Consider the following 55,159-nt stretch of genomic DNA (forward strand, 5'->3'; position numbering starts at 1 on the left):
GCCCACAAGCTTGGTGCCCAGAAAAGCCTCCGCCAAGCTCAACTGACCCGTCCGCTTCACTGCCATCCTGATGTCCTCCGAGCTTCTGTCTCAGAGAATCACAACCAGCGAATTACGCAACAGGCCCCATGTGGGGGAGATGCCCGGCAGGGTAGAGGGGGGCGCTGTCCCGCCGACTCCTCCTTCGAAGCCCCCAAGCCTCAATTGCTCGCCGACAGCACCAGCACCGGCTTGTCGCTGTACAGTGCCGGGAACAGCTGCTTCAGGTTCGCCACCTTGGGCAGGTCGTTGTAGACGATGTAGGGATAGGTCGGGTTCAGGGTCAAAAAGTCCTGGTGGTAGTCCTCGGCCGGATAGAAGGTCTTGCCGGTTTCCAGCGTGGTGACGATCGGCTTGGGGAAGACCTTGGCCTGGTCGAGCTGGGCGATGTAGCTCTGCGCGATCTTCTTTTGCGCATCGTTTTCGGCAAAAATCGTCGAGCGGTACTGCGTGCCTGAATCGGGACCCTGGAAATTCAGCTGGGTCGGGTTGTGGGCGACCGAGAAATAGACCTGCAGCAACTGGCCATAGGTGACAACAGACGGGTCGTAGGTGATCTCGACGGATTCGGCATGTCCGGTGCGGCCTGAGCCGACCGTCTCGTAGACGGCGGTGTCCTTGCTGCCGCCGGTATAGCCGGACACGGCCTTGCTGACGCCCTTGACGTGCTGGAAAACGCCTTGCACGCCCCAGAAGCAGCCGCCGGCGAAGATCGCCTTCTCACTGCCGCTGGCCGCCTTCTCGTCGATCGACGGCGGCGGGATGACCACCGCGTCCTCGGCGGAAACCGCTGGCGTCAGCCAGAAGGCGGCGCCCGCGGCGGCAAGCGCCAACGCGGCGAGCGCGCTCCTGAGAAAATTCGACGACGATCTGGCGGCTGGTTTTCGAATGTCGGTCATGGCTGAGCTCCTGTGACGTCCATCATGTGGAGTCTATTGGATAAGAGTGGATCATGCGACGGGTGAGTTGCGGCCGAAGCCTCACTTTCGCGTGCGCCCGGATCCGGTCCTGGGGTCAGGACCGAAGCCGGAAACAGCGCTAGTTGGCCGGGACCATGGCATCCGTCGCCGGCTTCATGGCATCGGCCGCTGGCTTCATCGCATCGGCGGCGGGCTTCATGGCGTTCGTGCTCATCGCGTCGGGCGCCATCGCGCCGGCCGGCTTCATCGCATCGGTCGCCGGCTTCATGGCGTTGGCGGCGGGCTTCATCGCGTTGGTCGCGTCGTCGGCTCGGGCGGCGGCAACCAGCGCCGTCGGGCACAAAGCGAGAGCGAGCGCCGGCAGCGTCAGGCGGGAGAGAATGGTCATGGATAGTCTCCTGGTTGGTGGGGATGATGGCGCACTTCTTCGGTGGCCGGGTTGTTGCGGCGCCGCTCGTGCGGCGTTGCGCGGTCTGCGCATGATCCTTTCCGGGATCATGCGCGGGGAATTTCAGTTGGTCGCGGCGGCGAGGATCGGTCCGCCGCCCGGCGACTGGACGAGCACGGCGGTGCTGAGCCCGTCCGAGGCTGCCGGCACATCCAGCGCCGTGGCGTCGCCGGTCCAGCTGCCGAGCTTTTCCAGCGAGTGCACGACATTGGCGTGCGGCAAGGTGCGGCCGGTGTTTTCGCCGCGCGCCACCGGCACCTCGACGACACCCTTGGCATAGCGCACCAGCCAGACATCGGCCCGGCCGCCCGGCGCCGAGCCGGCGCCGATGCTTATCTTGCCACTGTCGAGCGACAGCGACGGCCCGCTGGTGTGGCCGGCGCTCGAGATCAGATGCTGGATTTCGCCGGGTGCGGCGCCGACGACATCGGCACGGCCGTTGACCACCACTTGCGGGGTGAACGGGCCGTCATGGCCGAGCGGCGGCTCGTAATTGACCTGGCGCTGGGTGAATTCCTGGCGGCCGAACGTGTCCTTCCAGCCGAGATAGTCCCAGTAGGTGACGTTGAACGACAGCGCCAGCACATCCGGCTGGTCCTTGACCTTGATCAGATTGGCGTTGGCCGGCGGGCAGGACGAGCAGCCCTGGCTGGTGAACAGTTCGACCACGGTGAGCGGCTGGGCTTGCGCCGCACCAAGCGACACCGCCAGCGCAAGCGCGCCCAGGCTGGACACGACGATAGACTTGCAGGATCGCGACATCGGCTGGCTCCGTGGGTGACGGCGCCTGGATGCACCGCTCATGTCCCCACTTCGCCGCCGGCCAAGGCTTCGTTACAGCGCTCACCGGTTTGTGATCGTTGGCGCTCTTTCCTTCTCCCCGCTGTGGGAGAAGGTGGATCGGCGCGCAGCGCCGAGACGGTTGAGGGGTGCTGGCCGGATCGCCGTCTTTGCCAAGCTGGAACACCCCTCATCCGACCGAGCTACGCTCGGCCACCTTCTCCCACAGGGGGAGAAGGAAGAGAGCGCCCCTACCGCCACGGCTGCAGGCTCGTATCCCGTACATAGGTGATGATCGTATCGCAGACGGCGTTCAAGTCTTTCAGAACATCGTCGTTCCAAAAGCGCAGAATGCGAAAGCCTCGCGCCTTTAGCTCAGCCTTGCGGATCCTATCAGAATCCGACTCCGCGTGCTGGCTACCATCGACCTCGATGATCAGGCCAGCTTCAAGGCAAACGAAATCGGCAATGTATTTTCCGAGAGGGACCTGGCGCCGAAATTTTATCCGATCGAGCCTGCGGTCACGCAGTTCATGCCACAGCCTGTCTTCCGCCTCCGTCATTTCGCGCCGGAGCGAGCGGGCAAAGCTGAGCTTGGCAGGGGAGACGGGTTGATGCGGCATGGCGCCAGATTAGCCGCCCGTTGCGTTCCGTCCAGCACCCGTCTCGGCGCTACGCGCCGATCCACCTTCTCCACAAGGGGAGAAGGCAAAGAGCTCCACCCTTACTGCGTCAGCACCGTGTTGGAGGGCCGCTTGTTGAAGTCGCACTTGCCGGTGACGGAGTAGGAGAAGTCGGTATTGGAGACCGGCGCCGGCACCGGGTTGCCGCCATCCTCCCAGGCCTGGGTGCTGGGCTGGCCGCAGGGCACGGCGGAGAAGATGTCGACGACCGTGCCGTTGGGCACCTCGGTGCCGTCGATGTAAAGCCGGTTGGAGGTGGTCGCGTCGTTCGTACTGAGGTTTTGCGGATTGCCCTGTGGCACGTTCATCTGCAGATTGAGGCCGCCCATCAGGCTGACGTCGATCGCCGCGCCGGCGCTGTTGGCTGGAACCATCGTGTCGACACAGTAATATTTCGTGCCATACTGGTCGGTGTTGAGCGTCACCCCGCTGGGGGGTTTTTTGCCGACCTTGCAGACCTGCGTCTGGACCACCGTGGAGACGCCCAAATTGTTGATGGTGCTGACGGTGGTGGTGCCGTAACCTTTGGGATCTGTGCCGCCGCCGTAGAGGTAATCGATCGTCATCAGCGGCTTGGCAACCGCCGCACCGAATTGCGTGCCGTATAGCGTCATCGTCTTGTTCCAGTAACCTGACACCCCGAGGACCTTGAAAGTGGACGTCACCAACGCCGGTTTCTTGCTAACCGCCGCGGCGACGGCGACCGGCACGGTGTTGATCCTGGCGATCTGCATGAAAACGGTCGGCATCGAGTAATTTGCCGTGGCCTGCGCGGTGGCGGTGCCGCCGGCGTCAACCACGAAACTGTTCAGCGTTGCGGTGGCCGCCGCCGGTGCACCGTTGGCGGCGAAGGAATCCTGCAACACCACCTGGCGCTGCGCCAGCGTCGAGGTCGTATCCATCGTGGTGATCGACAGGATCCCGGCATCGAGCGCGGACTGCATGTCCGCCCTGGTCTGGACCGCCGAGGTGTAGTCGACCGAGAAGCCGATGGCGGCAATGAGCGGCATCATACTAAGGATGAGGATCGGCGCAAACGAGCCGCTCCTCGACCTGACAAACCTGCCTGCTAGCCCCCGCATACCGTGATCCTTACAAACGAATATCTCCACCGGCTAACATGGCAGTCACAAATTATGCTCTAACGCACGTGGTTAAAATTTATCGATTTTTCGGGAACTCGCCCGATAAAGCCGACAAGTCCCCGCGCCGCTTGCCCCAGCAGCGGGCGGGGAAAGCGCTTCAGGTTTGGATTCGCACCCCACCCTTCTCCAGTCGTCGCGCCGGCTCGACAATTGGTCTCCGCCACAAGTTGGAACACTCATAGGTCTGCAGCGATTGCCCCGGCAGCGGGACGCCCCGCTTGCCCGGCAGCGGTACACCGCTTGCCTTGGTAGCGGCTGTGCCGCTTGCCGCAGCAACAAGCCCCTGCTAAACGCGCGCCATGAGCACGCCCCTCGACCACATCCGAAACTTCTCCATCGTCGCCCATATCGATCATGGCAAATCCACGCTTGCCGACCGGCTGATCCAGCTGACCGGCGGGCTCGAGCTGCGCGACATGAAGGAGCAGGTGCTGGACTCGATGGACATCGAGCGCGAGCGCGGCATCACCATCAAGGCGCAGACCGTGCGGCTGAAATACCACGCCAACAATGGCGAGGACTATATCCTCAATCTGATCGACACGCCCGGCCATGTCGACTTCGCCTATGAAGTGTCGCGCTCGCTCGCCGCCTGCGAAGGCTCGCTGCTGGTGGTCGACGCCAGCCAGGGCGTCGAGGCGCAGACGCTGGCCAATGTCTACCAGGCGATCGACAACAACCACGAGATCGTCGTGGTGCTGAACAAGGTCGACCTGCCGGCCGCCGAGCCCGAGCGCATCCGCGAGCAGGTCGAGGAGGTGATCGGCATCGACGCCTCCAACGCCGTGCTGATCTCGGCCAAGACCGGGCTTGGCATTCCCGATGTGCTGGAAGCGATCGTCCACCAATTGCCGCCGCCGCGCGAGGGCGACGCTTCGGCTCCCTTGAAGGCCATGCTGGTCGACAGCTGGTACGACGCCTATCTCGGCGTCATCGTTCTGGTGCGCATCATCGACGGCGTGCTGAAGAAGGGCCAGACCATCCGCATGATGGGCACCGGCGCCAAGCACCTGGTCGAGCGCACCGGCGTGTTCACCCCGGCCCGCATCAATGTCGACGAGCTCGGCCCCGGCGAGTTCGGCTTCTTCACCGGCTCGATCAAGGAAGTGGCCGACACCCGCGTCGGCGACACCATCACCGAGGACAAGCGCCAGACGGCCAAGGCGCTGCCCGGCTTCAAGCCGGCACAGCCGGTGGTGTTCTGCGGCCTGTTCCCGGTCGACGCCGCAGATTTCGAGGATTTGCGCGCCGCGGTCGGCAAATTGCGCCTCAACGACGCTTCCTTCTCCTATGAAATGGAAACCAGTGCAGCGCTTGGCTTCGGCTATCGCTGCGGCTTCCTTGGCCTCTTGCATCTGGAAATCATCCAGGAGCGGCTGGAGCGCGAGTTCAACCTCGACCTGATCGCCACCGCGCCGTCGGTCGTCTACCGGCTGCTGCTCACCGACGGCTCGATGAAGGAACTGCACAACCCGGCCGACATGCCCGACGTGGTCAAGATCTCGGCCATCGAGGAGCCGTGGATCCGCGCCACCATCCTGACCCCCGACGACTATCTCGGCGGCATATTGAAACTCTGCCAGGACCGGCGCGGCATCCAGGCCGACCTGTCCTATGTCGGCAAGCGCGCCATGCTGATCTACGATTTGCCGCTCAACGAGGTTGTTTTCGACTTCTACGACCGGCTGAAGTCGATCTCCAAGGGCTATGCCTCGTTCGACTATCATTTGACCGACTACAAGGAAGGCGATCTGGTGAAGATGTCGATCCTGGTCAATGAGGAGCCGGTCGACGCGCTGTCGATGCTGGTGCACCGCACGGCGGCGGAAAAGCGCGGCCGGCAGATGTGCGAGAAGCTGAAGGAGCTGATCCCGAACCATCTGTTCAAGATCCCGATCCAGGCCGCGATCGGCGGCAAGGTCATCGCGCGCGAAACCATCTCGGCGCTGCGCAAGGATGTGACCGCCAAATGCTACGGCGGCGACGTCTCGCGCAAGCGCAAGCTGCTGGACAAGCAGAAAGAAGGCAAGAAGCGCATGCGCCAGTTCGGCAAGGTGGATATCCCGCAGGAGGCGTTTATCCAGGCCTTGAAGATGGGCGATTGATCTCCTTAGCTTCCTCAATCAGCTGAATGACGGCATCCGTCCTATCAGTCTTTTCATAAGCCAGAAGTTGGCCCTTCCGCGCAACCCTATGGGCAAAGATCGGCAAGGACTTCAGGGCCCGGTTCACGTTGTATTTTCGAATACGCAATCGGCCCTGGTCCGTTGCAGCTGAGATTTCATCACAAGTAGCCGGCCGATCGAACTCAGCAAGTGCCAGAAGGCTTCTTGACGCCTCGGAACGCGTGACATCGGGTCTTGGAAGCATCTCAGCCCCGTCTATGTTAACAACAAAATCTCTAACCTTCCGAATGTAATCTTGGAGGGTCCCGTCGTTACCGATGGAAACGTCCGAAACGTCGTCCATTACGTCCACTAAACCGAACAAGGAATGGGATACGTCATTCTGTTTAAATCGCTGATAGTTATCGATGTCTAACTCTCGGCCGCGCTTGATGTGCCTCTCGTATCGAATACGCTGGTCTGCTGAAACACTAACGACAATCATATTGTCGTATAGTTTTCGAAGAAGAAGAATTTCCTCCGGCGTTCTAAAACCCGTAATTATTATCGCTCTGTCTGATAAGCTGTCTATGTGCTCTATCATACTCCGAGCTACGGCATCGTAGCCGGCAGACTCCATATACCTTAAGGTATCGGCCTCACTAGTTATGATCAGGTCTTCCTCTGAGATGCGGTTTCGAAAAAAAGTGCTTGCCTCAAGGTGTACGATTTCCCGTACGCTTTGAGCGATATGCGCAAATGTTGTTTTTCCAGAGCACTTGTAGCCGACAACGCATATGATTGGAGGCACTTTTGACAGACCCAATTCGAGTTGAGGGCTGTCCCGGAAATTACTCGATCGATTTGATACGAAGTTATTCGATATGTTGGCAGCTGCGTTGAGACGGTCGTACTGATCAAGAAGCAAGGAAAGTGACTTTGCGCGAAAGTCGTACTTCATCGACTCCTCAAATTCCATCTCCCCAAGAGTTTTGGGAATTCCTATCTGGCCGTCCGGGATAAACCAGCCGTTAAAATTCATTGGAGAAAGCCATGGATACATGGCGGACTGCTCGAATGAAGGTGGAGTGTCGGCGACACGTCCCGTCGTTTCTCCATGAAAAAAGATTGGCTCAAAAATATTCGGAAGCTTGAGCGCGATGTCTGACTTCACAATAGCACTCCGCCTCTTTCCGGATTTGCGGATGGCCTCATCAAGCTCCAAGAACGACGTCGATGCAAACCACTCTTTTACTCGCATTCCCGGAAAATCGGTAGATTCACTTAGAGCTTCAATACGGAGCGAGGTATCTTCGATGAAGTACGCCCCCCGTACGATCCGCTCTTTGTCAATAAATCTGACGGCGTTTGTCAAAAGAAAAGCTGTATCCGAACTATAATCCTCTTCATACGCCTCTTTATTTCCGCGAGTAAAATACAGACTGTACCCACGTCGAGAAAATATTATTCGAGCCTGCAGGAGCTTGTCTATACTTGTCGTGTTGAATGTTAACCTTATCAGGCGTGTAAACCTCAATGAATCAAACAGGCTCATGTTATTCCTCGATCTGATAGCCTGTATTGGATATATGGGATATAAATACTCCATCGACGCCGGTTATTCGAAGCACGGCTTCGCGAAGCTTCTCTGCGTCACGTCGATTTGGATCGAATAGACAGAACACAAGCGGCCCGAGGCTGCTCATCCCGCATGGCATACCAAATAGATCGTCTATTTGTTTCATGATTGCGGCGACCGTCTCTCCATAGATACCTATCTCTCGCTTTTTGAAGGCAGTTCCATTTATGCCTGCGAGCGCATCTCTCAGACTGGAGAAGTCGCGACTTATAAACGCCGGAATGAACCCTCCGAAGACATACGTGTTGAGAAGTCCGAGCTCTTCCGGGGTTATGTCCCTGTTTCGGGCGATGAAAGCGATTTCCTCTTCGTGATCTAGATGCCGAGTCCGCGGCATTACAAGCAATACACCGTAGTTGGGGGCTTCCCAGCGAGATATTAATAGCGGGGGTACGGTCGGGTAGGTAACGGAAGACGGCTTGATCCGTGTATCATCGTTCCGCCTACCGCCATCCCAAATTAGCCCGCCGTGCCGGAATGAATGGTAGCCTACGCCAGACGTGCCACCGCGTCCTGTTAGCATCTGAGTCTGGTCGTCATCGAGACCCAGTTGGTGAAAGGCTCGATACCCAAATGCTATCGCCGACAGCAATGCAGTCTTTGAGCCAAAGCCATGGTTTGCTGGTGGCAATTTTCGGCAGATCAATCTGTAGCGACGACCGTCGGAGATCACCTCAAGCTTCGAAAGAAGCCGCCTGACATCACCAATTGCCCGAGAATCTAAGGTTCCAAAATCGTGGGCATCGTTTGATACCTGGTCAACAAATTGGATCTCGGTCGACGGCTCTGACAATGAGAAGCCAAGACCGCCAGGGATATAGGATGAAAATCCAAGCGTATCCAGCAATGTTATATGTATCCGACTATGACACTTTATTATCATTTGGACTTGGGCGTGCTCTCACAAGGGACGCTCAAATCGTCGGAATTCCAGAGCTTTTCGAAGTGGTCACTTAACCTGTCAAAAAGAAAATCCCCTCTGGCAACCAAAAAAGTCGGCATATTGCGACTTTGATTGGCTACCAGATACGGCCCCCACAATAACTCGTTGTCGAAGCGAAAGTAGTTAACTGATGGAAGGCATCGAAGAAGTCGAATCTGAAAATTGTTCGGATGCGAAGCTCGAGCCTCAGAAGACCTAGCAATAAACGCCTCAACGTCCCGAGCGATCGTGCCTCTAGAGTTACCCTCCTCCAAATCTCTCTGATCTGCATATGAGTTATCGAAGTTCGGAAAAGTTGGGTCGAGCAAAAGTATCCTAACCTTCATCGATCTTGCCAAAAGTGTAAACTTATCCCCATAATCCTCTCTGAAAGAGGATAAGCCAAACCCGATCACGTCTATACGGGAGGATGATTTTAGCCGGGTCGCGTACTCTGATTTTATGACGATACTCCGTCCGTCGAAAGCAGCTCGCATTCCAGAGTCGTACAACTCGTTTATTTTCTTCTCCCTGCTGTCTATAAAGAAGTTATGAAACAAAAGGACGAAGCCGCTGATGCCAGCGGCAACTAGGGATGCCGATGCTCCACCTGCGAGATCCTTGCCGACGATTGTAACAAGAAGCGGGGAACTGGCGCCCATGAAGCCAATTATGACTAGAATGAGGTGAACCAAGAACCAAATTGCGTAGCGCAACAATACCCTCCCCCAGCCCCCCAGGAAATATTCCACCATACTAAATGAGCTACGAGAAAGTCTATGGTCAAATGTCGTGGTGCGGCTTTCCCAGTGTCGGGGTGATGCGGGTCCGCTAACCGAGAGAACAGCCCGAGGCATTGACCTAGGGGCTTAAGGCCTTTTGGTCGGCTCGCAACGCCGCGTCGCCTCAGGCGAAATCCACAACAGCACCTCCGGCAAGCTCTTTCCGGCGCTTGGGTCCTTCATCGGCGCGGCGCTCTTTGGCTTCTTCATGCTGAAGGGGCTGGCCATCGGCGTGCCGGGCGGCAAAGTATTCGTGCTGGGGCTGGTGGCGCTCGGCTGTGTCGGCTTCGGGCTGTTCATGGCGCAATAACAAATGATGCCAGGGAAGGGTTGGTACGCGTCCGCACCAACCCTGAGTTGGTTGATCCTGCAGCACCGGAGCGGTAGAAAAATCGGGCGGCGGACCTTAATCAGTTCGCCAGTGGCCGGCGCGAGGCTCAGGCAACTGCCCTCACCGGCATTCGCGCCGGCCATTTCCCCGGACGGTGCGGGGTGGGTGGCAAGGGCCGGATTACCCGAGGCGAAAAGCACCTCTTGACGCCTCTGCCGCATTCCGCTTCGCGCTGCCCTCCGGACAACTCTTTGAGAACGCCCCGCCTGGGAGTATCCTCCGCACGGCTTGGGGGAGATCTCAAATGCGTTCCAGCCCTCTGGACACCGTCGCCGCGATTGGCCTTGCCATCGGTGGCGCGTTTGGACTTGCCGGCACCTTCGTGGGCGGCGACGCGCTGCGCGAAACGCTGTGGACGATCGACGGCGTGGCACTGGTGGTCGCGACCGCGCTGCTGACGATGAGGTATCAGCGGCTGGGCAATGACTGCGTGGCGGCCGGATTCCTGACCTTCCTCGCCGGCGAGAGCCTGCTGCTTGCCGGCAACGCGGCAGGCCTTCAGGCCAGCGTTCCCTCCTATGTCGGCGGCATCTCGCTTTGGGCGGCGGCGCTCGTCATGGTCAGCGCGCCGAAAACCTTCGCCTTGTGGATGCGGCTGACCGCCGTCGTAGCTGCCGCGCTGTTTGTCGCCTCGGCAGGCCTTATCCTCTGGGGCGCTCCCTTGCTGCCGACCTCGTCGCCGCTGCCGGCGGGCGGCTATCCGTTCCTGGTGTTTACGTTCATCGGCTGGATGTGGACCTTGCTGAGGCCTGGGCGGCGATGAGGGGGCGGCGTGCCTGCGCCGCTTGCCTTCTCCCCCTGTGAAGGGAAGATCGCAGGGCAGCGAATCCGGTTAACGGGTCTCTTCGAAGCCTTCGCCGACGCGCTCTTTGACGACGCATCAAACGTAAAAACCCGCCTCGGCAGCGGGTCATTGGCGCAAATCAGCACCATGCGGAAATATATAGCATAGCTGCCCTCACCCTGTCAAGAATAAATTCCTATCGACGTGAGAACCTACCGGCACAAAAGGCGCTGTTGCCCGCCGCCGGCTATCCGTTCCTGGTGCTCACGTTTGTTGGGTGGATCTCTACTGCAGGGCGAGCGGTGACGCTGCTGACCTTCTCCCCTTGTGGGAGAAGGTAAGATCGCGCTCCGCCTTCACCAGCGATGAGGACCTAAGTACAGATCAGGACTCAATCCACACTTTCTCAAAATGCTGCTCCAGCGCCTGGTGCTGTTCGCAGCCTTCGACGCCCTTGCGGTAGGTGCGGTAGACCGAGCGCCAGTAGGGTTGGATGATGATGCCGGAGTCGCGCAGGTTCTGCTCGATCTTTCCCATGATCTCCTTGCGCGCCTTGGCGTCCGGCGTCGCCAGCGCCTTGTCGAGCAGGGTGTCGAACTCGGGATTGGCGTAGGCGCTTTCGTTCCAGGCGGCGCCCGATTTATACGCCAGCGCCAGCACCTGGACGCCGAGCGGGCGGCCGAGCCATTCGGTGCAGGAGAACGGGTATTTGCTCCAGTCGTTCCAGAAGGTGGCGGCGGGCAGCACGGTGCGCTTGATCTTCAGGCCGGCCTCGCGCAACTGCGCGGCGATGGCGTCGCCGGTGCTCTTTTGCCATTCGACATCGACGGAGATGAGGTCGAATTCGTGGTCGGCCTTGCCGGCCTCGGCGAGCAGCTTCTTCGACCCCTCCACGTCACGCTTGGCCGGGCCGATATCGGCATATTCGGGGTGCATGGGACCGACATGGTGGTTGTCTGCGGGCTTGCCTCGGCCGCCGAGACCGAGCGTCAGCACCGCCGAATTGTCGACCGCGAGTTGGGCAGCGCGGCGCACCTTGGCGTCGTCATAGGGCGCGTTGCCGACATTGAAGCGGGCGACGATGGTGGAGCCGGTGGCGATCTCGGAATTCTTCAGCCCCATTTGATCGGTCTGCGAGACGGCGTCGGAGGCGGTCTCGTGGTCGGTGTCGATCTCGCCGGATTCGAACGCCGACAGCATGGCGTTGGGGTCGGAGCCGTAGTCGACCCATTTGATGCCGTCGAGCCAGAACTCGCCCTTCCACCACGGCTTCTCCTTGCGCTTCACCTCGGCACCGGTCTCGGCATCCCAGCTGACCAGCTCGCACGGGCCGGTGGTGATGGAAAGCGCCTTCATCGGGTCGCCGTCACCCTCATAGGAGCGGTGCATGATCAGCGCCGGGTAGTCGGCCATGCCGGCGATCAGCGAGATGTCGGGTTTTGGCAGATTGAGCTTGATGGTGAAGTCGTCGACCCTCTGGATGCCGCCATCGACCAATTTCTTGGTGTCGACATTGACCAGCGCGCCCATGCGCGCGGCGACCGAATTGCCTGCTACCGAGGCGTCGCACCAGCGGGTGAGATTATGGATGACATCGTCGGCGTTGAAGGCATCGCCGTTCGACCAGGTGATGCCCTTGCGCACATGCAGCGTCAGGGTCTTGGCGTCGTCGCTCGCCTCCCAGCTTTCGAGCAGCCAGGGCTCGAAGGAGAAGTCGGTGTTCCAGCGCACAAGATATTCGTTGCAGTGGCGGGCGACATTCGACATCTCCACGCCGTCGAAGGTGCGCGGGTCCTTGAAACCCTTGACGTTCATGGCGACGCGCAAGGTGCCGCCACGCTTGGGCTCAGCCGCGCGGGCAGGGGTGGGGGCAAGGCCGCCCAGCGCCAGCGCGCCTGCGGCGCTGACGCCGAGGCCGGCCATCAGCGCCAGATATTCGCGGCGGCTGATGCCGCCCGTCCTGAAATCGTCGGCGACGGGTTTTGCCTTCGGGTGCAATTTGCGGTCGGTCAGCATGAATTTCATCGTCGTTCCCTCTTGTTGGGCGCCCGGCGGAACGCGGGGCCGGACGCGACCGCCGGGACGCCATTGCCTCTGGCGATGATAGGGCGAGGTGACGCCGGGGAGTGTTCGGTTTTCCGCAGTGATTGTGCGGTGCTCCGCAGGGCGTACAGCCGATCTCCCCCCTTGTGGGGGAGATGTCCGGCAGGACAGAGGGGGGCGCTGTCCCGCCAACCTCTCAGCCAAGTTCAACTGAGCCCTCAAAGGATTTCGGAAGATCAGAGGATCGAAGGTCGCGATCCTTCGCGCCCCCCTCTGCCCTACCGGGCATCTCCCCCACGAGGGGGGAGATTGGCGCTTCACCGTTGGCGTTTCAATACGGCCACTCGCCCTTACCCAGCGCAGCAACCGCGGCAATGATCCGCGCAAACGCCTCCGCTGCCGCCGGCACGGTCGTGCGGGCGCGCAGGAAGCTGTGCACCAATCTCGGCTCCTCGTGCCACCATGCCTTGCCGCCGCTGGCCAAAATGCGGTCGCGGTAGGTCTCGCCATCCGACGACAGCGGGTCGCATTCGGCGGTGACGATCATCGTTGGCGGCAGGCCGGAGAAATCGCGGTCGCGCAAGGGCGAGAAGGTCGGATCGTCTGATGATTGCGCCTTGGTCGAGCGGACGTCGCGGTAGAAGGCGATGTCATGCAGCGACAGCAGCGGCGCGTCGGCGTGCTCGACATAGGAGCCGGTGCTCTCGTCGCCGCCAAGCTCGGGATAAATCAGCACCTGGCCGATCGCGGCGCCGCGGCGCGTTGCCTGCGCCACCCCTGCCGCCAGATTGCCGCCGGCGCTTTCGCCACACAGCACGAGCGGCAGGCCGGTGGCCGCCGCCGCCCATTCGAAGGCAGTGACCGCATCGTCGAAGGCGGCGGGATGCACATGCTCCGGCGCCAGGCGGTAGGCGACCGACAGCACGTCGAAACCGGTGCCGGCGCAGATTTCGGCGCAGATGTCGTCATGGCTTTCGAGCCCGCCGAGGATGAAGCCACCGCCATGATAGTAGACCACCATCGCCGCTGCCGCCTTGCCGGCGAGCTGATAGCGGCGGACCGCGATGTCGCGGCCGGCGGCGGCAATCAGGCCGTCTCTGGCTTTGACCCCTGGCGGGCGGCCCTGGTGGAAGGCCCGGCACATCTTGTCGTAGACGGCGCGCTGCTTGTCGATCGGCAAGCCGATGATCTCAGGGGGATGCCAGGCGTTGACCGCGTCGATATAGGCCCACAGGGCCGGGTCGAGCCGGGTTTCGTATTTGCCGCGGCTGGTCATGTCCGTCTTTGCCGGTAAAGACACATCAAAGCTCGCTGTAAAGATCGGCCGCGTTTTCAAAAGTGAAGCGCAGCGGCACCGAGCCCTCGACCTGCCAGGCGGTGACGCTTTCGCCCGCCAGCAGCCGGCAGGCGCCGTCGGTGTCGGTGACGGCGCCGCCATAGAGCCGGTTGGCGAGGTTGAGGATGCCGGTCTGGTGCATGGCGGCACTGCCGCTGCCGCAGGCATCCTTGACCAACAGCACGCGAAAGCCTTTCGCGACAGCGTCCTTCACCGTGGCGTCGATGCAGGCCTCAGTCCACACGCCGGCGACGACCAGCCATTCGATGCCGACCGACTTGAGGTCGCGGGCCGCCGGTCCGGTGCGGAAGGCGCTGGCCTCGGCCTTGATCAGCAGGGCCTCGCCATTGGCGGGCGCCACCTCATGGCAGATTTCGGTCAGCGGGTCGCTCTTGTCGGAAAAGGCCGATTTGCCGTCGGCACCGATCGGATGAAACGGGCGATCCTGCTTGTCGAGATCGACGATATAGGCCCAGTGGTAGAGCGGCACATGGTTTTGCCGCGCCGCTGCCTGCAGGCGCTGGACGTTGGCGAGGATATCGCCAAAGCCCTCGACCAGATAGCGCTGGTCCTGCCGGTGCTCTTCCTGCAGGTCGATGAAGACCGCGGCTACCGTGCCGCGCTTGAGGGAGATGGGGGTTTTCATGGGGCAGTGCCTGAGAGAGGCGACGCAGTCGCCTTCAGCGGGCTATCGCCCTTGGGGGTTGGCCGAAGCGCCCGCGACTTCGTCATCCACGGGCGGAGCGGGAGCGAAGCGGACGCGCAGACCCGAGGATCCATGCCGTGACGTTGATCGACGGGTGCAGCGGAGCAGATCAGCACCGCAGCAGCGCTCTGAAGTCGCGGCATGGATCCTAGGGTCTGCGCCGCGTCGCTGCGCTCCTTGCTTCGCCCTAGGATGACGAAGCGATGGGCGCTGCGGCTATTCCCAAAGGCCGGCGATGGTTCATTGAGGCGGGCAACCTTCATCAAACCTGCTTCTCCAGAAACTCGTCCTCATAGGGGAAGCGCGACAGGAGTTCGGTTCCGGTGTCGGTGATCAGGATCTCGTCCTCCAGCTTGACGCCCTCGCGGCCGCCCTTCTCGCCAATATAGCTTTCCACGCTCACCACCATGCCTGGCACGATATGGCCGTCGCGGCCATAGGTCTCGTAGTCCATGGCATGGGCGATGAACGGCGTTTCGCCATGCATGCCGACGCCGTGCATGACCGAGGTGTAGCGCTGGTCGACGAAACGGTCGGGGATTTTCCAGGCCTTTTCGGCGATCTCGCGGAAGGCCATGCCGGGTTTGACGACCCCGATGTTGTGCTGAACCTGGTCGTGCGCCATGCGGTAGAGCGATTTCTGGTAGGGGGTCGGCTTGCCCGGCCCGCAGCGGAAGGTGCGGGAGAAATCCGAATAATAGCCGTAGCAGCCGATGGTGTCGGTATCGAGCGCCAACAGTTCGCCGGGCCGGATCTTGCGGCCGCTGGCTTCGTTGAACCACGGGTTGGTGCGCTGGCCGGAGGTCAACAGCCGGGTCTCGATGAACTCGCCGCCCTGGCGGATGACCTCGCCATACATGATGGCGAACAGGTCGTTTTCGGACACGCCGGGCTTGATCGCCTCGCGCACCGCATAGACCGCCGCTTCGGCGCCGGCCATCGACACCTGCAGGCATTTGACCTCCTCCGGCGTCTTGACGGCACGCACCGCGAGGATCTCGCCCTGGCAATCCCGGACCTCGCAGCCGCGCTTTTCGAGCGCCAGGGCCTGCAGATGGCTGCAGCGGTCGAGGCCGAGCTTCATCGAGCCGCCGCCATGCTGCTTCAGGAGTTCGGCGATCTCGTCGGCGAACGGGCCGGCGGTCTCGTCGTCGCGGCCGGAGACCGACGACCAGACCAGCTTGGAAGGACGCGCCTCGTCGATCGTGTCGAGCACCATCGAGACATGGTAGCTCTGCGGGTATTCGAACAGCACGATCGGCCCGACGGTGGGGATGAAGAAATAGCGGGTCGAGTTGCGCAGGAAATAGCCGAACATGTTGCGCGAGCCGGTGGCGTAGCGCTGGTTGTAGGGGTCGAACAGCACGACGCCGCCATAGCCGGCCTCGCGCATCCAGCCACGCAGTTTGGCGAGCCGGCCCTTGCGCAAGGCATCCGCGTCGATGAAGGACGGCTCGGTGTCGGACAGCCACATGCCGCCGGCCGGATCGGCCGCCGCCGGGTGGCGCATGCGATCCTTGAAGTCGACATCCTCGGTGCTGTCGGGATCGAATACGACGATGCTCATGGGTGTGCGGCCTAGGCTGGGTTGCGAGTGCTGACCATGGCGCAAGAGGGGCGGAGGGATTGTGCGGAAAACCGCGTGTGTTGTGCGGGATGCCGCTGGATGCGTCGCGTTCCTTCGCGCCCCCCTCTGTCCTGCCGGACATCTCCCCCTCGAGGGGGGAGATCGGATGTCACTTCTGCTTTCGCCAATTTTCAACGTTGAAGAAAAAGCTGCGAAGACGAAGCTGCAAATCTCCCCCCTCGAGGGGGGAGATGCCCGGCAGGGCAGAGGGGGGCGCTGTCCCGCCAGCATCAGCAAGCTAATGCCGTCTCGCCAGCTTCGGCGGATGCCCGTGCTCCTCACGAAACGCCCGGGCAAAGCTCGACATCGAGGCAAAGCCGCAGGCCAGCGCCACGTCGCGCACGGCGAGCGTCGAGTGCGCCAGCAGGTCGGCGGCGCGCTTCAGCCTGAGCCGCCGGTAGTAGCCATTGGGCGAGATGGCGAGTTCGGAGCGGAAGGAGCGCTCGAGCTTGTCGGACGAGACGCCGAGCCGCGCCGTCAGCTCGGCCATGCCGAGTCGCTCCTCGACCTCGTCCTCCATGATGGCGATGGCCGACAGCACCAGCTCGTTCTGGACGCCGGTGCGCAGGCGCAGCGGCATCATCTTGCGGTCGATGCTGGAACGCAGCTGGCAGTGCACGAACCATTCGGCGACGCCGGCGGCGAGCTCGGCGCCATAGTCGCGGGTGATGATCTCCAGCATCATGTCGAGGCTGCCGACGCCACCGGCCGAGGTGAAGCGCTTGCGGTCGATGACGTAGAGGTCGCGCCTGAGCTCGATGTTGGGGAAGGCCTCGGTGAAGGCGGCCTGGCTGGTCCAGTGCAAGGTGCAGGCATGGCCGTCGAGCAGGCCGGCGCGCGCGAGGAAGAACGCGGCGTCCGCGACCGCGCCGATATGGGCGCCGTTGCGCAGGCTTTTGCGGATCCAGTTGGCGGCGTCCTCGGCGACGAGGTGATCGGCATCGCCGCCCGAACAGACGACGATGCGGTCGACCTTGGGTGCGTCCTCGGCATAAAAGCCCGGCTGGATGACGACGCCGTTCGAGGCCTCGACCGGACCCGGGGTCGCCCCGACGATAATCCAGCGATAGCACTGCCGCTTGGCCAGCACATTGGCGGCGCGCAGGGGCTCGATGACCGAGCTGAACGCCATCATCGGAAAGCCTGGAAACACCAGCACGGCGAAGGTGAGGGGTGCCTCGGTGGGTTTGGGTGGGGCGTGCGCTGCCATGGGGCGCTACAATTCGGGCAGATGGGGTTCGGGGTCAACCGGGTGGTGGAGGTTGGCGCCGCCCCTCACCTGCCTGCCGGCATCCTCTCCCCGTATAGTGACGGGGAGAGGGACGCTGTCATCGATGGTTTCGCCAATCACCAGCATTGCAAGGATGACGACGGCGTTGCGACCAGCCTCTTTCTCCCCGTCACTATACGGGGAGAAATGCCCGGCAGGGCAATGAGGGGCAGCGCCGACATTGGTAAATATTCACGCGTGCGAGCTGCGGCGTGCCTAACCCCCCAGCGCCTGGTCCAGATCCGCGATCAGATCGTCGCCATCCTCGATGCCGGCCGACAACCGCACCAGCGAATCCGAAATGCCGATCTCCGTCCGCTTCTCGGCCGGGATCGAGCCATGCGTCATCAGCGCGGGGTGTTCGATCAAGCTCTCCACCCCGCCGAGGCTTTCGGCCAGCGTGAACAGTTGCGTGCGTTCGAGGAAGCGTTTGGTGCCGGCAAGGTCGCGGTCGAGCACGGCTGATATCATGCCGCCGAAGGCGTGCATCTGCCTGATGGCGATATCGTGCTGCGGATGGCTGGCGAGGCCGGGATAGATGACGCGGCGCACGCCTTTGCGGCCTTCCAGCCATTGCGCGATCTTGAGGCCATTGGCGGAATGGCGCTCCATCCTGAGCGCCAGCGTCTTCAGGCCGCGCAGCGCCAGAAAACTGTCGAACGGGCCTGAGATGGCGCCGATGGCGTTCTGCAGGAATTTCAGCTGGGTGGCCAGGTCCTTGTTGTCACCGACCACGGCAACGCCGCCGACCATGTCGGAATGGCCGTTGAGATATTTGGTCGTCGAGTGGACGACGATGTCGATGCCGAGCTCCAGCGGCCGCTGCAGATAGGGGCTGCAAAAGGTGTTGTCGGCGACCGTGAGAACCCCCTTGCGTTTGGCCAGTGCGGCGACACCTTCGAGGTCGACGATGCGCAGCAGTGGGTTGGTCGGCGTCTCGACCCAGAGCAGTTTCGTCTCCGGGCGGATCGCCGCCTCGACGGCGGCAAGGTCGGTGAAGTCGACGAAGCTGACCTGCAGGTTGGCCGAGCGCTTTCGCACCCGCTCCATCAGCCGGAAGGAGCCGCCATAGATGTCGTCGGTGGCGACGATATGGGCGCCGGCATCGAGCAGCTCGAGCACGGTGGCGATCGACGCCAGTCCCGAGGCGAAGGCGAAGGCTGCCGTGCCGCTTTCGAGATCGGCCACCGCGCGCTCGAAGGCAAAGCGCGTCGGGTTCTGGCTGCGGGCGTATTCAAACCCCTTGTGCACGCCGGGCGACTGCTGGCCATAGGTCGAGGTGGCGTAGATCGGCACCATCACCGCGCCGGTCAGCGGGTCGTGGCTCTGGCCGCCATGGATGGTGCGCGTCGAGAAGGCCAGGCGGTTCTTGCCGGGAGGTGGGGTGTGGGTGGTCATCGTGCGCGCCTCAGATGGTTGATCAGGTCGATGCGGGTTATCAGGCCGACGAACTCGTCGCCGTCGAAGATGATGGCGACCTCGTTGCGGTCGAACACCGGCAACAGCGCGTCCAGCGTCTGGCTCGCCTGCAGCGTGTGCAAATTGGAGGTCATCGCCGTGCGCACCGGGCCGTTGAAGCGCTCCCAGCGGCCGTCATAGGGACCATCGACATGGGCGAGGATATCGCTCTCGTCGACGATGCCGACGAGCTTGCCATTGTCGAGCACCGGCAGCTGCGAGACATCGGAGCGGCGCATGCGGCCATAGGCGTTGAGCAGGCTTTCGTCCGGGCCGACATAGACGGTGTCGCCGGTGCGGTGCGTGCGCATCACCAGGTCGCGCAGGTCGCCATGTTGCTCGTGCTCGGCCAGGCCTTGCTCGGCCAGCCAGAAATCGTCGAACACCTTTGACAGATATTTGTTGCCGCTGTCGCAGACGAAGGTGACAACGCGCTTGGCGACAGTCTGCTCGCGGCAATAGCGCAGGGCGGCCGACAGCAGCGTACCCGACGACGAGCCGGCCAAAATGCCTTCCTTCGACAACAGGTCGCGCACGGCCAGCATGCTCTGCTTGTCTGATATGGAATAGGCCTTCTTGACCAGCGACAGGTCGGCATTGGGCGGCACGAAATCCTCGCCGATGCCTTCCACCGTCCAGCTGCCGGCCTCTTCCATCTTGCCGGTCTTGATCAGCGGCGCCAGCACCGAACCGACCGGATCGGCGAGCACCATCTCGGTCTTCGGCGACATTTTGGCGAAGTAGCGGCCAAGCCCGGTCAGCGTGCCGCCCGAACCGACGCCGACGACCACCGCATCGACGTCGCCGTCGAGCTGGGCGAAGATTTCGGGACCGGTGGTGGTTTCATGCGCCAGCGGGTTGGCCGGATTGGCGAACTGGTTGGCATAGAAGGCGCCGGGCACTTCGGCGGCGATCTTCTCGGCCATGTCCTGATAATATTCGGGGTGGCCCTTGCCGACATCGGAGCGCGTCATATGCACCTCGGCGCCGAGCGCGCGCAGATGCTGGATCTTTTCGCGCGACATCTTGTCGGGCACGACCAGCACGATGCGGTAGCCCTTGGGGATGCCGACCTGGGCGAGGCCGAGGCCGGTATTGCCCGCGGTCGCCTCGACGATGGTGCCGCCGGGCCTGAGCTTGCCTTGTTTTTCAGCCGCCGCGATCATCGACAGCGCGATGCGGTCCTTGATCGAGCCGCCGGGATTCTGGCTTTCGAGCTTGATGAACAGCCGGCATTTGCCGGTGTCGAACTTGGTCAGCTCGACCACCGGCGTCTGGCCGATCAGGTCGAGAACCGACGAATAGGGCGGACGCAGGCGGGACGTTGTGCTTCCCAAGGGGGCGCTTTCCGGGGGCGCGCTGCCTGCTGCGGCGATCTTCTGCTCGCTCATATCGATGCTCCATGATCAAGCGACCGCCTCGGGGCAGAGCGGCAGCGTATCCTCTTTTCCAGCCCTTTGCAGTTGGAAAGAAGATAGATCGTGCCAATCAACCGGCCAGATGGAGAATGTCATTCCAGGTTTGGGGTCAGAATTTGCGGCTTGGAGCGTTCTGCCCTGAGAAGCTGATTTCCTCGGCACGCCACCGGCCGTTTCCACGCACCATCTCGTTCGTTGCGAGCTGCGATTTCCGCATGCTAGCCGGGAGGCATGAGGCGCTGCGGATGGCGTCGGGTCGGGTCGGCGGCCAAACGCAGGGAACCCTTCGATGAAGATCATCGCCTATGACAACTTCAAGCCCGGCGTCACCATCGACGATTTGAAACCCTATCTGCGCGACGAGGTCTCGAACGTCTGGCGCCTTTGGAAGGCGGGGATCGTGCGCGAAAACTACGCACGCGCCGATGTCGGCGGTGTGATCATCGTCTTCGAGCTCGACAGCGTCGAGGCGGCCAGGCGCTACACAGACGACTTTCCGCTGTCGAAGGCCGGGCTGCTGGAATGGCATTTTCTCGCCTTCGACGCCGCACCATTGCCGCTCGAATATCTGTTCGATCCTACCGTCGACATCGCCCAACCCTGGGACCGGACGGCGGCATGATCCGGTCAGGCGAAGGCATCGAGATCCCGACCAGTCTGGCGGAGTGGTGCGATCCGCGCCGCATGGCGCTGGTGATTTACGACATGCAGGTCGGCATCTGCCGTCAGATCGCCGGCGCGGCTGATATCGTCGAACGCACCGGCATCGTGCTCGAAGCGGCCCGCTCGGCAGGCATGCGGGTGGCGTTCACGCGCCACTTGTCCCTGCCGCGCAAATGGATGGGCGCAAACCAGCTGCGCACCGCCATGGCCTGGCAGCGGCGCGACAACCCCGACATGGTCGAGCCGTGGTTCCCGCGCGATGCCGAAGCCACGCAAATTGTCCCCGAACTCGCGCCACGCGCCGATGAAGCCGTGTTCGACAAGCTGGCCATGTCGGCCTTCGATTCCACGGCGCTGAGCTTCGCCTTGCGCGATTGTGGGGTGCGTGCCGTCGCGCTCGCCGGAGTGGCGATGGAAATCGGCATCGAGCCGACGGTTCGGCAGGCGACCGACAATGGCTTCGTGGCGGTGGTGATCGAGGACGCCTGCGGCTTCGGCAACCGGGAAGCGCGCGACCGCTCGATGGCCACGCTGGGCTTCCTTGGCGAGGCTGTCATCACCGATGTCGCGAGTTTTTGCGGCGCGCTCGCCACTGGGAGATGAGCGCCTTGTCAGGCCTCGATCTCGGTGCGGAAGCGGACGCCGACAGCGCGTCCGTGCACGTCACCCCAGTCATAGAGCGCCTGCAAGGTGGCCGCCAGATCGCGGCCACGGTCGGTCAAGGTGTAGCGCCCCTTGCCATCGGGCGACGCCTCCAGCACGACAAAGCCGATGTCGACGAGATCGGCCAGCCGCTGCGTCAACATCTTGTCGGACAGCGACGGGATCGTCCGCCGCAGTTCGGAATAGCGCATCGGCTGTTGCTTGATCCGCGCCAGGATCACCGTCTTCCATTTGCCGCCGAGCGCATCGAGCGCGAACTCGACCGGACAGCCGTAAAGTCTACCGCGTTGGGTCATGCGCGCATCGTAGGCAAGGCCGGGAAGCGACGGAAGCAGAATTTGCCAGGCCATGTGGCCAGCTAGGCGCCGCACGGCCGCGTCCGTATCTGTCGGCAACAGGCTTCAAGGGGAGAGCGACGATGAGTGTACGCGATGCCAATCCGGTCGATGCGCTGAAGCCTAAGCGCGTGGCGATCGTTATCGCCAACCCGGCTGTCTCGACCACGACCAGATGGCCGGTCGGCTTTTGGTGGAGCGAGCTCACCCACCCGTGGTTCGCCTTCACAGAACGCGGCTACGCGGTCGAGATTTTTTCGCCCGATGGCGGCAAATGCGAGGCCGATGCGCTGAGCGACCCGCGCGATCCATCGGGCTATTCCGAGACCGACCTTATCTCGCTCGGCTTCCTGTCGAGCCCGAAGCTTGCGGCCCTGGTCGACAACACGCGGCCGGTGGCGGAGATCGAGGTCGAAAGTTTTGACGCGATTGTCGTCGCCGGCGGCCAGGCGCCGATGTTCACCTATGAACACGCGACAGGCCTGCAACGGACATTCGTCGCCTTCCATGAAGCCGGCAAAGTAGCCGCCGCTTTGTGCCACGGCACCGCGCTGCTGCGCTATGCCCAGCGCGCGGACGGATCGCTGCTCGTGGCCGGCAAGACGGTGACGGGCTTCGCCAATGTCGAGGAGGATTTTGCCGACAAGGCGACCTGGGAGATAGGCGCGCTCGAGCGTGGAAAGCATCTGATGCCGTGGCGGATCGAGGATGAGTTGAAGGCCCTCGGCGCCAACTACATCCACGCCGGGCTGTGGCGCGGCTTTGCCGTGCGCGACGGCAATTTGATCACCGGCCAGCAGAATTTCTCGGGCGCGGAGACCGCGCGCGTCGTTTGCGAAGCGCTAGGCGGCTAGGCTTCTAGCCGAGCAGCCGCTTGCTCAGCCTGGCGCATTGAACGCGGATGTCGGGAATGGCGTCGATCTCGAAGAAGGTGCCGCGCGTCAGCGGGCCGACGGCCAGGATCTTGGCCGAAACAGTGCCGTCGCTGGCGAGGATCTCGCAATTGGCCGACACGTCGAGGCCGATGCGCAGCGGATCCGGTCGCGCCAGGCCGCGGTCGACCAGCGAGCGCACGACGCTGTTCGACGAGGTCGAGATGTCCCTGACGATGCCGGCGCAATCATAGATACGGGCGACCTCGAATGTCTCGAGGCGCTGCGTGTGGCGCGACTGGACCTCGACCGTCAAGTCGCCGTCCCGCGCGATGTCGACGACGCGCCCGGCGACCAGGCGGATCCGGCCGGATTGCACGGCCTCGGTCACGCGGGCATAGACTTCGGGCGCCATGCGATGGCGGTGGATGTCCCACCAGGCCTTGGTGTGTTCGACGAAGCGGCGCTTGGCGGATGCGGGCCAGTTCTGCCAGATCTTCTGGTTGAACGGCCGCAAGCCGTCGACGACGTCGCGCCAGTCGATGCCGGCCTTCTGGTTCTCCTTGATCAGGTCGCGGAACCAGCCGACGAAATAGGACAATTGGGTGCCGAGCGGAATGTCGGCGACATCGAGCTTGATCGGATTGCCCTTGCGATGCGGCGAGGGCAGCAGGCCGCGCCGCGACACCGCGATGATGTCGCCGCGATGGCCGCGCTGCTCCAGGGAGAGGAAGGCGTCGACCATGCTGAGACCAGTGCCCAGCACCATGACGCGGCTGTCCGAGGGCAGTGCCGTGTCGGCTTCCGAGCCCATCCTGATCGCATGCCCCTGCGCCGGCTCCTCGTCATGGCCGGTGGCCAGCACGGCGAGATGGGCGACGACGCTGGTGCCGTTGGCCAGCGCGACCTCGACGCCGGAGGTGGTCGGCGTGATCGAGAGGCTCTCCTCGCGGATCAGGCGCAACCGGCCGGTTTCGCGCTCGCGCGTTTCCAGCTCGTCGAGCAATTCCTTGAGGTAACGGGCATAGAGGCTGCGCGGTGCGTAGACCGGCGCCTGGTCCGGGGCAGCCAGGCCGCGCTCCAGCAGCCAGCGCCAGAAATTGCCGGGATCGTCGGCATAGGCGCTCATGCCGGCGGCACTGACATTCAGCACATGCGCCGACAGCAGCGTCGAATAGGCGATGCCCTGGCCGAAATGCGGGCGCTTTTCGATCAGCGTGACGCGCAGATCGGGATTGGGCGATTTCAGGAGATGCGCGGCCATCACCACGCCGCTGGCGCCGCCGCCGACAATGATGATCGAGTTGGCGCGCCCGGTCATGCGCCCGCCCTTGTGCGAAATGCGCGCGTCAGGCCTGGACCTTCACCGGCAGGTCGTCGATGCCCTTCGCGACCGGAAGGTCGTCGATGGCGATATCGCGCATCTCGGCGAGGCTGCGCTGATCGAGCACCTCGGCGATCGCCTGCCGGACCTCGAGCATCAGATGTCGGACTTGGCATGTCGCCTCGTTGCAATCTTCACAGCGCTGGTACTGGGTGCGGCTGGCGCAAGGAATCGGCGCCAGCGGCCCGTCGAGCACGCGCACGACATGGCCCACCTTGATCTCGTCGGCAGGCCGCGCCAGGCGATAGCCGCCCTCCTTGCCCTTGCGGCTCTGGACGAAGCCGGCATTGCGCAGCTCGCCGAGGATGGCGTCGAGAAATTTCTTCGGGATGTTGTTGCCGGTGGCGATGTCGTTGACGAAAGCGAGCTGTCCGGCCGGCAGTTGCGCGAGGTGTACGAGCGCCTTGAGGCCGTACTTGCCCTTTTTCGTGAGCATGAGATCAAAGTTTCTCTGTCATGCGACGGCGCGGAACCATCGGTTGCGAAACGCCTGGCGTGCGTTCCCGCCGCGTCCAAGCCCACATGACACATAAATTCTAGTGACATGATGTACAAGCCGAGAGCTGTTGATTTAGCTTCGTTTTCAAGCCGCTATGGCCATTTTGTCAGGACTTTGTGCCCGCAGGGACACAACGGCACGGCTTTGACGGCCAAAGCGCGTCGTCAGCGATCATCGCGATACGGTGGCCGCTCATCGTCGCCTCCAGTTCCCAATGTCGATAAGATTACTATACTTACCTTCGAACACGCGGAACAGGTTTTTAAATCCATGGCTATTTGAGGCATGGATTTGCCTGGGATGGGGCAGGACAGGAATTCTCGTTCATTCTGGATGGCGTCCCCAGCTGTCGACAGTCCCGACTTCGTCATCCACGGGCGGAGCAGGAGCGAAGCGACGTCGCGGAGACCCGACGAAGCTGGTGGGCTTCACCGACCTCCAAAGACCGCAGCCTCCTTGTCCGCTTCGGCACCGCACCGCCGATGCATTTTTTCTAATAAGCCTGTCCTGGCTGGAAGGATTTAACTCTACAAGAACGATAGAATTAGCGGACTATCATAGGGCATTCCGGTTTTCTCTTTTTCAGGAGCCCTTCATGTCCACAATTTCGCGACGCATCATTCTGCTTTCATCGGCGGCCCTTGCGGGTGCTGCCTTCCTCGGCCCGGCCTTTGCCGACGACCTCAAGATCACCATCGGCTACCAGACGGTGGTCGAACCTTCGAAAGTGCCGCAGGCCGACGGCACCTATGAAAAGGCGACCAAGGCGACCATCGACTGGCGGAAATTCGATTCCGGCGCCGATGTCATCGCCGCGGTCGCTTCCGGCTCGGTCGACATCGGCTATGTCGGCTCGAGCCCGCTGGCGGCTGCGGCGAGCCGCGAGCTGCCGATCCAGACCATTTTCATCGTCGGCCTGATCGGCGAGTCCGAAGCGCTGGTCGCCCGCAACGGCGCCGGCATCGAGAAGGTCGCCGACCTCGCCGGCAAGAAAGTAGCCGTGCCTTTCGTTTCGACGACGCATTACAGCCTGCTCGCCGCGCTGAAGCATGAGGGCGTCGATCCTAAGTCGGTCGAGATCCTGAATCTGCGGCCACCGGAAATCGCGGCGGCCTTTGCGCGCGGCGACATCGATGCGGCCTATGTCTGGGATCCTGCGCTCGGCCAGATTAAGACGACGGGCAAGGTCGTGCTGGACTCTTCGCAGGTTGCCGCCTGGGGCGCGCCGACCTTCGATGCCTGGATCGTGCGCACCGACTTTGCCGAGAAGAACCCGGAAGCGGTGCGCGACTTCGTCAAGGTGACGGGCGCGTCCTATGCCGAATTCCTGGCCAAGCCGGATGCGTGGTCGGTGTCGTCGCCGCAGGCGGCCAAGATTGCCAAGCTCACCGGCGCCAAGCTGGAGGAGGTGCCGCAGCTGCTCAAGGGCTATGTCTTCCCGACGCTGGAAGAACAGGCGTCGGACAAGTTCCTCGGCGGCGGCACGGTCAGGGCGGTCGAGGCAACCTCCGCCTTCCTCAAGGAGCAGGGCAAGATCGACGCCGTGCTGCCTGACTATTCCAAATACGTGTCGTCGAAATATGTCACCGAGGCACTGGCCTCAAACTGAGCGCAATGAACCCGACGCGCGCGGATTTTCTTCCCTGACGCCGCGTGCTGACTGCCCCGGGACTGCTGACGAGGAGCGGTTCCGGGGCAGTCGGATTCTCCATTCGTTTGAACATGATCTCTAGCGAAAACCCGACGCCACTTTTCGGGATCATGCTCTAGAACCTCCTGCGAGGGCTCCATGTCGCATCTCGTGCTCGAAGGAATTTCGATCCACTATGACGGCCAGCCGACGCCCGCCGTCGAACGGGTGTCGATCGACGTTGCCAAGGGTGATTTCGTCGTGCTGGTCGGCCGCTCCGGCTGCGGCAAGACCTCGCTGCTCAATGTCGCCGCCGGCCTGGTCGCGCCGGCGCGCGGCTCCGCCACCATCAATGGCAAGCCGATCACCGCGCCTGGCTCTGACCGGGCGGTGGTGTTCCAGAACGATGCGCTGTTTCCGTGGCTGACGGCGCGCGAGAACGTTGCCTTCGCGCTGCGGCTGCGCGGTGTCAGGCCAGCCGAGCGGGCGCGCCGTGCTGATGAATTGCTTGATCTGGTGAAGCTCGCGGACGCCGGCGACAAGCGCATCTGGGAGCTTTCCGGCGGCATGCGCCAGCGTGTCGGCCTGGCCCGGGCGCTGGCCGCCGAACCCGAATTCCTGCTGCTCGACGAACCGCTCGGCGCGCTCGATGCGCTGACACGCGAGCGCATGCAGACGACGCTGCTCGACCTGTGGGCGGCAAGCGATGTCGGCGTGCTGATGGTGACGCATGGCATCGAGGAGGCGCTGGTGCTCGCCACCCGCATCGTCGTGCTGGCACCCGGACCGGGCCGAGTGGTGCAAACCTTCGAGCCCGGCTTCTCCAGGCGCTACGCGGCCGGCGAGGCCATTCGCTCCATCAAGGCCGACCCGGCCTTCGCCGCGGCGCGCGGCGAGCTGACCGACGCGATCTTCGAAGGAGAAGCGGCATGACCATTTCCTCCTATACGGAACGGCCGGGCCACAAGGTCGACGAGGCCGACGGCCTGTCGGTGCCATGGTCGCGACCCAGTCCGAAGCGCAAAGGCGTTTCGGCGCGCATGGTCAGCGCGGTCACCATCCTGGTGGTGCTGGCGGTGTGGGCGCTTTCGGCACGCCTGCAACTGGTGTCGCCGGTTTTCCTGCCTTCGCCTGCCGCCGTGTGGAACAAATTCATCGTCGTCGCCCGCGACGGCTTCGTCGATGCGACGCTGCTGCAGCATGCCGTCGCCAGTCTGGCCAGAGTGTTTGCCGCGCTGATCGCCGCCATCCTGATTGGCGTGCCGGTTGGTCTGGCCATCGGCATCAGCACTGTCGGGCGCGGCATCTTCGATCCGCTGCTCGAATTCCTGCGGCCGATCCCGCCGCTCGCCTATCTGCCGCTGGTCATCATCTGGTTCGGTATCGGCGAGCCGTCGAAGATCCTGGTGATCGCCATCGCCATGCTGGCGCCGGTCGCGCTGTCGACCGCCTCGGGCGTGCGCGGCGTCTCGCAGGAGCGCATCAATGCGGCGCGCTCGCTTGGCGCGACGCGCGCCCAAGTGGTCCGCCATGTGATCCTGCCCAGCGCGCTGCCGTCGATCCTGACCGGCTTGCGCATCGCGCTCGGCGCCGGCTGGTCGACGCTGGTCGCCGCCGAACTGGTGGCGGCGACGCGCGGACTTGGCTTCATGATCCAGTCGGCCGCCCAGTTCCTCGTCACCGACGTGGTGGTGATGGGCATACTGGTGATCGCGGCCATCGCCTTCGTGCTCGAATTCACCATCCGCAGGATCGAGCGCGTGCTCGTCCCGTGGGCGGGAAAGGAATGATCGGAAAAGGGAGAATGACGATGACCCATTCCACCGCCGTGCTGTTCAGCCATTTCGGCGCCTGGCTGCTCAGCCTTTCCAGGGACAAGGCGCACAGGCTGCAAGAGGACGGCCCGGCGTCGCCGACGCCAGTCCAATTGCAGGCCAGGCACAACCGCCTGCCACCGCGCGACGAGAGTTTTTACTGGGCCTGGCAATATTGGTCGCAGTGAAGGGCGGCGGTGCCGGTTGGCGTCGATCGGCAGCGAACGTCGACACTCAGCAGCCAGTCGCACGCCCTCTTCGTCATCCACGGGCGGAGCGGGAGCGAAGCGGACGCGCAGACCCGAGGATCCATGCCGTGACGTTTGAGCGCTGCGGCGGTGCAGAAGTTTGTGCGATGTCGGCAGGACAGAGGGAGTGGGAAGGATCGCTACAGAGCAAGCTTCTCTTCTGCGCCGCTGCATTTTCCTCGTCGTCACGGCATGGATCCTAGGGTCTCCGCGACGTCGCTTCGCTCCTGCTCCGCCCTAGGATGACGAAGGCATGGGGCTTCCAGCAAATCGCCTGCGTTGGTGATTTGCGCCGATCGGCAGCAAAACAATTCCATCTTTCCCACCTAACTCGCAAAATCGTTTCTCTACTAAGTTTATAGACCTACCTAGCCTGACCCATCTTCCACCCGGCGAGGACATTTCCCGACGCCGATCCGCATCGAAGGAGAGGGATCATGTTCAATCTAACAAGACGTGTTTTCGGCATCGGCCTGCTGGCGGCCAGCGTTGCCATGTCGTTCGGCGCCGCGGCGCCGAAGCTGAAGCAGTTCAGCATCGGCTATCAGAAGACCGGCCTGCCGGTGATCGCCAGGCAGCAGCAGGTGATTGAAAAGGCGCTGAGCGACAAGGGCGTCACAGTGAAGTGGGTCGAGTTCACCGCCGGTCCGCCGCTGGTCGAGGCGCTCAATGTCGGCGCCATCGATGCCGGCTGGACAGGCGACGCACCGCCGATCTTCGGCCAGTCGGCCGGCGCCAACATTGTCTATGCGGCAGCACTGCCGGCCAACGGCGACGGCGAGGCGATCTTCGTCAAGCCGACGTCGCCGATCCAGTCGGTCGCCGACCTCAAGGGGAAGCGCGTCGGCGTCGGCAAGGGCACCAGTGCGCATAATCTGCTCGTCGCGGCTTTGGAAAAGGCAGGTGTTCCCTTCGACCAGATCACGACGGTCTATCTCAGCCCGGCCGATGCGGCCGCCGCCTTCGCCAGCGACCAGATCGACGCCTGGGCCGTCTGGGATCCGTTCTTCGCCATCGCCGAAACCCGCTACCAGCCGCGTGTGCTGGCCCGCTCCAGCGAGGTGCTCAAGGTCAACACCTATTTCCTCGCCAACAAGGATTTCGCCAAGGCGCATCCCGAGATCGTCACCACGACGATCACAGCCCTTGGCGAGGCGGCGAAATGGGCGGACCAGAACCGCGACAAGGTGGCCGCGGCGCTGCACGAGGTGACCGGGGTGCCGCTCGATGCGCAGACCATCGCCGCCAACCGCACCAAGTTCGGCATCTTTCCGATCACCGACGAGATCATCGCCGGCCAGCAGGCCACCGCCGACCGCTTCTACAAACTCGGGCTGATCCCGAACGCGGTGCGGATTTCCGACGCGGTGTGGACCGCACCGGGCAATTGATTTTTGTCCAGGCGGCGCCGGGTGAGACCACCCGGCGCCGTCTCCCGTTTTCGCCTGCATCTCCGAGAGGCCTGCCATGACCGCGTTAGCCAGCCCACTTGATTTCTTCTGGTTCATCCCGACGCATGGCGATGGTTCCTATCTCGGCTCCGAGCAACAGCAGCGGCCGCCGGAGTTCGGCTATTTCAAGGAGATCGCCCAGGCGGTCGACCGGCTCGGCTTTCCCGGCGTGCTGTTGCCGACCGGGCAGAACTGCGAGGATTCCTGGATCACCGCGACAGGCCTCGCGACACTGACCGAAAAACTCAAATTCCTCGTTGCACTTAGGCCCGGCGTGACGCTGCCGACCTTCGCCGCCCGCCAGACGGCGGCCCTCGACCGGCTGAGCAACGGTCGCCTGTTGCTCAATGTCGTGGTCGGCGGCAACCCGACCGAACTCGCCGGCGACGGCGTCTTCCTGCCGCATGACGAGCGCTATGCCCAGGCGCATGAATTTTTGACCATCTGGCGCGGCCTGGTGTCGGGCGAACGCGTCAATTTCGACGGCAAATACTACCGCGTCGAGAACGGCCGCCTCGACCTTCTGCCGCTGCAGGAGCGGCCGCCGCTCTATTTCGGCGGATCGTCTGACGCCGGGCAAGATCTCGCCGCCGACCTCGTCGACATGTACCTGACCTGGGGCGAGCCGCCGGCACAGGTTGCCGAGAAACTCGCCTCGGCACGCAGCAAGGCGGCGCTGCGCGGCCGCACGCTGCGCTTCGGCATCAGGCTGCATTTTATCGTCCGCGAAACCGAGGACGAAGCCTGGCGCGCCGCCGACCGGCTGATCAGCCACGTCACCGATGCCCAGATCGAAAACGCGCAGGCGCGCTTCCTCAACCAGATGGACTCGGTCGGCCAGCGCCGCATGGCCGAACTGCATGGCGGCCGCCGCGACCGGCTGGTGGTGTCGCCCAACCTGTGGGCCGGCGTCGGGCTGGTGCGCGGCGGCGCCGGCACGGCACTGGTCGGCACGCCGGAGCAGATCACCGAACGCATCCGCGAGTATCAGGCGATCGGCATCGATACCATCATCGGCTCGGGCTACCCGCATCTGGAGGAAGCCTATCGCGTCGCCGAGCTTCTATTCCCTCGGCTCGGGCTCGGCACCAGGCGGCTCAGGGCGCGCGAAGACATCGCCAACGAATTCTCAGTCGGCTTCCATGGCGCGGCTCGCCTGCAGGCCGCGTCATGAGCTTTTCCACGAGGCTTGCCACCCCTTTGGCCACCCGTTTGGGCAGGAACGGCATCGGCTGGCTGCTGCCGGTGCTGGTGATTGCCGGCTGGGAAATCGCCAGCCGCGCCGGTTTGATGCCGCCCAACGTGCTGCCGGCGCCAAGTGCCGTCGCCGAGGCCTTCTGGCGGCTGACGCTATCGGGCGAACTGATTCGCAACATCGGAGTCAGCACGGCGCGCGCGCTTGCCGGCTTCGCCGTCGGCGGCTCGATCGGCTTTGCGCTCGGCCTTGCCAACGGGCTGTCGACGCTCAGCCGTGGCCTGACCGACACCACGCTGCAGATGATCCGCAACATCCCGCACCTGGCGCTGATCCCGCTCGTCATCCTGTGGTTCGGCATCGACGAGGAGGCCAAACTGTTCCTGGTGGCGCTTGGCGTGTTCTTTCCGATCTACGTCAACACGCTGCTGGGCATCCAGAGCGTCGACCCGCAACTGGTCGAGATGGGCCGCGTCTACGGCATGGATCGCCGCGCACTGTTCTTCCGCGTGATCCTGCCCGGCGCGCTGCCGGCGATCTTCGTCGGCCTGCGCTACGCGCTCGGCATCATGTGGCTGACGCTGATCGTCGCCGAGACGATTTCGGCGAGTTCCGGCCTCGGCTACATGGCCATGCAGGCGCGCGAATTCCTGCTGATCGACGTCGTCGTGCTGTCGATCCTGATCTATGCGCTGCTCGGCAAGCTGGCCGACAGCCTAGCCCGCCTGCTCGAGCGACTGTCGCTCGGCTGGCATCCCGCCTTCCAGAACGCCTGAGGTTTTCGATGCCCGCAGCCAGCCTCGCCGCCGTCCGCTCGTTTGTCGCCGCGCCGCAGCAGCCGCAGCCGGAACAGACCATCGAAAGACCGCGCGCCTTTGCCTTCCAGGGTGTCGGAAAATTCTTTGGCGACAAGGTCGTTCTCGACGGCATCGATCTGGACGTGCCGGTCGGGCAGTTCGTCGCCGTCATCGGCAAGAGCGGCTGCGGCAAGAGCACGCTTTTGCGGCTGCTGGCCGGGCTCGACCGGCCGACGGCCGGGTCGCTGACGTTTGGATCAGAAGAGGAAGGCCACAGCCGCACGCGCTTCATGTTCCAGGAGCCGCGACTGCTGCCCTGGGCCAGCGTGGTGAAAAACGTCGAGGTCGGGCTGACCGGCATCGCCTCCGGCGCCGACGCAAGGCAACGGGCGCTCGCCATTCTTGGCGAGGTCGGGCTCGCCGATCGCGCCGACGAATGGCCGTCGGTATTGTCCGGCGGCCAGAAGCAGCGCGTGGCGCTGGCCCGCGCGCTGGTCGGCCACCCGCAGATCCTGGCGCTCGACGAGCCGCTGGGCGCGCTCGACGCCTTGACCCGCATCGAGATGCAGCAGTTGCTGGAACGCATCTGGCTCGCCCAGAAGTTCACCGCCGTGCTGGTCACGCATGATGTCGCCGAGGCCGTCGCGCTCGCCGACCGGGTCGTGGTGATCAGCGCCGGCAAGATCGCGCTTGACCTCGATGTGCCCGTGGCCCGGCCACGCCGGCGCGGTTCGGTCGAGCTTGCCCGGCTTGAGGGCAAGATTTTGGATCGGCTGTTCGGCTAGCTTTATCGGGGCAGCACAACCCTTCGAGAGGGGGGGCGCGAAGGATCGCTAGCGCTTGTCCTGCACAGAGCAGCTCACCCCCGCGAACGGTTTGCCCAGACCAGTCCCAGCAGGCCGACCAGCATGGTGACGAGGCCGACATAGAGCCATTGCGACTGGCCGGTCATGAAGCTGCCACCGACCACGCCGATGCCCTGCAGCGACCACAGCGCGCCGATGGCAAGCACAATCAACGCCAGCAGATTTTTGGTCAGTCTCATTGACGGATCTCCCTTTCAAAGTCGATCGGTTGCGGCGCTGTGGGCGCGATGAATGAACTGAAGGAAGGGACCCGACCGCGTTCACTTCTACTTGGATATCAACGCTCGATCTTGTCAAACAAGTCCCCGACTTCAGCATGAAGATCATCGAGAATTGATCACCGGCCTGCCGAAAATCCCTAACAGACTGTTACCCAGCGACTCCAAACGTGTGCCATCGCCATGGAACCGCCAGATACTTGCCGCATTTGTCGCCTTATTCGACACATAACGGCTGGGGTCTGTCAAAAACGGAGCCATCCCCCAAATATGAATACTACAAAACAGACCGCGCTTGTCGCGGTAACGATCGCTGCTGGCCTGATGGCCGGCGCATCTTCGGCGGCCGCCGCCGGCCAGTGTGGCCGTGCCTCCTGGTACGCCCTGCACTCCAGGACCGCATCGGGCGAGCGCATGAACCCGTCGGCGATGACCGCCGCCCACCGCACCTTGCCTTTCGGCACCAAGCTTCGGGTGACCAACCAGAACAACGGCCGCAGCGTCATCGTGCGCATCAACGATCGCGGTCCGTTCATCAGGGGTCGCGTGCTCGACCTGTCGAAGGGTGCCGCCGGCCAGCTCGGCTTCATCGGTTCCGGCCATACCGCCGTCTGCATGGCGCGCGTTTGATATTGCTATTGCTTGGACCATGATCTTTCCGAAAACCGCAATCCACTTTTCGGGATCATGGTCGGGTGTCCGGCGCGAAGGCCGGACACATTTCGTACACACTTCGCACCGCACAGTGAGCCGGCTGCGCCGTTCGGGCCGGATTTTCAAGGCTTTGGACGAAAGAAGCGTTAGTCACGCCACGTGACGTATTGCATCGCAGCAATTAGTTGTTAACTTCCCCGCGAGATATATCAAAGGCATGGCGCTGCTCGTCGTCCCTTCGGTCGCAGGCAGCAGCGGGGTTCTCGATGTTCTACCAGCTCTATGAAATGAACCACGCCGCCATGCAGCCCGCGCGCCTTTATGCCGATGCGGTGCGCCTGTTCTACACCAATCCGCTCAATCCGTTTTCGCACACGTCCTGGGGCCGTTCGGTCGCGGCGACCGCCGAACTGTTCGAGCGCACCACGCGCCGCTACAGCAAACCGACATTCGGCCTGACCAAGACCGTGGTCGACTGGAAGAGCGTCGAGGTCACCGAGAAGACCGTGTGGTCGCGGCCGTTCTGCAATCTCGTCCGCTTTGAACGCGCTGTTCCCGCCGGGCGCCGGGCGGATCCGAAGCTGTTGATCGTGGCGCCGATGTCGGGCCACTATGCGACGCTGCTGCGCGGCACGGTCGAAGCGATGCTGCCCTATGCCGACGTGCACATCACCGACTGGGTCGATGCGCGCATGGTGCCGCTCGCCGACGGCAGTTTCGATCTCGACGATTATATCGACTACATCATCGACATGCTGCACGCGCTCGGCCCCGACACCCATGTGATGGCGGTGTGCCAGCCTTCCGTGCCGGTGCTTGCCGCCGTGGCGCTGATGGAAACGCGCGGCGACCCCTTCGTTCCCTCGACCATGACCTTGATGGGCGGCCCGATCGACACCCGCCGCAACCCGACCGCGGTCAATCTCCTGGCCGAGGAAAAGGGCATCGAATGGTTCCGCGACAATGTCGTGATGCAGGCGCCCTGGCCGGTGCCGGGCTTCGGCCGCGAGGTCTATCCCGGCTTCCTGCAGCTGTCCGGCTTCATGAGCATGAATCTCGACCGCCACATCATCGCCCACAAGGACTTCTTCATGCACCTGGTGAAGCATGATGGCGACAATGCCGAGAAGCACCGCGATTTCTACGACGAGTATATGGCTGTCATGGACCTGACGGCGGAATTCTACCTGCAGACCGTCGACACCGTCTTCGTGCGCCATGCCTTGCCCAAGGGCGAGATGACCCATCGCGGCATCAGGATCGATCCGTCGGATATCCGCAACGTCGCGCTGTTCACGGTCGAAGGCGAGAACGACGACATTTCCGGGCTTGGCCAGACCAAGGCGGCGCATGATCTGTGCCCCAACATCCCTGCCGACAAGAAGGCGCACTACATGCAGCCGGCGGTCGGCCATTACGGCGTGTTCAACGGCTCGCGCTTCCGCTCCGAAATCGTGCCGCGCATCGTCGACTTCATCACCAGCTATGGTCGCCAGGACCGTGTTGCGGTGAAGCCGAAGCTGGTCCGCGTCGCCAGAAGATAGATCTCGCAGCGACAATCCGCGCCAGTTCGCCGGCAAAAGGCGGCCGGCCGGCCGATTCTGTTGCAGCCGATTCTGTTGCACAAGTGCCGCTGTCCTACCCCTCGGGTAACCATGCCAACAATCCGACCGTCGTCGTAATTGACACGGACTGTAAATCCCCCTTAACCTTTCGTTAATAACAAAGGGTGGACGGGGACAATGATATCCTCATCAATGGCGCGAAGGCTGCGCGTGTATGTGGCAGCCGGGCTGGCAGTAACGGGAGGCTGGGTGGCACCGGCTTTGGCGGCTGGAGCGATGGCGACCGGGGGCCTCACCTCGCAGCCGATCGGCCACTATGATTTCTGCAAGCTCCATCCGGGCGAATGCTCGATCCGCCCGAGCAATCTGGCGCCGGCCGCGATGACCGACGGGCTGATGCGCAAGCTGATCAACGTCACCGCCAGGGTCAACGCCGCCGTCAAGCCGATGAGCGACATGGAAATCTACGGCAAGGACGAAGTCTGGGCCTATCCCGACAAGGGCGTCGGCGACTGCGAGGACTACGTGCTGGAAAAGCGGCGCCAGCTTTCGCGCATGGGCATATCGCTTGCCGACCTTCTGATAACCGTCGTGCGCAAGCCCGATGGCGAGGGCCATGCGGTGCTGACGGTGCGCACCGACAAGGGTGACTATGTGCTCGACAATCTGAACGACAAGGTCAAGTCGTGGGACCAGACCGGCTACCGCTTCCTCAAGCGGCAGGCGATCGACAACACCGGCCGCTGGGTCTCGATCCGCGGTGGCCAGCAGGTCCTGGTCGGCGCGGTTCAGTAGCATACGGGGCGCGGTGGTTTCGAAGCACGATCGCGTCTTCAGCTGCTTTCGGTAGATACCGGAACTCGTCGCGCCGCCCCTCATTGTCCTGCCGGACATTTCTCCCCGTATCGTGACGGGGAGAAAGACACTGTCATCAATATTTTCGCCAATTGTCATCGTTGCAGAATGGGCGCCAACCTCGCGGCTGTCCTCTTCTCCCCGTCACTATACGGGGAGAAGGTGCCGGCAGGCGGATGAGGCGCGGCGCGGCGCTACAAGCACTTCGCGCGCTTCCAACAATTCCGCATTTCTCCATGAACCATTTCCTCCCGGCCAACGACACACAGCCGTGGACAGAAACCAACCATGGAGACTTCAGATGACTGCACTTTTGCGAAATGCCCTTCTCGCCGCAGTCGCGGTATCCGGCATGGCCGGATCCACTTTGGCCGATCAGACCTTCACAAGCTGCGCCAAGACATCAACCAACGATTTGTGGAGCGGGCGCTGTTGCAGCGCCGGCGACTCGAACTGCCTGGGCGGCGGAAACGGCGGTCAAAACCATGGAGACAAGGGCGGCCGGGGAAATAATGGCGGTGCGGCCGGCAAAAAATGATCTCATCACTGCTGACCGCCGGCGGCCAGCCGGCGGGCAGCTCTTCGGGTAAAGCGGACGCCTTCGCGCGCGCAGGCAAACGCGCACCTCTGGCGTAGCTAGGGCTGCCGGCCCAGCGCCGCGCGGATCGACGCGGTAATGCGGCGCAGTTCCGCCTCGTCGAGTTTCTCGATGTTCTCGGCCAGCAGATTGGCAAGCTCGGTGGCGGCGGGACTGAGGCCCGACGTGTCGAGCTTCACGCGCGGGTGCGAGGCTTCGGCCAGCCGCGCCAGCTCCTCGGCGTCATCCCAGATGATGTTGAAATAGCCGATGATCTTCTGGATCAGCGTCCAGGTCGGCGCACCCCGCCTGCCATGCTCCAGCGCCGACAGATAGGCGGCGCTGACGCCGATCGCCGCCGCCATGTCCTTCTGGCTGACACCGCGCTCGCTTCTGAGCGCCCGCAGCTTCTCGCCGAACGGGGTCATGCCGCCATCCTCATGCGCGCAGCCGCCGCAGCCGGATATAGAGCGCACCAGAACCGCCATGATTGCGGGCGGCGTGGTCGTGGCTGGAGACGAGCGGCCGGAAGGCGGGCGTCGACAGCCACGCCGGTACCGCGCGCCGCAGCACCCCGTCGCCGCCGGAGGACGAGCCCTTGCCGGTGATGACCAGCACGTAGCGGATGCCGCCGGCATGCGCCCGGTGCAGGAACGAGAACAGCAGCGAATAGGCCTCGTCCTGGGTCAGGCCGTGCAGATCGACGCGGCCCTCGATCGGCAGCCGGCCTTTCGACAGCTTGTCCAGCGTCGGTTCGTCGAGCGCATGGGCGACATGCTGCGTCTTCGGCTTTGCCGTGCCTGCCTGGTTGGCAATGGGCTGGGCCGGCTGCGACGGTGTTGGCCTGGCTTCGGCAGGGATGTCGGGGATATCGACGGCAATCCAGCCCTTAAGCGGCTTGGCGGTGCGCGCCACCAGGTTCCACAGAACTCGGTCGTCCTCGCTGAGCTTGGCTTCGCTCAATCTGTCCGGACGCCGGATCATCGATTCGCACCCGGAACAAGCGCGCGCGGGATCAGCGCATGAAAATCGGCCGCATGGCGCACCACGCCGGCGATCTCGCCGGCCGCGTCGCCCGAGCCGGCGAACAGGTCGCCGCGCGCCGGGCCGGTGATGGCGGAGCCGGTGTCCTGCGCGATCATCAGGCGCCGAAACGGTTTTGCGTCGAAAGCGATCAGCGATGGCGCGTCGATGTGGAACGGCGTGCCGAATGTGTGCAGCAGGCGGTCGACGGCGATGGAGCGGCCCGGTGTCAGCGGCACCTTGGCGGCGGCGATCGGACCAAGGGCGGCGTCCTCGACATCAGCCTCGCGGAAGAAGATGTAGGAGCGGTTCTGCCAAAGGATCTCGTCGACACGATCCGGATGCGCCTTGAACCAGGCGCGGATCGACTGCATCGTCACCTTTTCCAGCGGGATTGCGCCGGTCTCGCTTAAAATCTTGCCGGGTCCGGTGAAGCGCTGGCCGGATTTGGCGGCGTAGGTGACACGCCGAAGCCGGCCATCGGTCATGTTCAGCCGCGCCGCACCCTGCACATGGATAAAGAAGGCATCGACCTTGTCGGCCAGCCAGGCGATTTCCAGCTCTTTGCCGGCCAGCGCCCCGCGCTCGATGTCGCCGCGGTCGAAATACTCGACCGGTTCGTCCGGCGTCTGGCGCGCGAAGGCGAGGTAAGGATCCATTCCCTTAGGCCGGTTGCTGTCGTCGATATCGACGAGATCGGCCGGACGCGACAGCAGCGGCACCGAAAATCGCTCCGTCCGCACCGGCGACGCTTCGACCTCGGGCTCGTAGAAGCCGGTGACGAGGCCGGCGCCACCGTTCTCGGCGCGGATAGTCATCGGGATAAAATAACGCTCGAAGAAGGCGCGGGCCTGTGACCGATTCGCCGGCGAAACAATGCGGGCCTCGGCGTAGGCTTCCGCGAAAGCGCTGAAGTCGACACCGAGCGCGCCGCTGCGATAGGGCTTGGTCAGGACATGGAAGGCCGAGCGGCGAAAGGCCGCGAAGGCCGCCAGATGGTCGTCGTCACCCCAGCCGGGCAGGTCGCCAAAGGATTTCCCGACAAAGAGAGGCGATAGCGACACCGGAGCCTCGCCGCTTGTACCGGGTTCAGTCTTCTTCCTCGGTGGCGACGAGCTTCCAGTTCGGATCGCGCGAGCGCGTGTCGCGGGCGAAGGTCCAGACGTCCTTGACCTCGGCGACGGTTTCGGGGTCGCCGTCGATGACGGCGCCGGCCTTGTCGCGGGTCGCCGAAATCAGCTCGCTGATGATGCGCAGCGTGACATGCGCCTCGCCGCCCTTCATCTCGGCCGAGACGATGTCGGCCTTGTCGATGCCGACGAAAGAGGACTGGATCTTTTCCGACTTGGCCTCGCGCTCGCCGATGGCGGCGACAAAGCCGTCAAAGACCTCGCGCGACAACAGGTTCTTCAGCGTTTTGCGATCGCCGTCGGCATAGGCCATGACGATCATCTCGTAAGCCATCTTGGCGCCGTCGACGAAACCCTTCGGCTCGAAGGACGGATCATTGTCCTTGATCGTGCGCAGACCCTTGTTGAGGTCGGTGTCGGGTTTGGCGAAAGCGTCGATTGCCGCATAGGTCTCGGCCGCCGGCTCGCCCGGCAACCGCTTGCGTGGCAGCGAAACGACATTTTCGGGTTTCTGGGCAGCATCCTTGTCGCCGCTGCGGGCCGCCGTGTAGGGGTCGAAGGGCGGCCGTTCGCTGCCGGTGCGACGGCCCAGCACATTGCGCAGCTGGAAAAAGATGACCACCGCCGCAATCAGGAAGAAAATCGTGCCGAAGTCGAAGAATCCCATATCTTCCGCCAATCAATCCCTGCCCTGTCGCCAGACCGTCAGCCCCAGGGGCCACGGTCGCATAGCGTTCAACATTCAAAGCATATAGAACGCAAGGCGCAATCATTCAAATCAAAGGCAGGCATACCTATCTAACAGGCTCAGTGCCAGCGACGATTGCTCGCCGGCGGCCAAAACATCGAAACGGCCAAAACGATCGAGAGAGTTTGCAAGACTTGCGCATTTCGTTCCTTCCCCTTTTTGTCCTCGCGCTGCCGCTGCTGGAAATCGCCGGCTTCGTGGTTGTCGGGCGCCAGGTCGGCGCCCTGGCGACGGTCGGCCTGGTGCTGGCGTCGAGCATCGCCGGCGCGCTGCTGCTCCGGCACCAGGGTTTCAGCGTCATGACGCGGATCCGGGCCGAGATGGACGCCGGCCGCGATCCGAGCCGCCAGCTCGCGCATGGCGCGATGGTCGTGCTGGCGGCGATCCTTTTGATCATCCCCGGCTTCATCACCGATATTATCGGCCTGCTGCTGTTCCTGCCGCCGGTCCGCGATCTCGCCTGGCGGGCATTGAAGGGCCGCGTCGTGCTGGCCACCAATTTCAGCACCGGCGGATTCCGCGGCCGGCAGCGCGACAAGACCATCGACCTCGACGATGGCGATTATTCGCGCAGCGACGACTATGCGCGCGGCCCGGACCACAACTCTCCCTGGCGCCGCCTCAAGGACGAGTAAGGCGGCGTTCCCGGAAGGGAGGCGGCAAACCTTGTCTTGTCATGCCGACCATGGTAGCGAACGCCCGATTTCAATTCGGTCAGCGTTGCTGCCCAGGCAAGAGGACAAAGGCTTATGGCCAGCAAAGATGACGCGCCGGTCGGCGCAGCCAACGGAAACGGCAACACTGCGGCGCAGCCGTCGCTCAACGTTCTGGCCCAGTATGTGAAGGACCTGTCCTTCGAAAGCCCCGGCGCGCCGAATTCGCTGCGCGGCCGCGACAAGGCGCCCGGCATCGCCATCAACGTCAATGTCAACGCCAACCCGCTCTCCGACAAGCAGTTCGACGTCAATCTGACGCTGAACGCCAAGGCCTCCTTCGACCAGGAAGTGCTGTTCAATGTCGAGCTGGTCTATGGCGGCGTGTTCGCGATCAGCGGCTTCCCGCAGGAACACATGCTGCCGATCCTGTTCATCGAATGCCCGCGCCTGCTGTTCCCGTTCGCCCGGCAGATCATCGCCGAGGCGACGCGCAATGGCGGCTTCCCGCCGCTGATGCTGGACCCGATCGATTTCGCGCAGATGTTCCAGCAGAAGCTGGCCGAGGACCAAGCGGCGTCCAAGGTCCAGGTGAGCTGAAGCCTGCCTTGCAGAATTCATGAAAAGCCCGGCCTTGTGCCGGGTTTTTTGTTTGGGATGCCGGCCATCGGTAATCGGCTCGCGCGACGGGCAAGCGGCTGTATGGCAAGCGTGAGTTCATTCCTCGAACCCAGTCGAATTGAGCAGGGCGACCTGTTTTCCATCGATGAAAAAGCGGATCGCATGCGCACCGCCGTCGACTTCGATGCGCGTCGGCTCGACGGCCTGCGCTACGGGGGTGCCGTTGACATGCCGCTCCTGAATTTCTCCGGTCGGTCCGAAGTTCAGGAGCAGCAGAAGCGCGGCGCATCCAGTCGCGACCGCGACGTAGGGAGTTGCGGGAGAAGTGGACCAGGACATCTAATCGTTCCTTCCTTGTGAGAGGCGACATTTGCGGTTGGTATGATCATTTTGAAAGCTCGGCGTCGGCAGTGCTCGACGGCCGTGTCACGACTTTGGCCAAAGGAAGGGGATCGGCCCGGATAGTGCGAGTTTCGTGAAGGTTTTTTGCCCCTTGCCGCCGCCAGCTTAGCGCCAGCCCCCAAATGGCAAAGGGCGCGCGCGTGGAACAGCGTGGAATTCTGCGGATTTCCTGGAATACAGGCCTGTGGAAAAGCTTTGGGTGCCAATGCTGGCACGTGTTATGCGTGCAAAGGGCAAGTGGGGCGTCGGATGGCACAGCATATCGCGCAGAAGCTAAGGCTGACCTCGACCCTGCTCGGAACCGCCTCCCGCAAGGATCTCGCGGCTGCATTCCGCGCTGTCAACCCGAAGACCGCTTTCGATGTCGGTCGCGCCGACAAATGGCTGCAGGGCCGCGCGCAGCCGCGCGAACTCAGCGTCTATGACGACTGGTCGAAGCTTCTCGGCCTGGAGCAGCCCGGAGCCTGGGTTGCCGCGAGCGACCTGCCAGCCTTCACCGCGGCGATCTGCGCCCGCCACGGCATCGACAGGGCTGAGCTGGAGCGCCGTGCCAGTGCGCCATCGAAGGGATCCTTGCACGAGGATGGGAGTCTTGGCCTGGCCTTGGTCGGCACCTATGCCTGCTATTCGCGCGCCATGTCGCCCTATTATCGCGGCCAACTCATCAAAGGCAGCATGTCTATAAAAGCCGGGCCGGATGGGCACGGCCTGATTGCAGCCTATCGCGAGATACTGCCGACCGGGCAGCTGCTGATCGGCGGGCCGGTCACGCCGGCAAAACGCGGCCTCTATGCGCATCTGAAGGAACCCGGCGGCGACGCTCATTTCTTCTTCTGTCTGTTCCCGCAGTCGCAGCCGGGAAGCGTGCTCGGCGGCTATCTGTGCGGCGGCGCCATCATCGGTCCGGAGCCGCAGCCGTCACTGAGCAGAATCCTGATGATCCGCTTGCCCGATCCGCCGCACGGGACCGAGTTATGGGGCGGATATCTGGCGTCCGACCGGTCGATCGTCGCGGATCTGGCAGCACTCGGCTTGATCATCGATCAACCGGAAACCGTCAACCGGCAGCTCGCGCAGTTCCTAGCTGGAGACAGCAGCGACGGCGGCGCGCTCCAGATCCCGCCGGCCGAGTTCCACGCCATCCTCGACGTGTTCGACCGTCAGTGGCTGCGGTACCCGGCATAGTGTGCTGATTCCGAGGTTCGGGACCTTCGCCCATCAACGCTTTAAGTCTTTTGATTTCGATCTGGCGGACGTTCTCGCCGCCCTGTGCGCGGTTGCGCTGTCGAGGATGAGTGCCGCCTGCTTGCTGCCGATCAGCTCGACATAGACTTCGGCCAGCAGCTCAGAATCGAGCAAGGCGCCATGCTTGGTGCGCCTTGTGTTATCGATGCCGTAGCGCCGGCAGAGCGCGTCGAGCGAATTGGGGGCCATCGGGTGTTTGCGGCGCGCCAGCGTGTCGACGACACGGCCATTGTCGATGACCGGATGACCCAGCCGCCCGAATTCGACATTGAGGAAGCCGGGGGCGCCACAGGAATATATCGAGGGCGCGTAATTTGGAATGCGCTGCCCGCCTATGCCTCGATTGAGGCAGCTGCAAGTCGCGCAACCGTGGCCGTTATCGAATTCCTCCGACGCCGGGATCGTTGGTGGACCTACCCGTGAGGAAGAAAAGTGGCATTTGGCCCTTACCCTTCACGTTGACCGTTCCACGCTCCTCGAACGTGTAGCTTGCTCCCAAGACGCGCTTCACTTCTGGTGTAATTTGAATACGCCCGGGCACGCCGGAGGACTCCATCCGAGCCGCTACGTTTATCGTATCACCCCAAACATCGTAGAATGGCTTGCGACGGCCTATGACACCTGCGACAGCAGGTCCGGAGTGGAATCCGATGCGAACTGCGACTTCCTCACCGAATTCGACGGTCAGGCGCCCTGCCACTTTGATCATGTCCAAAGCCATATTCGCGACCGAGTTTGTGTGCCCTTCAGCAGGAATCGGCATTCCTCCGGCCACCATGTAAGCGTCGCCAATCGTTTTGATTTTCTCCAGGCCGTGCTTTTCTGCCAACAGGTCGAATTCCCCAAAAATGCGCTCAAGGAATGCCACCAGTTCCTCTGGCCGCTTGCGCGCTGCACTTGATGTGAAACCGACAACATCTGCGAAAAGAACGGTCACCGAATCGAACTTGTCCGCAATGACGCTGTCAGGACGCTCCTTGAGGCGCGTTGCTATGGGATTTGGCAGGAGGTTCTGCAGGAGAAGCTCAGACCGAGCGTATTCTCGCTGTAGGGATGCTTCGGCCGACTCCGCCAGGCGGAAGGCAACGAACGTTGTGCAGGCCAAAATTGCCTCAAGGGCGAACATCGACAAGATGAAGACGCTATCGTCAAATCCAATATCCAGCGACTCGGAAAACGGATTGCGTATTTGCGGAAGCCAAGGGCGCCCGGGGAACACCAGCGTCGGTAGTGTGAATTCAAGCACCAGGAACGTCGAAATGGCGACAAATGTAAGCGCTGCAACAAGTATCGGCCGCCGGGTACCCAGCAGCAGCGGAAGAACCGGTCCGGCGGAAATTAGAAAGAAATGTGCCCCGGAATCCCTCCCAGACAGCAGCGCCAACAGCACCACAATCGCGAACATTAACGCTAGCAGAAGGTATGCTGCAGCGGCGTTTGAGAAGCCATTTGTGAATGGCACCGACAGAAATAGCAAACTGGCGACAAAATTTATCGCCAGGAACCTATCGTGATGAACGGCCCCTGCCGCGAAATTGAAGCCGCAGAAAAACAGACAGATCGAAGCCGCTCCCAACGCCACCACGTTTACCAGATAAACGCGCCGGCCCGATGCCACTCCGTCTTGCGGAATCCCTCGGCGCAGCACCGCTTGGAGGACCGCATTGAACCGCATGACCAATCGACGGATGTGAGTTTTCATCGGCCGCCCAATCCGCACAAGCGCTCAGAGTGGCGCCCTAACGGAAATTTCGCCTCCTATTCCATTGCTTTGCCTCTGAGGGATCGACGGGAGCGGCTCTGCCCGACCGATACATGTACTCCACATTCCAACCCGCGGATGTGTTGCCATTCTTCGCCGCTTGTCGGTACCAGGCAATCGCCTGATCATCGTTTGGCGAAGTACCAAGCCCGGTTTCGTACATCCAACCCAGTTCATTCTGGGCAAATGGCAGACCCTGATCGGCAGCCAATTGCATCAGACGAAATGCCTCGTCTGCGTTTTGTCGGACGCCGCGGCCGTCAAGGTGAGCGAAACTTAGTTCAACCAGCGCCCACGGAAGACGCTGGTCAGCCGCAGCGCGAAGCCAAGTTGTCGCTTGGGCTTCATCAGCGCTAACGCCGCGGCCATTCAGATACGCATCCCAAAGGTTCAACTGCGCAGCCGGCTGGCCTTGGGTTGCGGCCTTGAGGAACCAATTCACCGCACGGGCTTCATCGCGAGCGACGCCTAAACCTTCATAGTAGAGCCATCCAATATCATTCTCAGCCACTGCGTCCCCAGCGTCTGCAAGCGGCTCCAGCATTCTCATTGCGGCTGCATAATCTGCGCGCGCGATTGCGTCTTCAGCATCGTCTAAGATGGAAGCGTGCGCGAACGACGAAACGCCGATCAATACAGCCGCAATGATTTCTCGCCGCCAGCTCATGAGTGGTAGTCCTTTAACGCGGGACAACCTGGGCGCAAACTTATGGCATAGCCAAAACTAGTTCGATCATGATCTCGCTCTAGGTGGTCGGTCAAGGCGCAAATGCGACCCAAGGCTTGGTCGAGGCGACGGCCGACTTCCGGTCCGAAGCGCAGCGTCAGCGGCGCGCGGGGTGTCCGCGCGAGTTCAGCGACGCGCTCATGACTGCGAGCCAGAAGGGCGGCACCTATAATCGGTGTCACCAACGATCTCGGCCGCCGCATGCCAGAACACAAATCCGGCGAGGGTTCGGGTTCTACCTGTCGCTACGGCGTCCAACGGCTGGTTTGGTAATCGGCAATTCGCCAGAAGAACAGGCCTGTCTCGAAGGTCTGCTTAACCCCGCGCTGCCAACCAACCTCCAGCTGGTCGCTAGTTCCCAAGAACCTTCAACCACAGCGCCTTTTCGCCGAGCGTAGCGACCATGCCTGCGTGCGCGCCGCGCTCGGCGTCGGTCAGGCGCGGCGGCAAGGGCGCAGGGCGCTGGCTGATGGTGATTTCGATCTGGCGGATATTCTCGCCGCCCTGGGCCGGCGCGGTTGCGCTGTCTAGGATGAGTGCCGCCTGCTTGCCGCCGATCAGCTCGATATAGACTTCGGCCAGCAGTTCGGAATCGAGCAAGGCGCCGTGCTTGGTGCGCCTTGTGTTGTCGATGCCGTAGCGCCGGCAGAGCGCGTCGAGCGAATTGGGGCCCATCGGGTGCTTGCGGCGCGCCAGCGCCAGCGTGTCGACGACACGGCCATTGTCGATGACCGGATGACCGAGCCGGCCGAATTCCACATTGAGGAAGCCGACATCGAACGTCGCATTGTGGGCGACCAGCTTGGCGCCGTCGATGAAGTTGAGCCACTCCTCGGCAATCTCGGCAAAGGTCGGCTTGCCCGCCAGGTCCGCCATGCTGATGCCGTGAACCGCCTGCGCTTCGGCGTGGATCGCCCTCCCTTGAGGGTTGATATAGTGGTGGAAGGTCTTTCCGGTCGGGAAGCGGTTGACCAGTTCGATGCCGCCCAGCTCGATGACGCGGTCGTCACGCGAATCAAGGCCGGTGGTTTCCGTGTCGAAGATGATCTCACGCATCGAATCAGTCCGCTCCAAACGAGCAGAATCATGAGACCGGAACAAAATGGCAATGGGCAATGCTGACGGCCTGCCGTCAGGAGCCTGCCTTGCCAGACTTATCCCCGGAGAGTTCGGCAATGATCGCGGCGACAGCGGCGCGGGCGGCGTCCATCCCCTGTCCGGTGTCGATGATAAAATCGGCCTGACGGCGCTTTTCCGCATCCGGTACCTGCTTGGCCAGGATCGACGCCAGTTTTTCCTCCGTCATGCCCGGCCGCGCCAGCACCCGCTGACGCTGCACTTCGGCCGGCGCGGTGACGACGACGACCTTGTCCACGCGGTTGCGGCCGCCGGTTTCGAACAGCAGCGGAATGTCGAGGACGGCAAGCGGCGCGCCGGCGGCGCGATGCCTGGCCAGGAAGGCATCGGCATCGGCGCGCACCAGCGGATGGATGATGGCCTCGAGCCGCTTCAGCGCGGTGGCGTCGCCGAGCACACGCTCGCCAAGTTTTGCGCGATCGACCACGCCGGCACTAGTCGTGCCGGGAAAGGCAGCCTCGACCAGGGGGGCAGCCTTGCCGGCATAGAGGCGATGCACCGCCTCGTCGGAATCGTGAACCGGCACGCCGGCCTCGGCAAACATCTTTGCCGTCGTCGACTTGCCCATGCCGATCGAGCCGGTGAGACCGAGCACGATCATAGTTTCGGCACCAGGTCCGCCACGATGAGCGCGCGCAGTTCAGCCGTCACTTGCGGCCTGACGCCGAACCAGCGCTCGAAGCCGGGCACGGCCTGGTTGAGCAGCATGCCGAGACCGTCGACGGTCTTCAGCTTCCTTGCGCGGGCCGCGGCAAGCAGCGGTGTCTCCAGCGGCACATAGACGATGTCGTTGACGATGGCGTGGTCCGGCAGCAGCGCCGGATTGGCGGTAAGGGTCTCGTCCCCTTGCATGCCGAGCGCCGTGGTGTTGACCAGCAGGCCGGCATCGGCAAGCAATTCATTGGTTGCCGCCATGCCATGCGCCGAGACGCCGGCGCCGAAACGATCGCGCAATTCCTGCGCCCGGGCCAGCGTGCGGTTGACGATGCGGATGTCGGCGACACCGCGTTCTTTCAGCGCATGGATGACGGCGCGCGACGCGCCGCCGGCGCCAAGCACGACCGCCGGGCCGTTGCTCGCCCAGCCGGGCGCATGATCGTCGAGGTTGGCGGCAAAGCCGTGACCGTCGGTGTTGCCGCCCCACAAGGTGCCGTCCTCGAACCACAGCGTGTTGACGGCGCCGATCTCCTCCGCCGCCTCATCGCGGCGGTCGACCAGCGCGAAGGCAGTCTCCTTGTGCGGGATGGTGACATTGCCGCCTCGGTATCCGTTCGCCTGCAGCGTCGCCAGGAATTCGGCAAAATCCTGCGGCGCCACGTCGATGGCCTGGTAGCTGCCGTCGATGCCATGTTTGGCCAGCCAGTGGCCATGGATCTTCGGCGAACGCGAATGCCGGATCGGATGGCCGGTGACGAAGGCCTTTTTCGACGCCTCAGCCATCGATTGCTCCAAGGTCACGAAGTTCGGCCAGCAGCGGCAGCAGCGGCAGGCCGACAATGGTGAAATGGTCGCCCTCGATTTTCTCGAACAGCTCGATGCCTTCGCCCTCGACCTGGTAGGCGCCGACACTTGCCAACGCCTTGGCGCCGACACGGGCGAGATGGCGGCCGATGAAGGCAGGGTCGAGCTTGCGCATGGTCATGCTGGCGATGCCGACATGCCGCCAAAGCACCTGACCATCGCGGACCAGCACGGCGGCGCTGTTGAGCTGATGGGTCTTGCCCGACAGCGCCAGCAGGTGACGGCGCGCGCCCTCCATGTCGGCCGGTTTGTGGAACACCTCGTCGCCGAGCGACAATGTCTGGTCGCAGCCGAGCACCAGCGCACCACGCCTGCGCTCGCTGACTTCGGTGGCCTTGGCCTCGGCCAGCACCAGGGCGACATCCTCCGGCGAAACACCGCTGTCCTGCAAGGGTGCCTCGAGCGCGCGCTCGTCGACAGCGGCCGCAACCGCCTCGACGTCGACACCGGCATTGACGAGCATCGCCTTGCGGAACGGACTGCCCGAAGCGAGGATGATTTTCTCGGTCATGATTTTTTCGCGCCTGGTTTTCTGGCACCACCTAGGGGTGTTGAGATTCAGGTCAGGCCGCGCCGAAAATGGTGGCTCCCGAGAACCGGAGCGGAGCGTACTTTTCGTACGTGAGCACCGGAAGCGCAGGAAGCCGCCGTTTGCAGGTCGGCATCACCTGAATATCGACACCCCTAGCGCGACTTCCCGCGCAGGGCAACGATCGCCGCCGCGGTTTCCTCGATCGAGCGGCGGCTGACATCGATCATCGGCCAGCCATGCCGCGTGCAGATCTTGCGGGCGTAGGCGAGCTCCTCATTGATGGCGGCACGGTCGACATAGTCGCTCGCCTCGTAGGTGCTGCTGTTGCCGAGGATGCGGTTTTGCCGGACATGCGAGATGCGCTCGGCGGTCGCGATCAGCCCGACGATCAGCGGCGTCTTGGCGTTGACCAGGCTCTCCGGCACCGGCACGCCGAGCACGATCGGAATGTTGGCGGTCTTGATGCCGCGGTTGGCGAGATAGATGCTGGTCGGCGTCTTCGACGTGCGCGAGATGCCAACCAGCACGATATCGGCATCGTCCATATTGGCCGGCAGCTGGCCGTCATCATGCTCCATGGTGAAATTGAGGGCATCGATGCGGCGGAAGTATTCGGCGTCGAGCACATGCTGGGCGCCGACGCGGCGGCCGGCCGGCGTGCCGAGATAGGACTGGAACACGGTCAGCACCGGCTCCAGCACCGACACACAGGGCAGGCCCATGGTTGCGCAGCGCTCGTCGATGCCGCGCGCCAGCTTCTGGTCGACGACCGTATAGAGGATGATGCCCGGCTCCTCCTCGATGTCCTCGAACACCTTGGCCACCTGCTTTTCGGTGCGGATGAGCGGGTAGATATGCTCGATGGCGCGCGCATCCTTGTATTGCGCCGAAGCCGCGCGGCCGGCGGCGAGCAGCGTTTCGCCGGTCGCATCGGAAATCAGGTGCAGGTGGAAGAAGCTCTGGGGTTTGTTCACAGGGGGTCACTCCAGGCTGTGGGCGGCTGTGGATAAAGCGGGATGGAAAGACCGGCCCGTCACAGGCGACTGTATCAGATGGCAGTTTGTCCACAATTCGTTGTGCTGTCAGCTTTGTCGGGCGGCTGGGGACAAGTCTGGGGACGGCTGCTTTTGCCTCTCGTTCGTCCACAGGGACGGCTTTTCCCGACACTTCCTAACGCCTTGACTCCAGTGATGGATTCCCGGCTTTCCCCAGAACCCTACAGTTTGGCTGGGCAAGCGCGCGACAATATGCTGGCTGGTGTTTTTCGAGGCAAAGCGGGACAGGAGACAACCACCAGAACCAACAGACTCTTAGAATCAGAAGAATCTTAGATATAAAGATATTTGATTATAGAGAGGCTTGGAGAAGCGAGCGCTCGATGCCCCAGAACCGGATCATGCTGGACGTCCTGAAGGGCAAGACGGTGTTCCCTCCCCCGCTCTGGATGATGCGTCAGGCCGGGCGTTACCTGCCGGAGTATCGGGAGACACGCCGGCGGGCCGGTTCGTTCCTCGACCTTTGCTACGATCCCGACCTTGCCGTCGAAGTGACCATGCAGCCGATCGAGCGCTTCGGCTTCGATGCATCGATCCTGTTCTCGGACATCCTTGTCGTTCCGCATGCGCTAGGCCGCGACGTGCGCTTCGAAGAGGGGCGCGGTCCGCTGCTGACGCCGATCACGGCGGCCGAGATTGCGGCTCTGGAAAGCAAAACGTTTCACGTGAATCTCGAACCGGTCTACGAGACGGTTCGCCGGCTGCGGGCAAAACTGCCCGACGAGACAACGCTGATAGGCTTCTGCGGTGCGCCGTGGACGGTGGCGACCTACATGATCGCCGGCCATGGCACGCCCGACCAGGCGCCGGCGCGGCTGTTTGCCTATCGCGAGCCGGCAGCCTTCCAACACTTGCTGAAAGTGCTGGCCGATCATTCGGCTGCCTATCTCATCCGCCAGATCGAGGCCGGTGCGGATGTGGTGCAGATCTTCGATTCCTGGTCAGGCGTGCTCGATGATGCATCGTTCGACCTGTTCTGCGTTCAGCCGGTGTCCGAGATCGTTGGTCGGGTTCGGGCGGTTCATCCCGATGTTCCGATCATTGGCTTTCCCAAGGGAGCCGGTGCGCGCTACCGGACGTATCGCCAGAAGACCGGCGTAACGGCCCTGGGGATCGACTGGACGGTGCCCCTGATAGCGGCGAAGGATTTGCAGCGCTTGGGTGCGGTCCAAGGCAACCTCGATCCCTTGCGGCTCGTGGCTGGCGGCAAAGCACTTTCCGATGGTGTCGAGGCCATCCTGAAAGCGCTGGGAGACGGGCCGCTGATTTTCAATCTCGGCCACGGCATCACGCCGGAGACGCCGATAGCCCATGTCGAGGCAATGGTGAAACTGGTGAGGAGCGCGACACGCTGATGACTGATTCAAACAGCACTGGTAACACGAACAGCACCGGCCAGGCGATGATGCGCATGATATCTGGCATTGCCGTGCTGGTCGTTCTCACGGCACTTTTGTATTTCGTCGCGCCCGACAGTTTCTATCCATGGGCGAAGGCGATCCACATCCTTGCCGTCATCGCGTGGATGGCCGGCATGCTTTATCTGCCGCGGCTGCTGGTCTATCACGCCGATGCCGAGAAGGGCTCGGTGCAGTCCGAAACCTTCAAGGTGATGGAGCGCCGCCTGCTGCGCGGCATCATCAATCCGGCGATGATCGCTACCTGGGTGTTTGGTCTGTGGCTCGCCTGGAAAGGCTTTGGTTTTCACGGCGGCTGGTTGCACGCCAAGATCGGTGCCGTGCTTCTGTTGTCCGCCGTTCATGGCTATCTGGCTGGCGCGGTGCGCAAATTCGCCGAGGACCGCAATGAAAAACCGGCGCGGCACTGGCGAATCGTCAACGAGATCCCCACATTGCTGATGATCGCAATTGTGATCCTGGTTGTCGTCAAGCCGTTTTGATGCATGTCGCTCAAAAGCGGCTATGGTTTTTGAGACCACGGCCTGCATGATGCGGTAAGGCCCACAGGCCCATAAAACGCAGCTTGCTCTTTCACCCGACCGACGATAAAAGACGGGTCTTCCTTCCCGTCATGCGCCGCCCTTCGTTGCTTTCGGCCGCGCCCGGCATTTGTCGCATCCCGCCGATATTTTTCCCAAAGCTTACCCAGACTCCATCTATTCAAGGTCCGTCTATGCAAGAAATGAAACTCGCCGAGTTCAAGAACAAGAAACCGCCAGAGCTGATCGCTTATGCCGAATCGCTCGAGGTCGAAAACGCCAGCGTCATGCGCAAGCAGGAGTTGATGTTCGCGATCCTGAAGAAACTGGCCGCCCAGGACGTCGAGATCATCGGCGATGGCGTGGTCGAGGTGCTGCAGGATGGTTTCGGCTTTCTGCGCTCGGCCAATGCCAACTATCTGCCAGGTCCCGACGACATCTATATTTCGCCGTCGCAGATCAGGCGCTTTTCGCTGAAGACCGGCGATACCGTCGAAGGGCCGATCCGCAGCCCGAAAGAGGGCGAGCGCTATTTCGCGCTGCTCAAGGTCAACACCATCAATTTCGACGATCCCGAAAAGATCCGTCACAAGATCCACTTCGACAATCTGACGCCACTCTATCCCACCTCGCGGCTGAAGATGGAAATGGAGGTTCCGACCTCCAAGGACATCTCGGCCCGCGTCATCGACCTGGTGGCGCCGCTCGGCAAGGGCCAGCGCGCCCTGATCGTGGCGCAGCCGCGCACAGGCAAGACGGTGCTCTTACAGAACATCGCCCACTCGATCACCACCAACCATCCCGAATGCTACCTGATCGTGCTTCTGATCGACGAGCGGCCGGAAGAAGTCACCGACATGCAGCGCTCGGTGAAGGGCGAGGTCGTGTCCTCGACCTTCGACGAGCCGGCGGTGCGCCACGTGCAGGTCGCCGAAATGGTCATCGAAAAGGCCAAGCGGCTGGTCGAGCATGGCCGTGACGTCGTCATCCTGCTCGATTCGATCACCCGTCTCGGCCGCGCCTACAACACCGTGGTGCCGTCATCCGGCAAGGTGCTGACCGGCGGTGTCGACGCCAACGCTCTGCAGCGGCCGAAGCGCTTCTTCGGTGCCGCCCGCAACATCGAGGAGGGTGGTTCGCTGACGATCATCGCGACCGCGCTGATCGATACCGGCAGCCGCATGGACGAAGTCATCTTCGAAGAGTTCAAGGGCACCGGCAATTCGGAAATCGTGCTCGACCGCAAGGTTGCCGACAAGCGCATCTATCCGGCCATGGACATCCTGAAATCCGGCACCCGCAAGGAAGACCTGTTGGTTGCCCGCCAGGACCTGCAGAAGATCTTCGTGCTGCGCCGCATCCTGGCGCCGATGGGAACCACCGACGCGATCGAGTTCCTGATCGACAAGCTCAAGCAGACCAAGACGAATGCGGATTTCTTCGATTCGATGAATACGTAAGGGGCTGGGGGGCAGGCGTTAGCGATCCTTCGCGCCCCCCCCTCTGTCCTGCCGGACATCTCCCCCTCGAGGGGGAGATCGGATGTCACCACCGCTTTCGCCAATTTCCAATGTTAAAAATGTTAAAGAAGGCGAGCCGGCGCCGAAGCTGCCAATCTCCCCCCTCGAGGGGGAGATGCCCGGCAGGACAGAGGGAGACGCTGTCCCGCGGCCGTCTTGCAAAGTTCTAAGCCGGCCTTTCGGGAGGCACCTTACCGCCGTCGCAACAGACGCTCGAGCTCTTCAGCATCCGTCACCACCGGCAAACACACCTGCCCCGTGCACAACCATGCACCCGGCCTGTCGGTTGGCGGCAAGATACCGCCGGGCAGCAAGGGTCGATTCGCTTCCGAACCGACCGAAACGACAATATCGACCCGACGCGGGTCCGGACTTCGATTCGCAACCGGTACAAGCCCGGGATTGGCCAGGTCATCGATCAGCACGAGCTTAAGTGGCTCGATCGCAAGCGCGCAGGCGTTGACGATGCCGGCCTGGCCATAGGCTTGCTGCGCGGCGCGGCCGGCAGCGTGCTCGGCGACTGTCAAGGCTTTCTCCTGCAGGTCTAGATCGCCGGTGACGGAAGCGAGCCGAACCAGCGCTTCGATGATCTGGCCGGTCGCGGAAGGAATGGCCTCGTCGACATCGCCCCTGATGCGGATCGGCACGTCGGTGCTGTCGGAGGCGGTCAGATAATAGCCGGTCCTGTCGGCGTCGGCGTGCCAATGGTCGAGCTGTTCGACGAACTGGCTGGCCTGCTTGACGTAGCTCCAATCGCCGGTGGCTTCGAACAGTGAGATCGCCGCATTGCTCATGGCGGCATAGTCGCTCGACAAAGCAGGGAACAGTTTCCTGGCGCCGAGCATCGAATGCGGCAAGCGGCTGTCGCGGCTGGCGGCGCTGATATGGGCAAAGGCCTTTGCCGCCGCATCGATCCAGTCGCGCCGCGCCAGCGACCGGCCGGCCTCGGCAAGCGCTGCAATCATCAGGCCATTCCAGTCGGTGAGTGTCTTTGTGTCCAGGCCGGGCCTGACTCGCTCTTCCCGGATGGCGAGAAGTTTCGCCTTGAGAGGAATGAGTTTTTCGCGCTCGGCCACACTTTGGGACTGCTGCGAGCGGGTTTGATGGACAACCGGCTTGCCTTCCCAACCGTGCGGGCTGGAGAGCGTGAAGTATTTGAAAAACAACGTGGAATCGTCGCCGAGCGCGGTTTCGATCTCTTGCCCACTCCAGGTGTAGAACAGCCCCTCCTCGCCGTCGCTGTCGGCGTCGAGGCTGGCGGCAAAAGCACCGCCGTCAACGCGCATTTCGCGCAACAGCCAGTCGACCGTGTCTTCGATTCGTATCCGGAACAAATCATTTCCGCTCGCCGCATAGGCCCAGTTGCAGAAGCGGATGAGCTGGGCGTTGTCGTAAAGCATCTTCTCGAAATGCGGCACCAGCCATTCGGCGTCGGTCGAGTAGCGGCTGAGCCCGCCGCCAATGTGGTCGTAGATGCCGCCGCTCAGCATCCGGTCGAGGCTGAGCAGGACATCGTCGCGATGCGTGGCATTGCCGTCGCGCAGCCAGGACAGCCAGAGGGTGAGCATGAACGGCGCGTTGGGGAATTTCGGTGCGCCGCGCAGGCCGCCGAGATCGCGGTCGATCATGCCGTCGATGCCCCCGGCAAGGTTTTCCAGCGTGTCGCGATCAAGTGCGGTTCTGGCATGCGAACCGGCAAGCCGCGCCTCGACATGCGTGGTCAGGCCGTCGGCGCTCTGGTTCAGGCTCGCCCGCTTCTCGCGCCAGGCCTTGTCCACCGCCTGCATCACCTGGATGAAGCCTGGACGGCCATAGCGCGGCTCGCGCGGGAAATAGGTGCCGCCCCAGAACGGCTTGCCGTCCGGCGTCAGGAACATGGTCAGCGGCCAGCCGCCCTGCTCGCCCATCGATGACAGGGCGGCCATGTAGATCTGGTCGATGTCCGGCCGCTCCTCGCGGTCGACCTTGATATTGACGAACAGACGGTTCATGACGGCGGCGACGTCGTCATTCTCGAAGCTTTCGTGTGCCATGACATGGCACCAGTGGCAGGCGGCATAGCCGACCGAGAGCAGGATGGGCCTGTCCAGAGCCCTCGCCTCTTCAAGCGAAGCCGGCGACCAGGCCCGCCAATGGACGGGATTGCCGCTGTGCTGCTGCAGATAGGGGCTGGCTTCTTCGGCAAGCAGGTTTTGCGAAGGCAATGTCACGATCAGGCACCCCGGCAATGAGTGAACGGGAAGCTAGGGCGGTTCGGTAGAGTGGGCAAATGATTTCAAGGGATTCGATTGTCGCGCTGTCAAGCGGCCGGCTTCCGGCCGGCGTTGCCGTCATCCGCATTTCCGGCCCCCAGACTCGATTC

At 62.8% G+C, this 55,159-nt stretch carries 57 protein-coding genes and 1 pseudogene (1 of these 58 cut by a window edge); 25 read left to right on the plus strand and 33 right to left on the minus strand.

Features of this window, described 5'->3' with window-relative positions; translation table 11 throughout:
* Positions 1-200 precede the first annotated feature (200 nt).
* The 5 genes from msrA to B5V02_RS09580 all read right to left on the minus strand — a co-directional run bounded on the left by msrA (position 201) and on the right by B5V02_RS09580 (position 3,952).
* Positions 201-938 (minus strand): peptide-methionine (S)-S-oxide reductase MsrA, encoded by a 738-nt coding sequence (gene msrA, locus B5V02_RS09560; protein ID WP_111543992.1) that lies wholly within the window; start codon positions 936-938, stop codon positions 201-203.
* 139 nt (positions 939-1,077) lie between these two features.
* Positions 1,078-1,347, minus strand: a complete 270-nt coding sequence (locus B5V02_RS09565) for a hypothetical protein (RefSeq protein WP_111543993.1) — start codon at positions 1,345-1,347, stop codon at positions 1,078-1,080.
* 123 nt (positions 1,348-1,470) lie between these two features.
* A complete protein-coding gene (locus B5V02_RS09570) occupies positions 1,471-2,169 on the minus strand; it encodes a DUF1223 domain-containing protein (protein ID WP_111543994.1) in 699 nt (232 codons plus the stop codon).
* Positions 2,170-2,438: 269 nt separating this feature from the next.
* The gene (locus B5V02_RS09575) at positions 2,439-2,810 is read right to left on the minus strand and encodes an endonuclease domain-containing protein (RefSeq protein WP_111543995.1); all 372 of its coding nucleotides are present in this window, start codon (positions 2,808-2,810) and stop codon (positions 2,439-2,441) included.
* Between the two features lie 101 nt (positions 2,811-2,911).
* Positions 2,912-3,952, minus strand: a complete 1,041-nt coding sequence (locus B5V02_RS09580) for a TadE/TadG family type IV pilus assembly protein (protein ID WP_111543996.1) — start codon at positions 3,950-3,952, stop codon at positions 2,912-2,914.
* Positions 3,953-4,314: 362 nt separating this feature from the next.
* On the opposite strand from B5V02_RS09580, the gene lepA reads away from it, so the two are divergent.
* Positions 4,315-6,120: a translation elongation factor 4 gene (gene lepA / locus B5V02_RS09585; protein WP_111543997.1), complete on the plus strand. Its 1,806-nt coding sequence runs from the start codon at positions 4,315-4,317 to the stop codon at positions 6,118-6,120.
* On the opposite strand, the gene B5V02_RS09590 is transcribed toward lepA, so the two are convergent.
* The 3 genes from B5V02_RS09590 to B5V02_RS09600 are packed head-to-tail and all read right to left on the minus strand — an operon-like array spanning position 6,092 to position 9,397.
* Positions 6,092-7,675, minus strand: a complete 1,584-nt coding sequence (locus B5V02_RS09590; RefSeq protein ID WP_167458439.1) for a non-canonical purine NTP pyrophosphatase — start codon at positions 7,673-7,675, stop codon at positions 6,092-6,094. The genes lepA and B5V02_RS09590 overlap by 29 nt on opposite strands.
* A gap of 1 nt (position 7,676) precedes the next feature.
* On the minus strand, positions 7,677-8,606 hold the full coding sequence (locus B5V02_RS09595; protein WP_167458440.1) for a hypothetical protein: 930 nt from the start codon (positions 8,604-8,606) through the stop codon (positions 7,677-7,679).
* 32 nt (positions 8,607-8,638) lie between these two features.
* Entirely contained in the window at positions 8,639-9,397 is a 759-nt protein-coding gene (locus B5V02_RS09600; protein ID WP_146606039.1) for a hypothetical protein, read from the minus strand.
* 163 nt (positions 9,398-9,560) lie between these two features.
* On the opposite strand from B5V02_RS09600, the gene B5V02_RS09605 reads away from it, so the two are divergent.
* Together B5V02_RS09605 and B5V02_RS40510 are read left to right on the plus strand one after the other, a co-directional pair.
* Positions 9,561-9,773, plus strand: a complete 213-nt coding sequence (locus B5V02_RS09605) for a hypothetical protein (protein WP_111544001.1) — start codon at positions 9,561-9,563, stop codon at positions 9,771-9,773.
* Between the two features lie 325 nt (positions 9,774-10,098).
* Positions 10,099-10,617, plus strand: a complete 519-nt coding sequence (locus tag B5V02_RS40510) for a hypothetical protein (protein WP_167458441.1) — start codon at positions 10,099-10,101, stop codon at positions 10,615-10,617.
* Between the two features lie 405 nt (positions 10,618-11,022).
* On the opposite strand, the gene B5V02_RS09615 is transcribed toward B5V02_RS40510, so the two are convergent.
* From B5V02_RS09615 to B5V02_RS09660, 7 genes are all read right to left on the minus strand, one after another.
* Complete coding sequence (locus B5V02_RS09615; RefSeq protein WP_111544002.1) at positions 11,023-12,663, minus strand: ABC transporter substrate-binding protein; 1,641 nt, start codon at positions 12,661-12,663, stop codon at positions 11,023-11,025.
* Between the two features lie 349 nt (positions 12,664-13,012).
* Positions 13,013-13,957: an alpha/beta hydrolase gene (locus tag B5V02_RS09630; protein ID WP_111544003.1), complete on the minus strand. Its 945-nt coding sequence runs from the start codon at positions 13,955-13,957 to the stop codon at positions 13,013-13,015.
* 25 nt (positions 13,958-13,982) lie between these two features.
* Entirely contained in the window at positions 13,983-14,663 is a 681-nt protein-coding gene (locus tag B5V02_RS09635) for an isochorismatase family protein (RefSeq protein ID WP_111544004.1), read from the minus strand.
* Positions 14,664-14,985: 322 nt separating this feature from the next.
* Complete coding sequence (locus B5V02_RS09640) at positions 14,986-16,290, minus strand: M24 family metallopeptidase (protein WP_111544005.1); 1,305 nt, start codon at positions 16,288-16,290, stop codon at positions 14,986-14,988.
* A 298-nt stretch (positions 16,291-16,588) separates the two neighbouring features.
* Positions 16,589-17,560 carry a GlxA family transcriptional regulator gene (locus B5V02_RS09645; protein WP_111544006.1) on the minus strand — a complete coding sequence of 324 codons (972 nt, stop codon included), beginning with the start codon at positions 17,558-17,560 and terminating at the stop codon, positions 16,589-16,591.
* A 276-nt stretch (positions 17,561-17,836) separates the two neighbouring features.
* Positions 17,837-19,018, minus strand: a complete 1,182-nt coding sequence (locus tag B5V02_RS09655) for a trans-sulfuration enzyme family protein (protein ID WP_111544007.1) — start codon at positions 19,016-19,018, stop codon at positions 17,837-17,839.
* A complete protein-coding gene (locus B5V02_RS09660) occupies positions 19,015-20,469 on the minus strand; it encodes a pyridoxal-phosphate dependent enzyme (RefSeq protein WP_111544008.1) in 1,455 nt (484 codons plus the stop codon). Before B5V02_RS09660 ends, B5V02_RS09655 begins: the two co-directional genes overlap by 4 nt.
* Before the next feature lie 316 nt (positions 20,470-20,785).
* Here B5V02_RS09660 and B5V02_RS09665 point away from each other — a divergent pair, with 316 nt between their 5' ends.
* Together B5V02_RS09665 and B5V02_RS09670 are read left to right on the plus strand one after the other, a co-directional pair.
* The gene (locus B5V02_RS09665; protein ID WP_111544009.1) at positions 20,786-21,118 is read left to right on the plus strand and encodes a hypothetical protein; all 333 of its coding nucleotides are present in this window, start codon (positions 20,786-20,788) and stop codon (positions 21,116-21,118) included.
* Positions 21,115-21,762 (plus strand): cysteine hydrolase family protein, encoded by a 648-nt coding sequence (locus tag B5V02_RS09670; protein ID WP_111544010.1) that lies wholly within the window; start codon positions 21,115-21,117, stop codon positions 21,760-21,762. Before B5V02_RS09665 ends, B5V02_RS09670 begins: the two co-directional genes overlap by 4 nt.
* Before the next feature lie 8 nt (positions 21,763-21,770).
* Here the strand turns inward: B5V02_RS09670 and B5V02_RS09675 are convergent, their stop codons facing one another.
* Entirely contained in the window at positions 21,771-22,118 is a 348-nt protein-coding gene (locus B5V02_RS09675; protein ID WP_111544158.1) for a winged helix-turn-helix transcriptional regulator, read from the minus strand.
* 122 nt (positions 22,119-22,240) lie between these two features.
* Here B5V02_RS09675 and B5V02_RS09680 point away from each other — a divergent pair, with 122 nt between their 5' ends.
* Positions 22,241-23,011 (plus strand): type 1 glutamine amidotransferase domain-containing protein, encoded by a 771-nt coding sequence (locus B5V02_RS09680; RefSeq protein ID WP_111544011.1) that lies wholly within the window; start codon positions 22,241-22,243, stop codon positions 23,009-23,011.
* 4 nt (positions 23,012-23,015) lie between these two features.
* Here the strand turns inward: B5V02_RS09680 and B5V02_RS09685 are convergent, their stop codons facing one another.
* Both B5V02_RS09685 and B5V02_RS09690 read right to left on the minus strand, forming a co-directional pair.
* Positions 23,016-24,350, minus strand: a complete 1,335-nt coding sequence (locus B5V02_RS09685) for an FAD/NAD(P)-binding protein (protein WP_111544012.1) — start codon at positions 24,348-24,350, stop codon at positions 23,016-23,018.
* Positions 24,351-24,378: 28 nt separating this feature from the next.
* Complete coding sequence (locus B5V02_RS09690; protein ID WP_111544013.1) at positions 24,379-24,849, minus strand: RrF2 family transcriptional regulator; 471 nt, start codon at positions 24,847-24,849, stop codon at positions 24,379-24,381.
* Between the two features lie 658 nt (positions 24,850-25,507).
* Between B5V02_RS09690 and tauA the strand changes: the two genes are divergently transcribed.
* The 8 genes from tauA (at position 25,508) to B5V02_RS09730 (ending at position 32,832) form a co-directional block, all read left to right on the plus strand.
* Positions 25,508-26,521: a taurine ABC transporter substrate-binding protein gene (tauA, locus tag B5V02_RS09695; protein ID WP_111544014.1), complete on the plus strand. Its 1,014-nt coding sequence runs from the start codon at positions 25,508-25,510 to the stop codon at positions 26,519-26,521.
* 180 nt (positions 26,522-26,701) lie between these two features.
* Positions 26,702-27,475, plus strand: coding sequence for a taurine ABC transporter ATP-binding protein (locus tag B5V02_RS09700; RefSeq protein WP_111544015.1), 774 nt, complete (start codon positions 26,702-26,704; stop codon positions 27,473-27,475).
* Positions 27,472-28,332, plus strand: a complete 861-nt coding sequence (tauC, locus tag B5V02_RS09705; protein ID WP_111544016.1) for a taurine ABC transporter permease TauC — start codon at positions 27,472-27,474, stop codon at positions 28,330-28,332. Before B5V02_RS09700 ends, tauC begins: the two co-directional genes overlap by 4 nt.
* A 20-nt stretch (positions 28,333-28,352) precedes the next feature.
* The gene (locus B5V02_RS09710; protein ID WP_111544159.1) at positions 28,353-28,544 is read left to right on the plus strand and encodes a hypothetical protein; all 192 of its coding nucleotides are present in this window, start codon (positions 28,353-28,355) and stop codon (positions 28,542-28,544) included.
* Positions 28,545-29,098: 554 nt separating this feature from the next.
* Positions 29,099-29,995 (plus strand): sulfonate ABC transporter substrate-binding protein, encoded by an 897-nt coding sequence (locus B5V02_RS09715; RefSeq protein WP_245445846.1) that lies wholly within the window; start codon positions 29,099-29,101, stop codon positions 29,993-29,995.
* A 76-nt stretch (positions 29,996-30,071) separates the two neighbouring features.
* Positions 30,072-31,229, plus strand: coding sequence for an FMNH2-dependent alkanesulfonate monooxygenase (gene ssuD / locus B5V02_RS09720; RefSeq protein WP_111544018.1), 1,158 nt, complete (start codon positions 30,072-30,074; stop codon positions 31,227-31,229).
* Positions 31,226-32,026: an ABC transporter permease subunit gene (locus B5V02_RS09725; protein WP_111544019.1), complete on the plus strand. Its 801-nt coding sequence runs from the start codon at positions 31,226-31,228 to the stop codon at positions 32,024-32,026. Before ssuD ends, B5V02_RS09725 begins: the two co-directional genes overlap by 4 nt.
* Positions 32,027-32,034: 8 nt before the next feature.
* Positions 32,035-32,832: an ATP-binding cassette domain-containing protein gene (locus tag B5V02_RS09730; protein WP_111544020.1), complete on the plus strand. Its 798-nt coding sequence runs from the start codon at positions 32,035-32,037 to the stop codon at positions 32,830-32,832.
* Positions 32,833-32,906: 74 nt separating this feature from the next.
* Here B5V02_RS09730 and B5V02_RS40515 read toward each other — a convergent pair whose 3' ends face one another.
* Positions 32,907-33,092, minus strand: a complete 186-nt coding sequence (locus tag B5V02_RS40515; protein ID WP_167458442.1) for a hypothetical protein — start codon at positions 33,090-33,092, stop codon at positions 32,907-32,909.
* Positions 33,093-33,401: 309 nt separating this feature from the next.
* Here B5V02_RS40515 and B5V02_RS09740 point away from each other — a divergent pair, with 309 nt between their 5' ends.
* The 4 genes from B5V02_RS09740 (at position 33,402) to B5V02_RS09760 (ending at position 36,743) form a co-directional block, all read left to right on the plus strand.
* Complete coding sequence (locus tag B5V02_RS09740; protein ID WP_111544021.1) at positions 33,402-33,761, plus strand: septal ring lytic transglycosylase RlpA family protein; 360 nt, start codon at positions 33,402-33,404, stop codon at positions 33,759-33,761.
* 290 nt (positions 33,762-34,051) lie between these two features.
* Entirely contained in the window at positions 34,052-35,329 is a 1,278-nt protein-coding gene (locus B5V02_RS09745) for a polyhydroxyalkanoate depolymerase (RefSeq protein ID WP_111544022.1), read from the plus strand.
* 198 nt (positions 35,330-35,527) lie between these two features.
* Entirely contained in the window at positions 35,528-36,145 is a 618-nt protein-coding gene (locus B5V02_RS09750) for a transglutaminase-like cysteine peptidase (protein ID WP_111544023.1), read from the plus strand.
* Between the two features lie 361 nt (positions 36,146-36,506).
* Positions 36,507-36,743 (plus strand): hypothetical protein, encoded by a 237-nt coding sequence (locus B5V02_RS09760; RefSeq protein WP_111544024.1) that lies wholly within the window; start codon positions 36,507-36,509, stop codon positions 36,741-36,743.
* A gap of 98 nt (positions 36,744-36,841) precedes the next feature.
* On the opposite strand, the gene B5V02_RS09765 is transcribed toward B5V02_RS09760, so the two are convergent.
* From B5V02_RS09765 to B5V02_RS09780, 4 genes are read right to left on the minus strand one after another with little or no spacing between them, the layout of a single operon-like run.
* The gene (locus B5V02_RS09765; RefSeq protein ID WP_111544025.1) at positions 36,842-37,210 is read right to left on the minus strand and encodes a helix-turn-helix domain-containing protein; all 369 of its coding nucleotides are present in this window, start codon (positions 37,208-37,210) and stop codon (positions 36,842-36,844) included.
* A gap of 10 nt (positions 37,211-37,220) precedes the next feature.
* Positions 37,221-37,766, minus strand: a complete 546-nt coding sequence (locus tag B5V02_RS09770) for a Smr/MutS family protein (protein ID WP_111544026.1) — start codon at positions 37,764-37,766, stop codon at positions 37,221-37,223.
* Positions 37,763-38,869 carry a murein transglycosylase A gene (gene mltA / locus B5V02_RS09775; RefSeq protein ID WP_111544027.1) on the minus strand — a complete coding sequence of 369 codons (1,107 nt, stop codon included), beginning with the start codon at positions 38,867-38,869 and terminating at the stop codon, positions 37,763-37,765. Before mltA ends, B5V02_RS09770 begins: the two co-directional genes overlap by 4 nt.
* A 25-nt stretch (positions 38,870-38,894) precedes the next feature.
* Positions 38,895-39,602 carry a Tim44/TimA family putative adaptor protein gene (locus B5V02_RS09780; RefSeq protein WP_111544028.1) on the minus strand — a complete coding sequence of 236 codons (708 nt, stop codon included), beginning with the start codon at positions 39,600-39,602 and terminating at the stop codon, positions 38,895-38,897.
* 215 nt (positions 39,603-39,817) lie between these two features.
* On the opposite strand from B5V02_RS09780, the gene B5V02_RS09785 reads away from it, so the two are divergent.
* Positions 39,818-40,318 (plus strand): FxsA family protein, encoded by a 501-nt coding sequence (locus B5V02_RS09785; RefSeq protein ID WP_111544029.1) that lies wholly within the window; start codon positions 39,818-39,820, stop codon positions 40,316-40,318.
* A gap of 114 nt (positions 40,319-40,432) precedes the next feature.
* Positions 40,433-40,936 (plus strand): protein-export chaperone SecB, encoded by a 504-nt coding sequence (secB, locus tag B5V02_RS09790; protein WP_111544030.1) that lies wholly within the window; start codon positions 40,433-40,435, stop codon positions 40,934-40,936.
* A gap of 117 nt (positions 40,937-41,053) precedes the next feature.
* Here secB and B5V02_RS09795 read toward each other — a convergent pair whose 3' ends face one another.
* Positions 41,054-41,296 carry a hypothetical protein gene (locus B5V02_RS09795; RefSeq protein ID WP_111544031.1) on the minus strand — a complete coding sequence of 81 codons (243 nt, stop codon included), beginning with the start codon at positions 41,294-41,296 and terminating at the stop codon, positions 41,054-41,056.
* Positions 41,297-41,608: 312 nt separating this feature from the next.
* On the opposite strand from B5V02_RS09795, the gene B5V02_RS09800 reads away from it, so the two are divergent.
* Positions 41,609-42,544: a hypothetical protein gene (locus B5V02_RS09800; RefSeq protein WP_111544032.1), complete on the plus strand. Its 936-nt coding sequence runs from the start codon at positions 41,609-41,611 to the stop codon at positions 42,542-42,544.
* Positions 42,545-42,631: 87 nt separating this feature from the next.
* On the opposite strand, the pseudogene B5V02_RS09805 reads toward B5V02_RS09800, so the two are convergent.
* The 8 genes and pseudogenes from B5V02_RS09805 to B5V02_RS09845 form a co-directional block, all read right to left on the minus strand.
* Positions 42,632-42,883: pseudogene (locus tag B5V02_RS09805) on the minus strand (DNA polymerase III subunit epsilon); the annotation flags it as partial.
* 97 nt (positions 42,884-42,980) lie between these two features.
* Positions 42,981-44,306 (minus strand): adenylate/guanylate cyclase domain-containing protein, encoded by a 1,326-nt coding sequence (locus B5V02_RS09810; protein ID WP_111544033.1) that lies wholly within the window; start codon positions 44,304-44,306, stop codon positions 42,981-42,983.
* Positions 44,307-44,343: 37 nt separating this feature from the next.
* Complete coding sequence (locus B5V02_RS09815) at positions 44,344-45,033, minus strand: tetratricopeptide repeat protein (RefSeq protein WP_111544034.1); 690 nt, start codon at positions 45,031-45,033, stop codon at positions 44,344-44,346.
* Between the two features lie 411 nt (positions 45,034-45,444).
* Complete coding sequence (gene dnaQ, locus B5V02_RS09825) at positions 45,445-46,149, minus strand: DNA polymerase III subunit epsilon (RefSeq protein ID WP_111544035.1); 705 nt, start codon at positions 46,147-46,149, stop codon at positions 45,445-45,447.
* Between the two features lie 76 nt (positions 46,150-46,225).
* On the minus strand, positions 46,226-46,831 hold the full coding sequence (gene coaE / locus B5V02_RS09830; protein ID WP_111544036.1) for a dephospho-CoA kinase: 606 nt from the start codon (positions 46,829-46,831) through the stop codon (positions 46,226-46,228).
* Positions 46,828-47,670, minus strand: coding sequence for a shikimate dehydrogenase (locus tag B5V02_RS09835; protein ID WP_111544037.1), 843 nt, complete (start codon positions 47,668-47,670; stop codon positions 46,828-46,830). Before B5V02_RS09835 ends, coaE begins: the two co-directional genes overlap by 4 nt.
* Entirely contained in the window at positions 47,663-48,262 is a 600-nt protein-coding gene (locus B5V02_RS09840) for a Maf-like protein (RefSeq protein WP_111544038.1), read from the minus strand. The genes B5V02_RS09835 and B5V02_RS09840 overlap by 8 nt, the downstream gene beginning before the upstream one ends.
* A 173-nt stretch (positions 48,263-48,435) precedes the next feature.
* On the minus strand, positions 48,436-49,257 hold the full coding sequence (locus tag B5V02_RS09845; RefSeq protein WP_111544039.1) for a pyruvate, water dikinase regulatory protein: 822 nt from the start codon (positions 49,255-49,257) through the stop codon (positions 48,436-48,438).
* A 404-nt stretch (positions 49,258-49,661) separates the two neighbouring features.
* Here B5V02_RS09845 and hemE point away from each other — a divergent pair, with 404 nt between their 5' ends.
* The 3 genes from hemE (at position 49,662) to rho (ending at position 52,737) form a co-directional block, all read left to right on the plus strand.
* A complete protein-coding gene (hemE, locus tag B5V02_RS09850; protein WP_111544040.1) occupies positions 49,662-50,693 on the plus strand; it encodes a uroporphyrinogen decarboxylase in 1,032 nt (343 codons plus the stop codon).
* A complete protein-coding gene (gene hemJ / locus B5V02_RS09855; protein ID WP_111544041.1) occupies positions 50,693-51,238 on the plus strand; it encodes a protoporphyrinogen oxidase HemJ in 546 nt (181 codons plus the stop codon). The genes hemE and hemJ overlap by 1 nt, the downstream gene beginning before the upstream one ends.
* 233 nt (positions 51,239-51,471) lie before the next feature.
* Positions 51,472-52,737 carry a transcription termination factor Rho gene (gene rho / locus B5V02_RS09860; RefSeq protein ID WP_109663581.1) on the plus strand — a complete coding sequence of 422 codons (1,266 nt, stop codon included), beginning with the start codon at positions 51,472-51,474 and terminating at the stop codon, positions 52,735-52,737.
* A gap of 251 nt (positions 52,738-52,988) precedes the next feature.
* Here the strand turns inward: rho and B5V02_RS09865 are convergent, their stop codons facing one another.
* The gene (locus tag B5V02_RS09865) at positions 52,989-55,007 is read right to left on the minus strand and encodes a thioredoxin domain-containing protein (RefSeq protein ID WP_111544042.1); all 2,019 of its coding nucleotides are present in this window, start codon (positions 55,005-55,007) and stop codon (positions 52,989-52,991) included.
* A 59-nt stretch (positions 55,008-55,066) separates the two neighbouring features.
* On the opposite strand from B5V02_RS09865, the gene mnmE reads away from it, so the two are divergent.
* Positions 55,067-55,159, plus strand: the 5' end (the start) of a protein-coding gene (mnmE, locus tag B5V02_RS09870; protein WP_111544043.1) for a tRNA uridine-5-carboxymethylaminomethyl(34) synthesis GTPase MnmE. The gene runs 1,239 nt beyond the window's last position; the window shows 93 of its 1,332 coding nt (coding positions 1-93); its start codon is at positions 55,067-55,069; its stop codon lies beyond the right edge, outside the window.

Source organism: Mesorhizobium kowhaii (assembly GCF_003253745.1).
GTDB lineage: Bacteria > Pseudomonadota > Alphaproteobacteria > Rhizobiales > Rhizobiaceae > Mesorhizobium > Mesorhizobium kowhaii.

Excerpts from the sequence above, each read along its gene's own strand:
- msrA (WP_111543992.1), bottom strand. The coding sequence starts at position 938 with ATGACCGACATTCGAAAACCAGCCGCCAGATCGTCGTCGAATTTTCTC.
- B5V02_RS09565 (WP_111543993.1), bottom strand. The coding sequence starts at position 1,347 with ATGACCATTCTCTCCCGCCTGACGCTGCCGGCGCTCGCTCTCGCTTTG.
- B5V02_RS09570 (WP_111543994.1), bottom strand. The coding sequence starts at position 2,169 with ATGTCGCGATCCTGCAAGTCTATCGTCGTGTCCAGCCTGGGCGCGCTT.
- B5V02_RS09575 (WP_111543995.1), bottom strand. The coding sequence starts at position 2,810 with ATGCCGCATCAACCCGTCTCCCCTGCCAAGCTCAGCTTTGCCCGCTCG.
- B5V02_RS09580 (WP_111543996.1), bottom strand. The coding sequence starts at position 3,952 with ATGCGGGGGCTAGCAGGCAGGTTTGTCAGGTCGAGGAGCGGCTCGTTT.
- lepA (WP_111543997.1), top strand. The coding sequence starts at position 4,315 with ATGAGCACGCCCCTCGACCACATCCGAAACTTCTCCATCGTCGCCCAT.
- B5V02_RS09590 (WP_167458439.1), bottom strand. The coding sequence starts at position 7,675 with ATGAGCCTGTTTGATTCATTGAGGTTTACACGCCTGATAAGGTTAACA.
- B5V02_RS40510 (WP_167458441.1), top strand. The coding sequence starts at position 10,099 with ATGCGTTCCAGCCCTCTGGACACCGTCGCCGCGATTGGCCTTGCCATC.
- B5V02_RS09615 (WP_111544002.1), bottom strand. The coding sequence starts at position 12,663 with ATGAAATTCATGCTGACCGACCGCAAATTGCACCCGAAGGCAAAACCC.
- B5V02_RS09630 (WP_111544003.1), bottom strand. The coding sequence starts at position 13,957 with ATGACCAGCCGCGGCAAATACGAAACCCGGCTCGACCCGGCCCTGTGG.
- B5V02_RS09635 (WP_111544004.1), bottom strand. The coding sequence starts at position 14,663 with ATGAAAACCCCCATCTCCCTCAAGCGCGGCACGGTAGCCGCGGTCTTC.
- B5V02_RS09640 (WP_111544005.1), bottom strand. The coding sequence starts at position 16,290 with ATGAGCATCGTCGTATTCGATCCCGACAGCACCGAGGATGTCGACTTC.
- B5V02_RS09645 (WP_111544006.1), bottom strand. The coding sequence starts at position 17,560 with ATGGCAGCGCACGCCCCACCCAAACCCACCGAGGCACCCCTCACCTTC.
- B5V02_RS09655 (WP_111544007.1), bottom strand. The coding sequence starts at position 19,018 with ATGACCACCCACACCCCACCTCCCGGCAAGAACCGCCTGGCCTTCTCG.
- B5V02_RS09660 (WP_111544008.1), bottom strand. The coding sequence starts at position 20,469 with ATGAGCGAGCAGAAGATCGCCGCAGCAGGCAGCGCGCCCCCGGAAAGC.
- B5V02_RS09665 (WP_111544009.1), top strand. The coding sequence starts at position 20,786 with ATGAAGATCATCGCCTATGACAACTTCAAGCCCGGCGTCACCATCGAC.
- B5V02_RS09670 (WP_111544010.1), top strand. The coding sequence starts at position 21,115 with ATGATCCGGTCAGGCGAAGGCATCGAGATCCCGACCAGTCTGGCGGAG.
- B5V02_RS09675 (WP_111544158.1), bottom strand. The coding sequence starts at position 22,118 with ATGACCCAACGCGGTAGACTTTACGGCTGTCCGGTCGAGTTCGCGCTC.
- B5V02_RS09680 (WP_111544011.1), top strand. The coding sequence starts at position 22,241 with ATGAGTGTACGCGATGCCAATCCGGTCGATGCGCTGAAGCCTAAGCGC.
- B5V02_RS09685 (WP_111544012.1), bottom strand. The coding sequence starts at position 24,350 with ATGACCGGGCGCGCCAACTCGATCATCATTGTCGGCGGCGGCGCCAGC.
- B5V02_RS09690 (WP_111544013.1), bottom strand. The coding sequence starts at position 24,849 with ATGCTCACGAAAAAGGGCAAGTACGGCCTCAAGGCGCTCGTACACCTC.
- tauA (WP_111544014.1), top strand. The coding sequence starts at position 25,508 with ATGTCCACAATTTCGCGACGCATCATTCTGCTTTCATCGGCGGCCCTT.
- B5V02_RS09700 (WP_111544015.1), top strand. The coding sequence starts at position 26,702 with ATGTCGCATCTCGTGCTCGAAGGAATTTCGATCCACTATGACGGCCAG.
- tauC (WP_111544016.1), top strand. The coding sequence starts at position 27,472 with ATGACCATTTCCTCCTATACGGAACGGCCGGGCCACAAGGTCGACGAG.
- B5V02_RS09710 (WP_111544159.1), top strand. The coding sequence starts at position 28,353 with ATGACCCATTCCACCGCCGTGCTGTTCAGCCATTTCGGCGCCTGGCTG.
- B5V02_RS09715 (WP_245445846.1), top strand. The coding sequence starts at position 29,099 with ATGTCGTTCGGCGCCGCGGCGCCGAAGCTGAAGCAGTTCAGCATCGGC.
- ssuD (WP_111544018.1), top strand. The coding sequence starts at position 30,072 with ATGACCGCGTTAGCCAGCCCACTTGATTTCTTCTGGTTCATCCCGACG.
- B5V02_RS09725 (WP_111544019.1), top strand. The coding sequence starts at position 31,226 with ATGAGCTTTTCCACGAGGCTTGCCACCCCTTTGGCCACCCGTTTGGGC.
- B5V02_RS09730 (WP_111544020.1), top strand. The coding sequence starts at position 32,035 with ATGCCCGCAGCCAGCCTCGCCGCCGTCCGCTCGTTTGTCGCCGCGCCG.
- B5V02_RS40515 (WP_167458442.1), bottom strand. The coding sequence starts at position 33,092 with ATGAGACTGACCAAAAATCTGCTGGCGTTGATTGTGCTTGCCATCGGC.
- B5V02_RS09740 (WP_111544021.1), top strand. The coding sequence starts at position 33,402 with ATGAATACTACAAAACAGACCGCGCTTGTCGCGGTAACGATCGCTGCT.
- B5V02_RS09745 (WP_111544022.1), top strand. The coding sequence starts at position 34,052 with ATGTTCTACCAGCTCTATGAAATGAACCACGCCGCCATGCAGCCCGCG.
- B5V02_RS09750 (WP_111544023.1), top strand. The coding sequence starts at position 35,528 with ATGATATCCTCATCAATGGCGCGAAGGCTGCGCGTGTATGTGGCAGCC.
- B5V02_RS09760 (WP_111544024.1), top strand. The coding sequence starts at position 36,507 with ATGACTGCACTTTTGCGAAATGCCCTTCTCGCCGCAGTCGCGGTATCC.
- B5V02_RS09765 (WP_111544025.1), bottom strand. The coding sequence starts at position 37,210 with ATGACCCCGTTCGGCGAGAAGCTGCGGGCGCTCAGAAGCGAGCGCGGT.
- B5V02_RS09770 (WP_111544026.1), bottom strand. The coding sequence starts at position 37,766 with ATGATCCGGCGTCCGGACAGATTGAGCGAAGCCAAGCTCAGCGAGGAC.
- B5V02_RS09780 (WP_111544028.1), bottom strand. The coding sequence starts at position 39,602 with ATGGGATTCTTCGACTTCGGCACGATTTTCTTCCTGATTGCGGCGGTG.
- secB (WP_111544030.1), top strand. The coding sequence starts at position 40,433 with ATGGCCAGCAAAGATGACGCGCCGGTCGGCGCAGCCAACGGAAACGGC.
- B5V02_RS09795 (WP_111544031.1), bottom strand. The coding sequence starts at position 41,296 with ATGTCCTGGTCCACTTCTCCCGCAACTCCCTACGTCGCGGTCGCGACT.
- B5V02_RS09800 (WP_111544032.1), top strand. The coding sequence starts at position 41,609 with ATGGCACAGCATATCGCGCAGAAGCTAAGGCTGACCTCGACCCTGCTC.
- B5V02_RS09810 (WP_111544033.1), bottom strand. The coding sequence starts at position 44,306 with ATGAAAACTCACATCCGTCGATTGGTCATGCGGTTCAATGCGGTCCTC.
- B5V02_RS09815 (WP_111544034.1), bottom strand. The coding sequence starts at position 45,033 with ATGAGCTGGCGGCGAGAAATCATTGCGGCTGTATTGATCGGCGTTTCG.
- dnaQ (WP_111544035.1), bottom strand. The coding sequence starts at position 46,149 with ATGCGTGAGATCATCTTCGACACGGAAACCACCGGCCTTGATTCGCGT.
- coaE (WP_111544036.1), bottom strand. The coding sequence starts at position 46,831 with ATGATCGTGCTCGGTCTCACCGGCTCGATCGGCATGGGCAAGTCGACG.
- B5V02_RS09835 (WP_111544037.1), bottom strand. The coding sequence starts at position 47,670 with ATGGCTGAGGCGTCGAAAAAGGCCTTCGTCACCGGCCATCCGATCCGG.
- B5V02_RS09840 (WP_111544038.1), bottom strand. The coding sequence starts at position 48,262 with ATGACCGAGAAAATCATCCTCGCTTCGGGCAGTCCGTTCCGCAAGGCG.
- hemE (WP_111544040.1), top strand. The coding sequence starts at position 49,662 with ATGCCCCAGAACCGGATCATGCTGGACGTCCTGAAGGGCAAGACGGTG.
- hemJ (WP_111544041.1), top strand. The coding sequence starts at position 50,693 with ATGACTGATTCAAACAGCACTGGTAACACGAACAGCACCGGCCAGGCG.
- rho (WP_109663581.1), top strand. The coding sequence starts at position 51,472 with ATGCAAGAAATGAAACTCGCCGAGTTCAAGAACAAGAAACCGCCAGAG.